The organism is Mucilaginibacter lappiensis, assembly GCF_050433765.1.
Classification (GTDB): Bacteria; Bacteroidota; Bacteroidia; order Sphingobacteriales; family Sphingobacteriaceae; genus Mucilaginibacter; species Mucilaginibacter lappiensis_A.
Genome location: NZ_JBNPWP010000003.1, coordinates 346,027 through 403,697 on the forward strand (window position 1 = coordinate 346,027; position 57,671 = coordinate 403,697).

Annotated in this window: 49 protein-coding genes and 2 pseudogenes (2 of these 51 only partly in view); 15 read left to right on the forward strand and 36 right to left on the reverse strand. The window is 43.1% G+C overall.

From position 1 onward, the window contains the following. A protein-coding gene (mqnC, locus tag M2273_RS11660) for a cyclic dehypoxanthinyl futalosine synthase (RefSeq protein WP_429396919.1) crosses the window boundary here: on the reverse strand, positions 1-586 show its 5' portion. 539 nt of this gene lie to the left of the window's left edge; the window shows 586 of its 1,125 coding nt (coding positions 1-586); its start codon is at positions 584-586; the stop codon falls past the left edge of the window. 165 nt (positions 587-751) lie between these two features. Between mqnC and M2273_RS11665 the strand changes: the two genes are divergently transcribed. Next, on the forward strand, positions 752-1,174 hold the full coding sequence (locus M2273_RS11665; RefSeq protein ID WP_429396921.1) for a MarR family winged helix-turn-helix transcriptional regulator: 423 nt from the start codon (positions 752-754) through the stop codon (positions 1,172-1,174). Between the two features lie 42 nt (positions 1,175-1,216). Then, positions 1,217-2,065, forward strand: a complete 849-nt coding sequence (locus tag M2273_RS11670) for an alpha/beta fold hydrolase (RefSeq protein ID WP_429396923.1) — start codon at positions 1,217-1,219, stop codon at positions 2,063-2,065. 201 nt (positions 2,066-2,266) lie between these two features. Here the strand turns inward: M2273_RS11670 and M2273_RS11675 are convergent, their stop codons facing one another. Further along, a complete protein-coding gene (locus tag M2273_RS11675; protein WP_429396925.1) occupies positions 2,267-2,614 on the reverse strand; it encodes a hypothetical protein in 348 nt (115 codons plus the stop codon). Positions 2,615-2,762: 148 nt separating this feature from the next. Then, the gene (locus tag M2273_RS11680) at positions 2,763-4,754 is read right to left on the reverse strand and encodes a M1 family metallopeptidase (protein WP_429396927.1); all 1,992 of its coding nucleotides are present in this window, start codon (positions 4,752-4,754) and stop codon (positions 2,763-2,765) included. Between the two features lie 111 nt (positions 4,755-4,865). On the opposite strand from M2273_RS11680, the gene M2273_RS11685 reads away from it, so the two are divergent. Genes M2273_RS11685 through M2273_RS11700 form a run of 4 tightly spaced genes read left to right on the forward strand, consistent with a single transcriptional unit; the run spans position 4,866 to position 7,614 of the window. After that, on the forward strand, positions 4,866-5,615 hold the full coding sequence (locus M2273_RS11685; RefSeq protein ID WP_429396928.1) for a prolipoprotein diacylglyceryl transferase: 750 nt from the start codon (positions 4,866-4,868) through the stop codon (positions 5,613-5,615). Then, positions 5,608-7,005 carry a radical SAM protein gene (locus tag M2273_RS11690; protein WP_429396930.1) on the forward strand — a complete coding sequence of 466 codons (1,398 nt, stop codon included), beginning with the start codon at positions 5,608-5,610 and terminating at the stop codon, positions 7,003-7,005. The genes M2273_RS11685 and M2273_RS11690 overlap by 8 nt, the downstream gene beginning before the upstream one ends. Further along, the gene (locus M2273_RS11695) at positions 7,005-7,340 is read left to right on the forward strand and encodes a hypothetical protein (protein WP_429396932.1); all 336 of its coding nucleotides are present in this window, start codon (positions 7,005-7,007) and stop codon (positions 7,338-7,340) included. Before M2273_RS11690 ends, M2273_RS11695 begins: the two co-directional genes overlap by 1 nt. Before the next feature lie 4 nt (positions 7,341-7,344). Further along, the gene (locus M2273_RS11700; protein ID WP_429396933.1) at positions 7,345-7,614 is read left to right on the forward strand and encodes a hypothetical protein; all 270 of its coding nucleotides are present in this window, start codon (positions 7,345-7,347) and stop codon (positions 7,612-7,614) included. Positions 7,615-7,775: 161 nt separating this feature from the next. Here M2273_RS11700 and M2273_RS11705 read toward each other — a convergent pair whose 3' ends face one another. The 10 genes from M2273_RS11705 to M2273_RS11750 form a co-directional block, all read right to left on the reverse strand. After that, positions 7,776-8,705 (reverse strand): exopolyphosphatase, encoded by a 930-nt coding sequence (locus M2273_RS11705; protein WP_429396935.1) that lies wholly within the window; start codon positions 8,703-8,705, stop codon positions 7,776-7,778. A 74-nt stretch (positions 8,706-8,779) separates the two neighbouring features. Further along, a complete protein-coding gene (locus M2273_RS11710) occupies positions 8,780-10,030 on the reverse strand; it encodes an ABC transporter permease (protein WP_429396937.1) in 1,251 nt (416 codons plus the stop codon). A gap of 3 nt (positions 10,031-10,033) precedes the next feature. Beyond that, positions 10,034-10,942 (reverse strand): ABC transporter ATP-binding protein, encoded by a 909-nt coding sequence (locus tag M2273_RS11715; RefSeq protein WP_429396939.1) that lies wholly within the window; start codon positions 10,940-10,942, stop codon positions 10,034-10,036. A 110-nt stretch (positions 10,943-11,052) separates the two neighbouring features. After that, positions 11,053-11,715: a hypothetical protein gene (locus M2273_RS11720; RefSeq protein ID WP_429396941.1), complete on the reverse strand. Its 663-nt coding sequence runs from the start codon at positions 11,713-11,715 to the stop codon at positions 11,053-11,055. 93 nt (positions 11,716-11,808) lie between these two features. Beyond that, a complete protein-coding gene (locus M2273_RS11725) occupies positions 11,809-12,960 on the reverse strand; it encodes an exo-alpha-sialidase (protein ID WP_429396943.1) in 1,152 nt (383 codons plus the stop codon). A 102-nt stretch (positions 12,961-13,062) separates the two neighbouring features. Next, complete coding sequence (gene dnaJ / locus M2273_RS11730; RefSeq protein ID WP_429396945.1) at positions 13,063-14,232, reverse strand: molecular chaperone DnaJ; 1,170 nt, start codon at positions 14,230-14,232, stop codon at positions 13,063-13,065. A 121-nt stretch (positions 14,233-14,353) separates the two neighbouring features. Beyond that, positions 14,354-14,935, reverse strand: coding sequence for a nucleotide exchange factor GrpE (locus tag M2273_RS11735; RefSeq protein ID WP_429396947.1), 582 nt, complete (start codon positions 14,933-14,935; stop codon positions 14,354-14,356). Between the two features lie 328 nt (positions 14,936-15,263). After that, positions 15,264-15,944, reverse strand: a complete 681-nt coding sequence (locus tag M2273_RS11740) for a cell division ATP-binding protein FtsE (RefSeq protein ID WP_429396949.1) — start codon at positions 15,942-15,944, stop codon at positions 15,264-15,266. A 6-nt stretch (positions 15,945-15,950) separates the two neighbouring features. Beyond that, entirely contained in the window at positions 15,951-16,154 is a 204-nt protein-coding gene (locus tag M2273_RS11745; protein WP_429396951.1) for a fructose-6-phosphate aldolase, read from the reverse strand. A 111-nt stretch (positions 16,155-16,265) separates the two neighbouring features. Then, positions 16,266-17,291, reverse strand: coding sequence for an acyl-CoA reductase (locus M2273_RS11750; RefSeq protein WP_429396953.1), 1,026 nt, complete (start codon positions 17,289-17,291; stop codon positions 16,266-16,268). Between the two features lie 101 nt (positions 17,292-17,392). Here M2273_RS11750 and M2273_RS11755 point away from each other — a divergent pair, with 101 nt between their 5' ends. Next, positions 17,393-17,746 (forward strand): 4Fe-4S dicluster domain-containing protein, encoded by a 354-nt coding sequence (locus M2273_RS11755; RefSeq protein ID WP_429396954.1) that lies wholly within the window; start codon positions 17,393-17,395, stop codon positions 17,744-17,746. A gap of 114 nt (positions 17,747-17,860) precedes the next feature. Here the strand turns inward: M2273_RS11755 and M2273_RS11760 are convergent, their stop codons facing one another. Next, positions 17,861-18,817, reverse strand: a complete 957-nt coding sequence (locus M2273_RS11760) for a bifunctional helix-turn-helix transcriptional regulator/GNAT family N-acetyltransferase (protein WP_429396956.1) — start codon at positions 18,815-18,817, stop codon at positions 17,861-17,863. A 66-nt stretch (positions 18,818-18,883) separates the two neighbouring features. On the opposite strand from M2273_RS11760, the gene M2273_RS11765 reads away from it, so the two are divergent. Continuing rightward, positions 18,884-19,651, forward strand: a complete 768-nt coding sequence (locus M2273_RS11765) for an NlpC/P60 family protein (RefSeq protein ID WP_429396957.1) — start codon at positions 18,884-18,886, stop codon at positions 19,649-19,651. 182 nt (positions 19,652-19,833) lie between these two features. Here M2273_RS11765 and M2273_RS11770 read toward each other — a convergent pair whose 3' ends face one another. The 12 genes and pseudogenes from M2273_RS11770 to M2273_RS11825 all read right to left on the reverse strand — a co-directional run bounded on the left by M2273_RS11770 (position 19,834) and on the right by M2273_RS11825 (position 31,310). Then, on the reverse strand, positions 19,834-20,742 hold the full coding sequence (locus M2273_RS11770) for a WD40 repeat domain-containing protein (RefSeq protein ID WP_429396959.1): 909 nt from the start codon (positions 20,740-20,742) through the stop codon (positions 19,834-19,836). Between the two features lie 75 nt (positions 20,743-20,817). Beyond that, positions 20,818-21,420, reverse strand: a pseudogene (gene hisIE / locus M2273_RS11775) (bifunctional phosphoribosyl-AMP cyclohydrolase/phosphoribosyl-ATP diphosphatase HisIE); the annotation flags it as partial. A 189-nt stretch (positions 21,421-21,609) separates the two neighbouring features. Beyond that, positions 21,610-22,395, reverse strand: a complete 786-nt coding sequence (hisF, locus tag M2273_RS11780; protein WP_429397502.1) for an imidazole glycerol phosphate synthase subunit HisF — start codon at positions 22,393-22,395, stop codon at positions 21,610-21,612. A gap of 9 nt (positions 22,396-22,404) precedes the next feature. After that, positions 22,405-22,749, reverse strand: a pseudogene (locus M2273_RS11785) (endonuclease domain-containing protein); the annotation flags it as partial. Between the two features lie 42 nt (positions 22,750-22,791). Then, a complete protein-coding gene (locus M2273_RS11790) occupies positions 22,792-23,541 on the reverse strand; it encodes a HisA/HisF-related TIM barrel protein (RefSeq protein WP_429396961.1) in 750 nt (249 codons plus the stop codon). A 5-nt stretch (positions 23,542-23,546) separates the two neighbouring features. Further along, on the reverse strand, positions 23,547-24,200 hold the full coding sequence (hisH, locus tag M2273_RS11795) for an imidazole glycerol phosphate synthase subunit HisH (RefSeq protein WP_429396963.1): 654 nt from the start codon (positions 24,198-24,200) through the stop codon (positions 23,547-23,549). Positions 24,201-24,242: 42 nt separating this feature from the next. After that, positions 24,243-25,385 carry a bifunctional histidinol-phosphatase/imidazoleglycerol-phosphate dehydratase HisB gene (gene hisB, locus M2273_RS11800; RefSeq protein ID WP_429396964.1) on the reverse strand — a complete coding sequence of 381 codons (1,143 nt, stop codon included), beginning with the start codon at positions 25,383-25,385 and terminating at the stop codon, positions 24,243-24,245. Beyond that, positions 25,382-26,533 (reverse strand): histidinol-phosphate transaminase, encoded by a 1,152-nt coding sequence (gene hisC, locus M2273_RS11805; RefSeq protein WP_429396966.1) that lies wholly within the window; start codon positions 26,531-26,533, stop codon positions 25,382-25,384. The genes hisB and hisC overlap by 4 nt, the downstream gene beginning before the upstream one ends. Positions 26,534-26,566: 33 nt before the next feature. Next, entirely contained in the window at positions 26,567-27,862 is a 1,296-nt protein-coding gene (hisD, locus tag M2273_RS11810) for a histidinol dehydrogenase (protein ID WP_429396968.1), read from the reverse strand. A gap of 116 nt (positions 27,863-27,978) precedes the next feature. Continuing rightward, positions 27,979-28,830, reverse strand: a complete 852-nt coding sequence (hisG, locus tag M2273_RS11815) for an ATP phosphoribosyltransferase (protein WP_429396970.1) — start codon at positions 28,828-28,830, stop codon at positions 27,979-27,981. A gap of 308 nt (positions 28,831-29,138) precedes the next feature. Further along, a complete protein-coding gene (locus tag M2273_RS11820) occupies positions 29,139-30,665 on the reverse strand; it encodes a hypothetical protein (protein WP_429396972.1) in 1,527 nt (508 codons plus the stop codon). A 153-nt stretch (positions 30,666-30,818) separates the two neighbouring features. Then, complete coding sequence (locus M2273_RS11825; RefSeq protein ID WP_429396974.1) at positions 30,819-31,310, reverse strand: D-glycero-alpha-D-manno-heptose-1,7-bisphosphate 7-phosphatase; 492 nt, start codon at positions 31,308-31,310, stop codon at positions 30,819-30,821. A 395-nt stretch (positions 31,311-31,705) separates the two neighbouring features. On the opposite strand from M2273_RS11825, the gene gltB reads away from it, so the two are divergent. After that, a complete protein-coding gene (gene gltB / locus M2273_RS11830; RefSeq protein ID WP_429396976.1) occupies positions 31,706-36,223 on the forward strand; it encodes a glutamate synthase large subunit in 4,518 nt (1,505 codons plus the stop codon). A 5-nt stretch (positions 36,224-36,228) separates the two neighbouring features. Then, the gene (locus M2273_RS11835; protein ID WP_429396978.1) at positions 36,229-37,707 is read left to right on the forward strand and encodes a glutamate synthase subunit beta; all 1,479 of its coding nucleotides are present in this window, start codon (positions 36,229-36,231) and stop codon (positions 37,705-37,707) included. A gap of 188 nt (positions 37,708-37,895) precedes the next feature. Here the strand turns inward: M2273_RS11835 and M2273_RS11840 are convergent, their stop codons facing one another. The 5 genes from M2273_RS11840 to M2273_RS11860 all read right to left on the reverse strand — a co-directional run bounded on the left by M2273_RS11840 (position 37,896) and on the right by M2273_RS11860 (position 40,017). Beyond that, positions 37,896-38,333, reverse strand: coding sequence for a carboxymuconolactone decarboxylase family protein (locus M2273_RS11840; RefSeq protein ID WP_429396979.1), 438 nt, complete (start codon positions 38,331-38,333; stop codon positions 37,896-37,898). 82 nt (positions 38,334-38,415) lie between these two features. Then, positions 38,416-38,988, reverse strand: a complete 573-nt coding sequence (locus M2273_RS11845) for a Crp/Fnr family transcriptional regulator (protein WP_429396981.1) — start codon at positions 38,986-38,988, stop codon at positions 38,416-38,418. A 121-nt stretch (positions 38,989-39,109) separates the two neighbouring features. Continuing rightward, a complete protein-coding gene (locus tag M2273_RS11850) occupies positions 39,110-39,235 on the reverse strand; it encodes a hypothetical protein (RefSeq protein WP_429396983.1) in 126 nt (41 codons plus the stop codon). Positions 39,236-39,247: 12 nt separating this feature from the next. Then, positions 39,248-39,673 (reverse strand): SRPBCC family protein, encoded by a 426-nt coding sequence (locus tag M2273_RS11855; protein ID WP_429396984.1) that lies wholly within the window; start codon positions 39,671-39,673, stop codon positions 39,248-39,250. Next, positions 39,670-40,017, reverse strand: coding sequence for an ArsR/SmtB family transcription factor (locus tag M2273_RS11860; protein WP_429396986.1), 348 nt, complete (start codon positions 40,015-40,017; stop codon positions 39,670-39,672). The genes M2273_RS11855 and M2273_RS11860 overlap by 4 nt, the downstream gene beginning before the upstream one ends. Positions 40,018-40,204: 187 nt before the next feature. Between M2273_RS11860 and M2273_RS11865 the strand changes: the two genes are divergently transcribed. Continuing rightward, the gene (locus M2273_RS11865) at positions 40,205-40,735 is read left to right on the forward strand and encodes a DUF4142 domain-containing protein (RefSeq protein WP_429396988.1); all 531 of its coding nucleotides are present in this window, start codon (positions 40,205-40,207) and stop codon (positions 40,733-40,735) included. Here the strand turns inward: M2273_RS11865 and M2273_RS11870 are convergent. From M2273_RS11870 to M2273_RS11890, 5 genes are all read right to left on the reverse strand, one after another. Continuing rightward, positions 40,727-41,929, reverse strand: coding sequence for a DUF763 domain-containing protein (locus M2273_RS11870; protein WP_429396990.1), 1,203 nt, complete (start codon positions 41,927-41,929; stop codon positions 40,727-40,729). The genes M2273_RS11865 and M2273_RS11870 overlap by 9 nt on opposite strands. Positions 41,930-42,257: 328 nt before the next feature. Continuing rightward, a complete protein-coding gene (locus tag M2273_RS11875; protein WP_429396992.1) occupies positions 42,258-44,171 on the reverse strand; it encodes an AMP-dependent synthetase/ligase in 1,914 nt (637 codons plus the stop codon). Between the two features lie 318 nt (positions 44,172-44,489). Continuing rightward, the gene (locus tag M2273_RS11880; RefSeq protein WP_429396994.1) at positions 44,490-45,086 is read right to left on the reverse strand and encodes a short chain dehydrogenase; all 597 of its coding nucleotides are present in this window, start codon (positions 45,084-45,086) and stop codon (positions 44,490-44,492) included. Between the two features lie 321 nt (positions 45,087-45,407). Beyond that, the gene (locus tag M2273_RS11885; protein WP_429396996.1) at positions 45,408-46,451 is read right to left on the reverse strand and encodes a glycoside hydrolase family 43 protein; all 1,044 of its coding nucleotides are present in this window, start codon (positions 46,449-46,451) and stop codon (positions 45,408-45,410) included. Positions 46,452-46,469: 18 nt separating this feature from the next. Beyond that, entirely contained in the window at positions 46,470-50,465 is a 3,996-nt protein-coding gene (locus M2273_RS11890) for a hybrid sensor histidine kinase/response regulator transcription factor (protein WP_429396998.1), read from the reverse strand. A 192-nt stretch (positions 50,466-50,657) separates the two neighbouring features. Between M2273_RS11890 and M2273_RS11895 the strand changes: the two genes are divergently transcribed. From M2273_RS11895 to M2273_RS11910, 4 genes are all read left to right on the forward strand, one after another. Further along, a complete protein-coding gene (locus M2273_RS11895; RefSeq protein ID WP_429397000.1) occupies positions 50,658-53,882 on the forward strand; it encodes a SusC/RagA family TonB-linked outer membrane protein in 3,225 nt (1,074 codons plus the stop codon). Positions 53,883-53,906: 24 nt separating this feature from the next. Further along, positions 53,907-55,856 (forward strand): RagB/SusD family nutrient uptake outer membrane protein, encoded by a 1,950-nt coding sequence (locus tag M2273_RS11900; RefSeq protein WP_429397002.1) that lies wholly within the window; start codon positions 53,907-53,909, stop codon positions 55,854-55,856. Positions 55,857-55,860: 4 nt separating this feature from the next. After that, positions 55,861-56,559, forward strand: coding sequence for a DUF3823 domain-containing protein (locus M2273_RS11905; RefSeq protein ID WP_429397004.1), 699 nt, complete (start codon positions 55,861-55,863; stop codon positions 56,557-56,559). Positions 56,560-56,647: 88 nt separating this feature from the next. After that, on the forward strand, positions 56,648-57,671 hold the 5' portion of the coding sequence (locus M2273_RS11910) for a glycoside hydrolase family 2 protein (protein ID WP_429397006.1). It continues 818 nt past the right edge of the window; the window shows 1,024 of its 1,842 coding nt (coding positions 1-1,024); the start codon lies at positions 56,648-56,650; the stop codon falls past the right edge of the window.

Here is a 57,671-nt window from a genome sequence, read left to right on the forward strand (position 1 = left end):
ATTCTTTACCACCGCATTTGCCTTTTGATATCAGGCGGCGTACGCGGTCGTTCAGTATCTCGGCGCCTGCGCCTGGTAATGAATCAAGACCGGCTTCCTGCATTGCCCTTAATACATCAATATGAGCCATGCCTTCCAGTTTGGCTACGTGCGCAACCTCCGGTGGACCTAATGAGTGTAGTTTTAACTTTGGATATAACTGTTTCAGCTCCCTGAACAGGTCGGTATAAAATTTAAGACCAAGGTCAGGATGATGACCGCCCTGCAACAGCAACTGATCGCCGCCATATCGGAAAGTTTCCTCGATCTTCTTTTTATAAGTTTCAATATCAGTGATGTAACTATCCTCGTGGCCGGGCCTGCGAAAAAAGTTACAGAACTTACAATTGGCTATACATACATTGGTCGTGTTAACATTACGGTCAATCTGCCAGGTAACCTTGCCATGCGGAACCTGCTTTTTACGCAGTTCGTTGGCGGTGTACATCAAATCGGCAGTAGGGGTATTGTTATACAGGTAAACCCCTTCATCCTGGGTTAAAAAATCAAACCGCAAAGCGCGTTGCAACAGATCGGCTGTGTTCATTTAACAAAGATAAAGCTTTAGGTTATTAATAGTTTAATGTGAAGGGTAAGATTGACAAATTAATGAGGGAGTCAAATTATTGGTGAATCCTTAAAAAGAAATATTTTACCATTTAGTCTTAATTAGTTAATATTACATGGTTAATATTAATTAGTTAAAATTAGAATGAACGACAAACCCGAATATTGGCTGCACCGCCTGGTGATGCAGATGGACCGCGTGGCAGATAAGTTGCTTTTGGAAAACGTAGGCATGTCATACAAACGCTGTCAGGTTTTGGCCGTTCTGCAACATTGCGGAACCATTACACAGCATGAGTTGGCAGTTAAATTAGGGCATAGCGACCCCGCAGTAAGCAAAATGCTGATAGAACTATCTAAAGATGAACTTATTACCGTCAAAATCGATCCGAAGCATGCCCGTAAACGCCTGGTTACGCTTACCGCCAAGGGCGATGAAATCACCACCAAAGGCACCATGATGCTTAACGCGCACTTTAGCGGGGTGATAAAAAAGGCCGAAGTTGACGCGGTTCAGTATGCCGAACTTACCAAAAAGCTATTCGACGCCCAGGTTACCATGAGCTAAAACAGGCAAACCAAGTTTGATGATCCATTAATAACAAATTCCATGATTACCACTCATATCAACACGCCTCATTATCAAAATAGGGTTACCTCGAACGACGGTACAAGCATCAGTTATTACACCATGGGCAGCGGCCCTGGTCTTATCCTGGTACACGGCGCGCTTTCGATGGCCGCAGACTATAATACTATGGCTGAGTGCCTGGGAAAAGATTTTACGGTTTACGCGATAGACCGCCGAGGGCGTGGTTTGAGCGGTCCGCAGGGTAAGGATTACAGCATTATTAAAGAATGTGAGGATGTGGCCGCTTTACAAAAAAAGGTAAATGCCAAATATCTGTTTGGTCATAGTTATGGCGGTTTGGTGGTGCTTGAAACCGCGCGCAATAATCAAGACTTTAAAAGGATAGCCGTTTATGAACCGGGTGTATCTGTTGACGGGGCGATATCCATGAGTTGGATGCCGGCATATCAAAAATTCTTGTCAGTAGAGAAATACCTTGACGCATTTGCTGCTTTTTCCATAAGTGCAGGGCCAGAAAAGGCTCAAAAGCTGCCGCCTTGGTTGATGAAGATCATGCTGCGGATATTTATCAAACGTAAAGAGCGTCAACAATTATATGGTTTACTCCCTGCTAATTTGCTTGAACATATTGAGGTGGGCAATCAAAACAATACTTACCCCAACTACCGTGAGGTGCAGGCTGATGTACTGCTGATGCATGGCGGCAAAAGCGGACTCAGATACGTAAGCAAAGCTATCGAAGCTTTGACCAAAGTATTACCGTCATCGCAGGTTAAAGAATTTCCTAAGCTTGACCACTTTGGCCCGGATAATACCGCACCCGCAGAAGTGGCGCAGGCCGTGCGGGATTACTTTTTAAAGGGTTGACTTTCTGCGGATATTTAAACGTTTGGGGTAATGGTTGGGTCAATTTCTTTACTCATTGTCATTTCGATCGGAGGGAGAAATCTTATACGATTTAACATATCCAGCGTATAAGATCTCTCCTCGTACCTCGTTCGAGATGACACACGTTAATTCAGTAACCTGTCAACTCAAGCTAAGACGCTTGAACCGGCAAAACCATTTCTATGATATTACTTTATGCCATATCATCGCGATAAATATACTTGATAAGAGGGGCACAAATATATATGCTACGCAAATCAGTTTTTCAGTTTTCTTACGATCAATAGATTTATATCGCTCATAAATACGATCATATTTTCTGTCCCTGATGAAAAAAAAGTAATGCATGTAAAAAAAGAGAAAGGCAATCAATACAATTTCGATTTTTGAGACAGAAGGGAAGTTTTCGTTTAATACATAAAAGTAAAAAATCTCAAAAATAACTCCTGCCCAGCCCAAGCTTCCAGCTATCATCAAGCCCAATGCATCAAACCAGGATGTTTTGTTCTTTTTATTTTTACCATCCAAATACTGGGTACTATAAATGCAGTAAAATATATAATTCATTTATTTTGAATATGGCTACATAATTGTCCGAAGTCGGAGACTTCGGACAGCGTGTTAAAAGCAATAATCCTGGCAATCTCAAAATCCAATGAATCCCGGTTCAGACAAATTACTTCACTTTCAACGTATTATTCTTCCTGTTCAAATCGGGCAAAGCATTATCCGGGTCAACGGTTACGCTTTCTGCTTCCTGGGTAGCCGGAAGAGTAAGGGTGATCTGTTTATGCTGCAGCCAGGTTTCAACCGGCAGGTAAGTGCGGTTTTTGCTGCCATCTTTGTATTTTACCTCTACAGTAAAAGGCATGGGTAGCTGTTCTTTATTTACCACAGTAATACTTACGCCTTTAGCGCCTTTATTATCTACCTGTTTAGCGTCTATCAGGGCAAGGTCAAGCGTCCAGTTGTTGTAGAACCAGCCTTTCCAAAACCAGCTCAAATCTTCGCCTGCACCATTCTCCATCGATCTGAAAAAATCATCGGGCTGCGGATGTTTGTATGCCCATTTATTGATATAATTACGGAAAGCGTAGTCGAACTTGTCTTTACCTAAAATTTGCTCGCGCAGCAAAACCATTCCAAATGCAGGTTTAAAATAGGTGAGGGGGTGACGGTATTTTTCGGCAATGGCATCAGGCGCGGTCATAATAGTTGGTGAACCCGGATCGGTTATCGATGGGATGATCTCCTCGGCAGGGTTACCGCCACCGGGAGCGTATTCTCCATCGCGTTTAGGGGCATACTCGCCTTTGTTAAAAGCATCAGAGGCATACACATCAATAAAAGTGTTAAAGCCTTCGTCCATCCAGGCAAAGCGGCGCTCGTCAGATCCAACGATCATCGGGAACCAGTTGTGACCAATTTCATGGGCGGTTACCCAGTAAAGCTCGCTGCCTTTGTCGGTAATACCATCAAACACAATACCGGGATATTCCATACCGCCGGCTATGCCAGCCTCGTTAACAGCAACAGGATAGGGGTAAACAAACCATTTCTCCGAAAAATATTCTATGGATTTTTTCAAATACTCCGTAGCCCTGCCCCAGGCATCATTACCATAACTTTCGGCCGGATAAACAGACATGGCCAGCGATTTTTTACCATCGGGCAGGTTTACCCTCGCGGCATCCCATATATAAGCTTTTGATGCGCCAAAAGCCACATCGCGTGTGTTGAACATTTTAAAGTGCCAGGTAAGGGTGCCTTTTTGCACAGGGCGACTTGCCGGATCATTTACCTCGGCCAGGTCGCGGATCATGATCGTTTTATCGCTGTTGCGGGCGGCGTTAAGACGGGTTATTTGTTTGGCTGTCAATACATCCTGCGGGTTCACTAACTCGCCTGAGCCGGCTACAATCATGTCCCAGGGCACATTTACGCTGTAGTCAATATCGCCATAGTCTAAATAAAACTCGCCGCTGCCCAAAAATGGCAGGGTATCCCAACCGCGACTGTCGTCATACACACACATACGCGGAAACCATTGTGCAATTTCATAGATCTTGCCGTTTTTGGTATCTACATAATCCGTACGACCGCCAAAAGCGCCGGGAATGGTATAATGGTATTTAATTTTTAAACGTACCTGGCCTTTGTTGGGTAACACAGCCTTTGGCAGCCTAACCTGCATACGCGTATCGGTTATCACAAATTTTACGGGCTTAACCACGCCGCCTTCATCCACCGCAACCGACTCGATCTGGTAACCGTTGGTATGCTGATCTGGCTTTGGCGCAAAGCCTGTAACAAAGTTGGAGCGGGCATCTTTTTTATAAGTATTCTGATCCATCTGCAGCCACAGGTATTGCAGCTCATCAGGACTATTGTTGATATAATCAATGGTTTCGGTACCGCTGATGGTTTTGCTAACGGTATCCAGCTTAACATTTAGCTGGTAGTTGGCGCGGTTTTGCCAGTATTTTGGGCCGGGATTGCCATTAGCCGCATGGAAATCATTGCCTTTTTCGGTATAAAACTGGGGCGAAAACGCAGCGGCCGGGTTATAGTTTGAAGTAGTATCATCAGGATTGACCTTTCTTTTTTGCGCTTGAGCGGTGATCGCTAATAATGCAAGTAAGCCAAAGCCAGTAAATTTTAATTTCATAGAGCGTATTTAAGCTCACAATATACAAAGGATGGTGGTAAATTTTATTTTACTTTAAAAAAGATACAGAGGATTGGTACATTGCCTGTATAACTAATACGCTATATAACCTTGCACTTCCCTGTAAATATTCCTATAGGCAAATCATCCATTCCGGTACATTTTGTGTGCGAAACACTGGCTTACTTTTTGGGCTACAGGTATTATGCCTGGCTGCGTAAACAAAGTGCAGATAAAATAACCGACCATAACCGGCTTATTATTTTCATCGGTGCGGCATTTGGGGCGTTTGTTGGCTCGCATGTAGTTGGTGTGCTGGAAAACCCTACTTTGCTGTCGCAGTTCGGTATTATTTATTTTATGGGTAATAAAACCATAGTTGGCGGTATGCTGGGTGGTTTAATTGGGGTAGAGCTTACCAAGAAACAAATAGGCGTAACTGTATCATCTGGCGATCTGATGGTTTACCCGCTGATACTGGCTATGGTGATAGGACGTACCGGATGTTTCCTTGCCGGCCTGGAGGATGGAACCTACGGCATTGCTTCCAACCTTCCCTGGGCCATTGATTTTGGTGATGGTACCCGCAGGCACCCCACCAATTTGTACGAGATATTATTTTGGCTGTTGCTTTGGATAGGGCTGAAAGCTTTTGAAAAACAAAATCCTTTTGTTGATGGCGCAAGGTTTAAACTGTTTATGGTGAGTTACCTGCTGTTTAGGCTTTTTGTGGAATTTATTAAGCCCGATTACTTTTTCGGCTTTGGCCTGTCGGTAATTCAATTGGTTTGTATCGCGGGTATTTTGTATTATTATAAAGTATTTCTATATCCATCAAAACTAACCAAACCCCATGCCTGAACGCCCGTATATATATTATGATTTTACGCTGAGCATTTGCTCCACTTGTTTGCGCAGGGTAGACGCTAAAATAGTTTTTGAGGATGATAAGGTTTACATGCTTAAAAATTGCCGCCAGCATGGTTTTGAAAAGGTGCTGATAGCCACCGATATAGAATACTATAAAAATTGCCGCAACTATGCCAAGCGCAGCGAAATGCCGCTTAAATTTAACGCTAAAACACATTATGGCTGTCCGTATGATTGCGGCCTGTGCCAGGATCATGAACAGCATTCCTGCCTTACCGTGCTTGAGATTACAGATCGGTGTAATTTAAGCTGCCCAACCTGTTATGCCATGTCGTCGCCCACTTATGGCCGCCACCGCACCCTGCAGGAAATTGAGCAGATGCTGGATGTAATTGTGGAAAATGAAGGCCAGCCAGATGTGGTACAGATAAGCGGGGGCGAGCCTACCGTGCACCCGCAGTTTTTTGAGATCCTGGATATTGCCAAAACCAAGCCCATTAAACACCTCATGGTAAACACCAACGGCATCAGGATAGCCAAGGATGAGCAATTTGTGAAACGCCTGGCTACCTACATGCCCGATTTTGAAATATACCTGCAGTTTGATTCTTTTAAGAAAGAAGCGCTTGAGCAACTTAGGGGCGAGGATCTGCGCGAGGTAAGGATCAAGGCTATTGAGCATTTAAATAAATATAATTTGTCGACCACGCTGGTGGTTACCCTGCAAAAGGGTTTAAATACCGATGAAATAGGGAAGATAATTGAATACGCGTTGAAACAACCCAGTGTACGTGGGGTAACTTTTCAGCCAACACAGCAGGCTGGCCGCCTGGAGAATTTTAATGAAAAAACCGACCGTTATACCCTGACAGAGGTACGAACCGCTATACTGGAACAAACTAACATATTTAATAAGAACGACCTGATCCCCGTACCATGTAATCCCGACGCGCTGGTAATGGGTTACGCCCTTAAACTGGGCGGCGAGGTGATCCCCTTAACCCGCATGATAAACCCGGATGACCTGCTGGATAATTCTCGCAACACCATTGTATATGAGCAGGACGAACGGTTGAAAGGGCATTTGCTCAATATGTTCAGCACCGGTAATTCGGTTGATAAGGCAAAGGAGCATCTGCATTCGCTTTTATGCTGCCTGCCGGAGATTGACGCACCAAGTCTGAGTTATGATAACCTGTTCAGGGTGATCATTATGCAGTTTATTGACGCGCAGAACTTTGATGTGCGCGCCATTAAAAAATCATGCGTGCATATTGTAAACAAGGATATGCAGATCATCCCGTTTGAAACCATGAACATTTTTTACCGTGACGATAAACGGGAATACCTGGAACAATTACGAAACGAAATACCTGTATAATGGAAGATAACAAAGACGAAAGCCCTTCGCCCGCCGATGAAAATCCCGGAGGTATAAAGAACATTCCCATAAAGGAACAAAATAAAAGTTATGCCGGGATGAAAATTGTGGGTATAAATATTCTTATACTGGCAATTTATGCCGTACTATGTTCAATTGATTCCGGTGGCGGGGACATTATATTTGATGCTTTTTTAATATTGATCCATGTAGTTGTTTGTATTATTATGGCTATAGTAAAACGAAGCTGGATGTGGCTCCTGAGTGCATTACTTGTTTTGGTTATAGGGTTTTCAACCTGCGTATCGTTCGGGAGCCTGGGGAATATGCATTAATAATATGGGAGAACCACAGAAAAACAATTCCGACTCCAATACTAAAATGATTATTGTGGGTATTAACCTTTTGGTGCTCATTGCCTATACAATTTACTGGCGGGTATTCAATAATGAAGAGTTGATTATATTAGTAGAGGCAATTTTTATTGCATTTCAAGTTGCATTTTGTTTGATAATGGCAATTTTTGTTTATCGTAAAGAATTGTTATTAAGTGCACTTGTTGTTTTACTCATTGGCTTTTCATCATGTTGGGTTGTTTTTACTCATTAATCCAGCATTTCATTGGCCAGTTCAAGCGTCCTCCGCTTGAACTTATACAAGTGTGAGCTCCACGCTCACAGAATAATATTTGAAGTAAGCGTGGACGCTTAACCAAGACTTTATTCAAGCGTGGACGCTTGAATAGGCAGGTATAAAATAAATAGGATATTTTAACCATCCAGCATCCCCGCCAAAACCCCTTCTTTTAATGAGTTGGTACACATCAGTACTTTGTGGATTTCGAGCTTATGCATAATGAACCGGGTAATAAGCGAGGCCACCACGATCATATCAACCCTGACAGGTATAATGGCTTTATTGGCAGCTCGTTGCAGGTGGGTTGATTGGACGAATTTATTGGTCTGGGTTAACAGTTCTTCTTCATCAAAGCTGTAGTTTTTGGTGGTTTTCAGATCAAAGGGGTTGCCCTTTTCTGTTTCGATAACTTCGGCAAAGGTTTCAAACGCGCCTGATGAGCCTATTAAGGTATCAACCTGATGTCCTGTAACAGCGCTGAACAAATCGGGTAAACTATCTTCCAAATACAGGTTTAGCGCTTCAATTGATGCCGGGGGGATAGGATCAGTACGGTGAAAAAGGTCCATTAAGCGGGCCGCGCCAATTTCAAAGCTCTGTTTCCAGATGATGTTATCGACATTGCCTAAAATAAACTCCACGCTACCGCCTCCAATATCCATAATGAGCGAGTTTTGGTCAGATAAACAACCGCTGATCTTTACGCCCTTATAAATAAGGCCAGCCTCCTGCTCGCCGTTGATGATCTCGATGCCTATACCTGTTTTAGCTTTTACCTCATTAATAAAATCGTTGCCGTTTGATGCGCTGCGCAGGGCCGATGTAGCTATAGCCCGTATCTCCTGTACCTGGTTTGCTTTGATCTGGTCCTGAAACTGTTGCATAGTTTTTATTCCGCGCTCAAAAGCCTCGGGTAAAATATACCCTTTGTTAATGCCGCCTTCGCCCAGTTTTACGGCTTCGTGGTAGTGTACAATTTCGTGATAGTTATTCACAGTGCCCTCGGCAATTAATAAATGGAAGGTATTGGTACCAAGGTCCATTATGGCAACGCGTTTAGTCATGCATCTAAAATAAATAATCCCCGAAATTGTTTAAATATTCCGGGGATTTATATATTTATTTTGAAGGTTGCCAGTTACTCTTTATAAAAGAACCATTTGCCGAGTTCTTTAAAACTTGCTTTTTTGCCGTACATTAAAACACCAACCCTGTAAATGCGTGCTGCAACCCAGGTTGTGAATAAAAAGCCGGCTACCATCATAAACATGGATAATGCCAGTTGCCAGCCAGGCACACCAAAAGGTATCCTGACCATCATAGCCACAGGCGATGTAAATGGTATAATGGAAAGCCACACAGCCAAAGCGCTATCGGGCGCCCGGAATAAAACGGACACTGACAGTATGTAAGTGAAAAACAACGGTAACGTAATTGGGAACATAAACTGCTGTGTTTCTGTCTCGCTGTCAACAGCCGAGCCTACCGCTGCAAATAAGGCGCTGTACAGCAGGTAGCCACTAAGAAAATAGAACAGGAAACAACCCAGGATATATCCAAACGGTATGGTTTGCAGTACTGCAAGAGCACCCATCATTGATCCTTGTGGTGAATTAAATGCCTCACCGGCTATTTTGGTTGATATTACAGATAAAATTATCCAGGCGCCAAATTGCGTTAATCCTACCAGACCAACGCCAATTATTTTACCCAGCATGAGTTGAAAGGGCTTAACTGATGATATGATCACTTCAATAATACGGCTTGTTTTTTCTTCAATAACACCTCGCATTACCTGTGCCCCATAAATAAACAGGGATATGTAAATCAATATGGCACAAGCAATGCCTACGGCCATATTGGGACCTACATTGGCATCTTTGGCGCCGGTATCGGTAAGTTCAACCGCATTTACAGCTATATTACTCTTGATAGACTTAACAATGACGGGATCAATATGGTGCTGAAGCATACTATTATTAACAGCAATATCATTCATTTGCCTCCCTATTTCGTCGGTAATGAGTAGGGACGGTTTCTTTTTTGAAAATACTTTAACGACGTTCTTTTTATCATAATCAGCCGGAATAGATAATATCAGCAAGCTTTCGTTGGTTTTGGCGGCCACTTGCAATTGTTCCAGGGATGCTTTGACCGGCTTAAACTTAATGTTTTTTACATCGTGAAATTTATCGGAAAAAATGTTGCTTTCATCAACCACATTAACAACCTGCTCGCTGCTTAATTTATCACTGTCCTTAGCTACCAATGCAATAATAGCGCCCATAGCAAATATCAGCAATGGTACCACAAAGATCATCACTATGAATGATCTCTTCCTGACACGGGTAAGGTATTCGCGCTGTATAATGAGTAATACTTTGTTCATGGCTTAAGGAATCAGGTTTACTTTTTCAATAAATATTTCGTTCATGCTCGGTATCACTTCCTGCAACATGTTGATTCGGGTTTGAGGAATGAGGTATTGCAGCACATCGTTGGAGTTGTGGTTGCCATTGAGCCTGATGCGGATGGTATGCCTGTCATCGTCAGAAATGGTTTCACCAATAATGTCAAAAGGCTGTGAGCCGTTAAAGTTTAACTGCTGCCCGGTATACTCAATCAGGTAGGTATCATTGCGGTAGGAGTTGCGGATGTGCTTCACCTTGCCATCGAGTATTTTCTCTGATTTATGAATAAGGGCAATGGAATCACAAAGCTCCTCTACCGATTCCATGCGGTGGGTTGAGAACAGGATAGTAGCGCCTTTACGGTTAAGCTCCAGGATCTCGTCCTTGATCACCTCGGCATTCACCGGGTCGAAACCGCTGAATGGTTCATCGAGGATAATCAGGTCGGGCTCATGCAGTACGGTGGCCACAAACTGGGCCTTTTGCTGCATCCCTTTTGAAAGTTCCTCTATCTTTTTTTTCCACCAACCTTCAATGCCCAACTTTTCGAACCAGTATTTCAGGCGTTTATTGGCTTCGTCGCGGCTCAGGCCTTTCAGGCGGGCCAGGTATATCATTTGCTCGCCGATCTCCATTTTTTTGTACAAGCCGCGTTCCTCGGGTAAATAGCCAATACGTTCAATATGTGATTGGTTGAGCTTTTGTCCGTCAAAATAGATCTCGCCCGAGTCTGGCGCGGTTATCTGGTTTACGATACGTATAAGTGAGGTTTTACCGGCACCGTTTGGTCCTAAAAGTCCAAATATTTGTCCGCTTTCAACCTCTAAACTTACATCATTTAACGCCCGGTGACCGGCGTATTGTTTAACAATATGGCGTATGCTTAGCATGTATAAAGGTTACAATAGTTAATTGATTTATGCTTTAGATACAGGTCATGGCGAAATGTTACATCAACTATCAAGCATTGAAGATTTATGCTTCACAAATTCTAAAGGGTTTATTTCTCCTCTGAATTTCCTTCATACCCAGCAAAAAAAGGATCTTTCTTAGCTGGTCCTTCTGCATAGTTAAGCCGTTCCTGCATTTGATTTAATATAATAATTACCGCTATTAATGTAAGTATGTCAGCTATGCCTAAAAATGTATACATATGGCGTATAGTATCCACAGGAGGTTTAACAATCATGGATTTTATTACTGCTGAAATATAAACCGGTGCAACCATCATGAGTATACAGGTTACGAGTGATGCTACCCCGAAAAACGCAAATGAAGGCTTAAGGATAGGGTCTTGCATCTTAGTTAACTGAATAGCTAAATATAATAATACGCAAAAGCGTGCTATTTCCATGATCGCGTAGTAGTAATAGGACTTAAGGAACAGACCCAATGTCATGCCTAATACAAAACTAACCAACTCAAATCCAATAAAAATCTTAAATGCAATAAGCACAGAATTGCTTTCTCCCAGGAATTTCAGAATGCCAAACAGGTAAACTACAATAGCAATAAAAGTAATCAGGGATAAGCTTGTGAACAAGTATCGGGCATAATTTCCGGTTATCTTATCATTTAAATCCAAATACAAGAAAACTATTAGAATAGCAATTTTTATAAAAGCAATTAAGGTAATGAAGCGGATTGATTTAAGGTTTATCATCAGGTTACGGTTTAAACGGCAATTTATAAACTAACTATTGGGGAAACAAAAAGTCCGGGATTGTTATAGTGCCGGACTTTTGTATAGTGACTATTAGCGAAGCTGTTTTAAGCTGAATCTTAAAGTTTCAATGGCCTCTTTTTGCCGGGATATGATCACATACATATAGCCATTATAAATGATGGTATGCGAATAGCCATATTGGCCGCCTTTCCAAAGTCCTTCTTTTTTAAGGTGGTACAATTCATCGGCTATAATATAGTTTTTATCGAAAGCTTCGCCGTTTCTGGAAAGTGATAAAACCAGGGGATTGCGGTCATAATGGTGCAGGGTATCGGGGATACCCACGTAATAAAACTGTTTATCAGGTAAGCGGCCAAAATGAAACTTGCTGTCGTTGTCAGAAAAAGCAGCCTCCGTGGGGCGCGACCACTTTTCGCCATTGTCCTTGCTTTCGGTAAGCCAAAGATGACCCTTCCATCCCTTGCCGGTTACACGCAATAGCATGTGCAATACATTGTCATCCGTTTGAAAAAATGAACCTTCGCACAATGGCGGCAGGCCCAATTTGGCAGCCGGGGCATAAAAGGCGGCAGAATTGTCCTGTGTGTATAGTGAATCGGGGTAAAAGCTGCTCAGTTTCCAGCCTGAGATACCGCGAGGGTCATCGGTATAAGGAAACAGGAAATTACCGCTGATGATGAGCCGGCCGCTTTTAATAGCTTCGGGCCCGTGATTGGGGATCAGTGGTACGTGCATATCTATAGCATTGCTCCAGTGCAGGCCATCGGTGCTGGTTTTTGCCCACAGGTGGGTGTTTTGACGATGCTTGGTGTATTCGCCGTAATAGGCTACCAGTGTACCTCTGTATTGATATAAACCAGCCGCCGTAAGTACGGTTAGGGTATCATTAACTTTTACCGGGGATGCCAGTACCTGGGGTTTCGACCAATGCACAAAATCGGTCGAGGTAGCATACACCACCCGCTGGCCCGGCGAATCCTCATCAATTAAACCGTTGCTCCATATCGCTATAAACTTGTCCTTAAAACGAATGATGGACGGATGATGATTATACAGCCATTCCTTATCCGGCGAGTAGATCATATTCCGCTCAATTTTTAGATGAGGCACACCCGCTTCTGTTTGGTAATTGTTGCGGATGGATGGGGTTTGGGCTGAAAGCTGGCTGTAAATGAAAAATAATAGAGCTATGCTGAGTATTGATTTGATGTGGGTATGCATGTTATCAATAATAAGCATTATAGCAAATCAATCAAACAAAAAAGCCCAAAATCATAACGATTTTGAGCTTTTTAAAATGCTTTCTGCATTCTGCTTTAAGCCTTATTCAAAATATTCCTTCATCCTTTCGAAGAAGCTTTTTTCGTTTTTGCCCGGATTAGGTTTAAAGTTAGGGGAGGATTGCAGCTTTTCCAATATCTCGCGTTCTTCGCGGCTTAATGCTTTTGGTGTCCAGATGTTGATGTGCACCAGTTGGTCGCCGCGGTGATAGGAGTTCACTTCGGGTACACCTTTACCTTTTAGGCGCAGTATTTTACCACCTTGTGTTCCCGGATCTATCTTGATCTTGGCTTTACCGTCAATGGTAGGTACTTCAACAGTGGTACCAATGGCTGCATCAACAAAGTTTACATGCAGGTCATATATTACGTTATTGCCGTCGCGTTTTAATGTTTCATGAGGTACCTCTTCAATCAGTATGATGAGGTCGCCCGGTACACCGCCACGTGGGGCTGCATTACCTTTGCCACTCATGCTTAACTGCATACCTTCGCTTACACCGGCAGGTACGTTTATGGTGATCAGTTCTTCGCCGCGTACCACGCCATCGCCATGACATACTGTACATTTTGACAGTATGGTACTGCCTTCGCCGTTACAGGTAGGGCAGGTGCTGGTAGTTTGCATCTGGCCCAATATAGTATTGGTTACCCTACGCACCGCGCCCGAGCCACCACAGGTTTTACAGGTTTGGAACGATGATTTATCTTTAGCGCCAGAACCGTCGCAGGTTCTGCAGACGATCTGTTTATTAACTTTTATTTTCTTTTCGGCACCGTTGGCAATTTCCTCTAAAGTTAAACGCACTTTAATGCGCAGGTTACTGCCACGGGCTACGCGCCTGCCGCCAGCACCGCCGCCCTGACGGCCACCGCCGCCAAAAAAGCCTTCAAACGGACTGCCACCGCCAAAAATATCGCCAAACTGACTGAATATGTCGTCCATATTCATGCCACCACCGCCATAGCCACCACCATTTGGCGATGAAGCATTGGCCGCGTGACCAAACTGGTCATATCGCTGGCGTTTTTCAGGACTGCTTAAAACTTCATAAGCCTCGGCTGCTTCCTTAAATTTTTCTTCAGCTTCTTTGTCACCCTCATTTTTATCGGGATGATATTTAATAGCCATTTTACGATATGCCTTTTTTATCTCATCGGCATCTGCACCTTTAGCAACACCCAGGATATCGTAATAATCTCTTTTAGCCATAATTTTTTATTTCGGATTTCGGAATTTCGATTTCGGATTTTTTTATTTTTTATTTTGATATCAGGAGAAGATGTTCATTTTAGGTAAATCTCAAATCGAACATCCCAAATCCGAAATCAATTTATGCTCCTACTATTACTTTGGCAAAACGTATTACCCTGTCTTTCAGGGAATAACCTTTTTCCATTTCATCAATTACCTTGCCTTTTAAGTCGTCGGTAGGGGCGGGTATGTTAGTGATGGCTTCATGCAGGTCGGCGTCAAATGGCGCGCCTATCGATTCCATTTCTTTTAAGCCTTTTTGCGCGAGTATGTTCTTTAATTTGTTTTGAATTAAGGTAACACCCTCTTTAACCGGGGCAACATCAACCGCATTTTCCATAGAACGCTGCGCTCGCTCAAAATCGTCTAAAACCGGCAATAAGGCAACGATGAGCTCTTTACCTTCAGTTTCGCGGGCTTCAGCACGTTCTTTTATGGTGCGTCTTCTGAAATTGTCAAACTCGGCATATAAGCGCAGATATTTATCATTTGCCTGGGCCAGTTCTTCTTTCAGAAGATCTTCCGGAGATGTTATTGGTTCCTGTTCAGCAGTTTCAGTAGGCTGAACTTGTTCCTGGCCGTCACCGGCTATATTTTCATGATTTGCCACATTAATATTTTCTGGAGTATCCGTATTTTCTTTCTTCTTTTTCTTCAACATATCGTTAAATTTCATAGCTGATAGTGCCAATCAAGTATCCTGCCATTGCCCTAAAGCCGACAAGCTGTCAGTACCGTGTATTTATATCAGACAGGTGTGACACCTTTTACGCAGGAGTGGCAGGTGGACCGCTGATTTTGACCGTTGATTTTTTTGATTACGATGATGGCGTTGATTGCCTTTTTGATTTTATCTGAACCTTGATTAAACAGATTTTAGGATTACAGGATTTTTACATTATAAAGTAATCATGGGTAATCACTTAATCCTATAAATCCTGGTTCAGACAAAAATCAACGCAATCACTGAAATCAAAAATAATCAGCGGTTAAATCTCCGCGTCTTCCAAAACCTTACCGTTTTCGCATTTGATAATGCGTGATGGGAAAGCGCGTATGATATGATAATCATGTGTAGCAACCAATACCGAGGTGCCCGACTGGCTGATCTGTTTAAGCAGCAGCACAATTTCTTCGGATGTTTCAGGATCAAGGTTACCGGTTGGCTCATCGGCCAGTATGATCTCGGGGTCGTTAAGCAGGGCGCGGGCAATTACCACGCGTTGCTGCTCGCCACCCGACAGTTCATGCGGCATTTTCTTTAATTTGGAGCGCAAGCCTACTTTTTCAAGCACATCAAGGGTACGGTCGGCTATCAGTTTTTTATCTTTCCAGCCGGTGGCGCGCATTACAAAAAGCAGGTTTTGTTCAATAGAGCGGTCGGTAAGTAATTGAAAATCCTGAAAAACAATGCCTAACTTACGGCGAAGGTACGGAACATCGCGGCCCGGAAGTTTGCTTAATTCATAGCCGCAGGCGTGGCCGGTACCATTCCTGATACCAAGATCGCCATAGATCACTTTAAGCAGGCTACTTTTGCCTGATCCTGTTTGGCCTATCAACCATACAAAATCCCCTTTATCAACATGCAGGTTAACGTTTGATAATACCAGGTGCGCCTGCTGAAAAATATCAACATTGTTTAGCTTAATAATAGAGTTTCCGATCATCTTTTTTTATAGCTCTAATTTTAAAATCTGCCCAAAAGGCAAATCCTTTATAATATTCATAATGTATTCGGCCTTATCGGCCAATCCTGCCTTGTCCAATGATTTTTCGGGCCTGTCAACCCTGAAATAGGCCAGCAGCGTAAATTTATCATCCCGCAGCTGTACATAATCAGGTATTTTGGCAACGCCTTTAACTTTTATAATATACATTGTTTTGAGTCATTAAGTCATTGCATCATTAGGTCATTGGTGTATTGAACAATTCAATGACTTAATGACCGAGTGACTCAATGACCACTTACCTCCAAAGGTATTGTTATTTTAAAGATTTGCCAAGAAATGCATTGTATCAATACCATCGGCATAATCCCATAAAGCGGGTTGCTGGCTGTGGCCAAAACCCACCACCTGGTTAGGCACATTGATGAGCGCCGTGGTAACAATACACTGTATGTTTTCGCTTTGCTCCGTAAGTAATTGTTGTGCAGCCGGCAAATCAGTGTAATAGCTAAAATATACTACCGACAGGGGCGATGCCATCCTTTCATCTTCCTTCACCATTAAAAATCCATTGTCAAGGTGTTTATCGCTGTTTACCAGATATATGGATTTGTTATAGTCGTAATTGTTGTTGTATTTATGATGATGGATAATGGCCTTATGATCCTCTATCGACTCAAAAAAGAAATTGAAGATATATCCTTCAGGTACCAGTAATTTTGACACATTACGACAGCCCAAACCATAATAATCAAAAATATCATGACCTAAATTAAAGAGTTCTTCGGTCGTTTCGGTGCCGGTAAGCAGGGCTATACTATTACGGTTTTTGCGGATGATGTTAGGCACTTTGCCAAAATAATAATCAAAATAACGCGAGCTGTTATTGCTGCCGGTGGCTATAATGGCATCAAAATCCACTAATCTTTCCACAAAACTGAACTGATCGGCAAAGCTGTCATCAATATCAACTAAGCGTTGCAGTACTTGCTTGATCAGGCGCGCATCCTGCGATGATGCTTTAATAAGCGCGTGGTTGCCCGTAGCCAGTACACACAATACATCATGAAAACCCACCAGCGGGATATTGCCTGCCAAAATAAGTCCCACTTTTTTACCGGGTTTACTATTATCGAGGTTGTATTTTGATAGCCAGGTTTGCAGATCGGCCTCGTTAAGCATTTTACCAATGGCGGTTACAGCTCTTAAAACACTTTCGGGAGTGAACCAGGCATTGTGATATTGTTCATCATTAATAATAGCCATAAGTTGTGAATCTGGCTCCTGTAACTGCTTTCCTAAACCTGAAAATGAATTTATTGCGCTTATTGTATTAATTTTTGACATATATATGGTAAGGATTTAAACCCTTAAAACCTTTTTTTGTTATATTTGTACGCTTGTTAATTGCAGGCAAAGTTAATTGAGAATATTAGATATTTAGAAATATGGCGATTAAAATCACCGATGAATGCATAAACTGCGGAGCTTGCGAACCTGAATGCCCTAATAATGCCATTTATGATGCAGGCGCGGCATGGCGTTTTAGCGATGGTACGGGACTTAAAGGTGTTATTGATTTTGGCGATGGTAATACATTAAATGCCGAAGAAACACAAGCTGCCCTGTCTGACGATATATATTACATTGTGCCTGATAAATGTACAGAGTGTGTTGGGTTTCATGATGAGCCGCAGTGTGCAGCTGTATGCCCTGTAGACTGTTGTGTGGATGACGAAGATATACGCGAAAGCAAAGAAGAACTGTTAGCCAAAAAAGATTGGCTGCACATGAACGAATAATATCCGTTTTTTGATGATATAAAAAAAGGGAATAGCTTGCTATTCCCTTTTTTGTACCTGATAATTTGACTAATGTGATTTTAAATAGATGTCTCCAATCTAATATCTAACATCTCAAATCTTTTCTCCCAGCTCAAGCTCCATGTGTATATCGGCGCGGGCGTAGGGTGTTGCTACTACCTTAAATTCTTTAAATCCATATTTTCTGTATAACGATAATGCAGGGGTGAGCCTTCTGTTTGATCCAAGCCAAAGCCTTGTGCCACCCAGTTCTTTTGTTTTGGCTATGGCCGCATCCATAAGTGAATTGCCAATTTTACGCCCCTGGTATTTGGGGCTAACACCCATTTTGGCCAGTTCATACTCCGTTGGGCCGGTTTTGATCAGAGCACAAGTGCCGGCAATGTCATCATTGATCTGCGCAAAAAGTATTTCGCCACCATCGGCCAGGATATGCTCCTCAGGGTGATTGAGCTGCTCCAGGTCATGCTCTTCTACCGTAAAGTAAGTATTGATCCACTCAATATTCAGATTTTTAAAATAACGAGCGTATTGCGGCTCATAGGTGATTACCTTTACCGCGCTATGACCTTGCGGATTAAACATTTCCTGGAACCGCTGATAATAAGGCTTTTCATTTAATTGCGCTTCGGTTTCGATAATGGCGTTTAGCAGATTGTTTTGCTGGCTGCTGAAAAGCGCTTTATTAAGCGCGACTATTTTAACCCAAACCCGCTCAAATTTTGGTAATGATTCCCGGCCCTTTTTTGATAACCGGAGCATTCGCCTGCGGCTATCCGTTGCCGATTTTACCGATTCAATAAAACCCAGTTCCTCCAGTTCCTTAGCCAGATGGATAACGCCGGGATGTGTAAGGCCCAGTTCTTCGGCAATCTCGGTTACGCCGGCTTCGCCCTGTTTGCTGATCAAATAATAAAGGGTAAAATACTTTGGCTCAAAATTAAGTAGCTCATCTTTATAGATCAAAACAACATCTTTGGCAAAATATTCATACAAGCGTTTTAGCCTTGCTCCAAAGGCTAATTCTTCCAGTTCATCAATTATTGACATAGTATTTACGTAAGTACTTACAAATGTATAATTTATTTTTATTTATTTTGTATACAACTATTATAAATGGAATACGGTATTTGTAACCTTGCGGTAATCCCGCTGCGTGCAGAGCCAAATGACCGGAGCGAACAGGTGTCGCAAGTGTTATTTGGCGAGGCATTTGAAATCATAGAATGGGGTGAGCGATGGATAAAGATCATCACCGAAAATGATAACTATACAGGATGGATAGGCCGGCTGCAATTTGTTATGCTGGGCCATATAGCCTATAAAAGTCTTAAACGTACAAAGTCGCCTTTAACTTACCGGGCGGTAACGCAGGCCTGGAAAATTGCTGACAATAGCGTTGTTTATTTGCCGGCAGGCAGCTCGCTTGCTTTTTTAGAAGGCACAACATGCCACATAGGCACCGAACGTTTTGAGATCATAGGTGAAATAGGCGAGCGTGAGGATATAGCCACAACGGCAAAGTCGTTTTTGAATGCGCCATATTTATGGGGTGGTCGCACGCATTTTGGTATTGACTGCTCCGGGTTTACACAGGTTGTATTTAAGCTGAACAACATTCAGCTAAAGCGCGATGCAAGTCAGCAGGTTCAGGAAGGTGTTTTGGTGGAAAGCTTAAGCCAGGCCCGTTTAGGCGACCTTGCGTTTTTCAATAATGCGGAAGGCCGCGTAACGCATGTGGGTATCCTGCTAAATGATGAACATATTATTCATGCATCGGGTAAAGTAAAAATTGATACGATTGATAAGGATGGGATCTACTCTGAAGAACAAAAACGCCATACGCATACATTGCATAGTATAAGGCGTTTATGTGATAGATGATATAATTCTTCTAAAAATAGAGAAAAGCGGGGATAGTGCGATTCCTTCCTCGGGGAAGGGGAGGAAGGGATTTGGTGAACATTATCAGCTTATATTAGGCGTAGAAACCCCTCCCTGCCATCACACAATTCAACGCACCCCTTCCATGGGGAGGGAATTTAATGAGGAAATTATTTTCCTTATCAATCAAACTTAATATCCCAAATGATAACCTTTTTATCATCGCTTACTGATATCAGTTGATCGCCGTTCCAGGCCAGCTTGTTTACAGACAGGGGGTGACTGGGATGCCCTTTTTCGCGGCTGATGATCTTGTATAATTTAAAGTCATCCGCTCCCCATATCTTGATGCCTTTATCCATGCTTGCCGTAGCAAAGTAGGGCAGGGAAGGGTGAAACAAAATATGGTTAACCGCGAATAAATGCGCGGGAATATTTTTTATGGGCTGATAGGTTACACTATCCCAAATTTTTATTTGTGCGTCGCGCCCACCGGATGCAAGATAAGTACCATCGGGACTGTAGGCCAATGCAAAAACCGACATGGTATGACCATGAAGAGCCTTCAGCAACGCATAATCTTCCAGATCGTAAATTTTGATGGCATTATCGCGGCAGCCAAAAGCCACTTGTTTTTCGTCGGGCGAAATGGCTATGCAACGTACAGTATCGGTTGATACTTTGATGCTATGCACCATCTCCAACGTTTCCAGGTTCCATACCGATACCGTTCCATCTTCAGATGCTATGAGCAATTCTTTTTTTTTGCTGATAGATTTGATATCGAAAATTGGTTTAAGATGATGCCTGAGCGATTTAATGACCTTTTGCTGAATAAAATCAAACACCAAAACCTCGCCGCTGCGCAAACCGGTAAACAATAAAGGGTAACCGGCAGGACCATGAATAGCATAGATAGAAGCATTAACCGGGAACATCACTTTTATAAAAGTAAAATCCTTCAGGCTCCATTCAACCAAGCCCTTATCATTGCCACCGGTAAATAATATACCCGGCTTTTGCGAAAGCTCCAGTGTGAAAATGGGATTGCCGTGCCCGGTTAGTTCAGCTATTTTTTCAACGGTGATCATAATCGGTCGATAGTTTATGCATAGACCATAGCCTTAAATCCAATTGGTATGGACTATCGACTATGGGCTTAAGACTTATTTGTGTCTTCCTTCTAAATTTTTAGCTATGGTTTTCAGGTCGAGGCCTTTTTCCCGTAGTAGTACCAGCAGGTGAAAAACCAAGTCGGACGATTCATTGATCAGGTCGGTTTCTGTTTCAGCCAGGGCTGCTATAACGGTTTCTACACCTTCTTCGCCTACCTTTTGTGCTATTTTATTAAGTCCTTTATTGCGCAGTTTATTTACATAGGAACCTTCTACCGGGTTTTCGTACCTGTCGGCAATAATGTTTTCCAGTTCCAGTATAAAGTTCTGGTTGTATTCGGTTTTAAAACAGCTGCGTGAGCCGGTGTGGCAGGTTGGGCCATCGGCTTTAACCTTGATCAGGATAGTATCATTATCGCAATCAATGCTGATGTTTTTTACATGCAGAAAGTTGCTGCTGGTTTCGCCTTTGGTCCACAAACGGTTTTTTGAGCGGGAAAAAAAAGTAACAATGTTTTCCTGTACGGTTTTATCATAGGCTTCCTGGTTCATATAGCCCAGCATCAGCACCTCTAAAGTTTGCTCATCCTGAATAATTACCGGTACCAGTCCGTCTGTTTTGTTGAAATCTATATTCATATCTGTTGCCTGTTGCCAGGTTTGTGGTTCGTGTGTTTGTTAAAAAATTGGGTCATGCTGAACTTGTTTCAGCACCCCATAAGCAAGGTATTACATCTGATGTTGTAGACTTTGCATGTGGGATCCCGAAATAAATTCGGGATGACATTTGCGAGGTTTTGGAGCAATCGTCTCAGGAAACCCATAACACGCACCCGAACCTCATTAAATCCTTACCTCAATATTATTACTTTTTAATACAGCTTTCAAATCGGGTATCAATATTTCACCATAATGAAATACCGATGCTGCCAGCGCTGCATCAACATTTGTTTTTTCAAATACATCAACAAAATGCTGCACGGCGCCTGCACCGCCCGAGGCAATTACAGGGATATGTACGGCATCGTTAACTATTTTTAGCAAGCCATTGTCAAATCCATTTTTAGTGCCGTCATGATCCATAGAGGTCAGCAGGATCTCGCCTGCGCCACGGCTTTCAGCTTCCAGTATCCACTCCAATGTTTCGCGCTCAGTTGGCAAACGACCGCCATTTAAATGAACGATATTTTTATCGCCAATGCTGCGGGTATCAACCGCTATTACTACAAACTGAACCCCAAATGCTTTGGCCAGTTCATCTATCAGGGCAGGGTTACGTACAGCTGCAGAGTTGATGGAAATTTTATCGGCACCGGCATTTAACAGCGCATCGGCATCGGCAATTTCGTTAATGCCACCACCTATAGTAAATGGTATATTGATCTGCCGCGCTACTGATTTCACCAGTTCAACCATGGTTTTACGGCGTTCAACCGTAGCGGTAATATCCAGGAAAACCAGTTCATCGGCTCCCTGGCGCGAGTAGTTCCAGGCCAGTTCAACCGGGTCGCCGGCATCGCGAAGATCAACAAAGTTCACACCTTTTACCGTGCGGCCGTCTTTAACGTCAAGACAAGGGATAATGCGCTTGGCAAGCCCCCCCCGCCCCCTAAAGGGGGTGCCTTTGATTTGCGTGTTTATATCTTCCAATACTTTATTTAAGTTGTTGAATACTTGTTCGTTTGTAAATCTTAATAATTTGAGGCCATCAAGCTCTAAGTTGACTTGACGTTCAATATCATTTTGAATTATATTTGGTAAGTTATGAATGCTGCCATCTAATTCAATTATCAATGTATGTTGATGACAATAGAAATCAGCTATGTAAATTCCTATGGGATGCTGCCTTCTGAACTTAGCACCAAGTTGGTTCCCCTTTAAATATCCCCAAAGCACAGTTTCTGCTTGAGTCATATTATATCTTAACGCATGTGCATTTTTAAATATAAGATGACTGGCACCACCGAACATCTGTTTTTTCATAATGCTAATCAAAAACTCCCCCTTTAGGGGGCGGGGGGCTGCTTATATTGAAATAAGGGATTCCAGATTCCAGTTTTTTACGTCTTCAATAGTTATGTGGCCCTCGTAAATGGCTTTGCCAACTACGCACGATTCTACTTTTAAGCGGCTTAGCTGCTCAATATCTTTCATAGAACTTACACCACCTGATGCAATGAGTTTGATGAAAGGCGAATGATCGAGTAGTTTTTCGTACAGTTCTATACCGGCACCGCCCAGTTTACCATCCTTATTAATATCGGTGCATAAAAAACGGAAAAAGCCTAACGCAAGGCATTTATCAATGTAGTCCTTAAGCTTAATAGGCGAGCTTTCCATCCAGCCGGAGTATTTGATCACCTCGTCGAGCACATCAATGGCGATAACCACCTGGTCTGAGCATTTATCGCGACCGCAAATAGCCGAACTCAGCTCAGATAAAAAGTTAGGGTTAGTAAGCGCCTGTGTACCTACAATAACGCGGTGAATGCCGGCATCAATAAGTTCTTTAACTTTATCAATACTGCGGATGCCACCGCCGTACTGCACTTTCATGTCGGTTTTGCGGATCACATCAAACAGGTATTGCTGGTTGCTGAAATCGTTTTTAGCGCCGTTCAGATCTATGATATGTATAAAGTTGGTACCATTGCTTTGGTATCGTTCAATCATTTCTTCAAGTGTAACATCGTATTCTGTTACCTGACCGTAATCGCCTTCACGTAAACGCACTACCTTTTTGTTCAATATGTCAATAGCGGGGATAATATACATGTCTTTTATAATTTTGAAAAGTTTGTTAACAGTGTTTCGCCATACACGCCTGATTTTTCAGGGTGAAATTGTACGCCGTAGAAGTTATCATGCCAAATTGATGCCGAAAATTCATTATTGTATGTGGCCGAGGATAAAGTGTATGCTTTATCGTACTCAATAAAGTATGAATGTACAAAGTAAAAGTGTGATCCGGCCGGAATATTTTGAAATAATGGGTTTTCTTTTTCAGGAAATACCTGGTTCCATCCGGTATGTGGTACTTTATATAAATTACTATCCTTAAACCTTAAAGTTTTAATTGGAAAGATATTTAGTAAGTTGGTATCGCCCTCTTCAGAATAGGACGTAAGTAACTGCATCCCTACACAAATTCCCAGTGTAGGTTTGTTAAGCGCCTTAATGGTAGGTACCAATCCGGTTTGTTCCAATTTACGCATGGCAGCGCCTGCATGGCCCACACCCGGAATAATATAACGGTCGAATTTTTCAAAATCCTCCTCGCTATTGATCATACCATAAGGGATGCCCAGCCGCTCCAAAGCCGCTGTGAGCGAAAAAATATTACCTGCCCCGTATCTTATTATGCCAACAGCCCCCCCGCCCCCTGAAGGGGGAGCTGTTGAAGTGCTATCTGTATTTTCCTGATTTCTGTCCATTATGCTCATCAAAAGCACCCCCTTCAGGGGGCTGGGGGGCTCCTACAATACCCCTTTAGTACTTGGTAAAACCATCTTATCTACATCACGTTTTACGGCCATTTTTATTGCCTTGGCAAATACTTTAAATATTGCCTCAATTTTATGATGTTCGTTTTGTCCTTCGGCTTTTATATTCAAATTACATTTAGCCGCGTCAGAGAATGATTTAAAGAAATGATAAAACATTTCGGTAGGCATTTCGCCAATCTTTTCCCTGTTAAATTCAGCATCCCATACAATCCAGTTCCTGCCGCCAAAATCAATAGCTGCCTGTGCCAAACAGTCATCCATTGGCAGGCAAAAACCGTAGCGTTCAATTCCTTTTTTATTACCTAATGCTTCTGCAAAAACCTCGCCTAAAGCAATGCCGGTATCTTCAATAGTATGGTGTTCGTCAATATGCAGGTCGCCGTTGGCTATAATTTCCAGATCGATGCTGCCGTGGCGGGCAATTTGGTCAAGCATGTGGTCAAAAAAATGCAGACCGGTTGAAACCTTTGCCTCGCCTGTACCATCAAGGTTTATTTTGATATAAATATCGGTTTCCTTAGTGCTGCGGCGGTGTTCAATCACACGCTGACCCAGTTTCAGGAACTCGTAGATCTTTTGCCAGTCGGTTGTTTCTAAAGCGATGGTATCACCAATATGATCAGCTTCTGTAAATTCAGCACCACCTAATCCCGAATTGTTATTGAGCCAGATGGCCTTTGCACCTAAATTTCGTCCTAATAATACGTCATTCTTGCGGTCGCCAATGGTAAATGAGCCTTTAAGATCATACTTTTCGGTATCCAAATATTGGGTCAACAGGGCAGTACCCGGTTTGCGGGTAGGCGCGTTTTCGGCAGGGAAGGTACGGTCAATTACAATATTGCTAAACTTTACACCCTCAGCTTCAAACGTTTTCAGGATAAAGTTATGCACCGGCCAAAAGGTATCTTCCGGGTACGATGTTGTTCCCAGACCGTCCTGATTAGTAACCATCACCAGCTCAAAATCAAGCTCTTTGGCAATTTTAGGCAGATAGGTTAATGCGCCCGGATAAAACTCTAATTTTTCAAAAGAGTCTATCTGCTCATCAGCAGGTTCTTTGATCATGGTGCCGTCGCGGTCAACAAACAATATTTTCTGTAGGTTGCTCATTTAAAATTCTGTAAAGTTTGGAGTAATAGGGTGTTTTCATCGGGCGTGCCTACGGTTATACGGAGGCAACCTTCGCATAGTTCAATTTTTGAACGGTTGCGTATAATGATGCCTTTATCGACCAGAAAGTTGTAGATACCGTTGGCATCGGTGGTTTTCACGAGGATAAAGTTAGCATCTGACGGGTAAATGTCCAGCACAAAATCAAACAATTTCAATTCAAGTACCAGCCTGTCACGCTGTACTAAAGTTTCTTTGATCCAGTTGTTCACCTGGTCGATATTGGAGAGTGCTTCCAACGCCAACTGCTGTGATGCTTCGTTTACGTTATAAGGGGGTTTAACTTTATTCATCACCTCTATGATCTCCTCGCTGGCAAAGGCCATACCTACGCGTAAGCCTGCAAGTCCCCAGGCTTTGGATAGCGTTTGCAGCACCACCAGATTGGCATACTCGGTAAGCTCCTGTATAAAAGTTTTTTGGCGACTGAAATTGATATAAGCCTCATCAACAATAACCAATCCGTTAAAGTTAGCCAGCAGGGTTTCTACATCCTCGCGGTTAATGGAGTTGCCTGTTGGGTTATTGGGCGAACAGATAAAAATAAGCTTGGTATGTTCGTCAATAGCTTCGGCAATGCCTTCCAGGTTAAGCTGGTAATCTTCGGTCAGTAAAACCTTGCGGGCCTCTACATCATTGATATTGGCCGATACCTGGTACATGCCATAAGTTGGTGGCACAATGATCACATTATCAACACCCGGGTTACAAAAGCTGCGGAAAAGGATATCGATAGCTTCGTCGCTGCCATTGCCTATAAATATATTGCGCGGCGGTACACCTTTAATAGCAGTTAAACGTTTTTTAACCTCATACTGCAATGGATCAGGGTAACGGTTAAACTGCTGTGCCAGCGGCGAACCAAAGGCATTTTCATTAGCATCCAAAAAAACACTGGCCTCACCCTGGTACTCATCACGCGCGGACGAGTAGGGTACAAGTCGTTTTATATTTTCACGTAATAGCCCCCCTAACCCCCTAAAGGGGGAGTTACCGTCAGGGCCGCTATAGTAGCCCCCCTGCCCCCTAAAGGGGGAGTTATCATCAGGTTGACTTTGATCTTGTTTTGTATTTATAATTTCACTCATTGTAATAATCTTTTAGGATAATTAACTCCCCCTTTAGGGGGTTGGGGGGCTTATTCTTATTGATACCGCATTCCTGTGCGCGTGCAAACCTTCCATTTCAGCCAGTATTTCAACACTCGGGCCAATATTTTGGATGCCCTCGCGGGTGATATGCTGGAAGGTGATCTTTTTAACAAACGAATCGACCGATACACCCGAATAAGCCCTGGCATAACTGCTGGTTGGCAGGGTATGGTTGGTACCCGATGCATAATCACCTGCGGCTTCGGGGGTTAAATTACCCAGGAAAACCGAACCTGCATTGATAATGCTCCCAGTGATCTGCTGCCAGTTTTCGGTAGCCAGGATCAAATGTTCTGGCGCGTAGTGATTGCTAAAATCCATTGCCTCATGAAGCCCCGATGTAATCACTACATAAGAGTTGTCCATAGCCAGTCTGGCTATTTCGGCACGGGGCAGGGTTGGTAACTGTCTTTCAACTTCGGCTATTGCCTCATTGGCTATTTTTGCTGATGTGCAAACCAATATTGACTGACTATCAATGCCATGCTCGGCTTGTGCCAGCAGATCGGCAGCGATAAAGGCCGGAGTAGCGGTTTCATCGGCAATCACCAAAACTTCTGACGGACCGGCGGGCATATCAATAGCCGTTGTAGTGGTTGATTGTATAATGGTTTTAGCCTTGGTCACAAACTGGTTGCCGGGGCCAAAGATCTTATCAACCTTCGTAATGCTCTCGGTACCGTAAGCCATTGCCGCTATGGCTTGTGAGCCACCCACGAGGTATATTTTATCGATACCCAGTAATAATGCTACATAAGCTATAAAGGCGTTAACCTTACCGTTTTTTTGCGGGGGCGAACAAACCACAATTTCATGACAACCTGCTATGCGGGCCGGTATACCCAGCATTAAAAAAGTACTTGGTAAAACGGCTGTGCCGCCGGGAATATATAAACCAACCTTTTCAATTGGTCGCAACTCGCGCCAGCAGGTAACGCCAGGCATGGTCTCTATCTTGTCCTCGGCTTTTAACTGGGCTCTGTGAAATTTATAGATATTGTTGTACGCCGTTTCAAGCGCCGCCTTTTGTTCGGCCGATACGGTTTCAGCAAGTTCTTCCAGATCGGTCTTGTCCAGATACAGGTTGCTTAACTGAACCTTATCAAACTTGTTGGCATAATCATACAAAGCGCGGTCGCCATGTTGCTGAACGTGGTTTATCACATCCTCAACAATAGTACGGATCTCATTGGCCGGGTCAACATTCCGCTGAACCAGCTGTTGAATATCGGCTGTACTTAAATCTGAATAGTTGTATAGTCGCATATAAGCCCCCTCTAAATCTCCCCCAGTAGGGGAGACTTTTTGATTTTATGTTTAGTTAAGCCCCTTAATCAATTAAAGCCCTCCCTTCCGGGGAGGGTTGGGTGGGGCTGGCTGCCCTATAATATTATCTTTTCAATTGGCATTACTACAATGCCTTGTGCGCCGGCTTGTTTTAGCTGGCTTATCCTGTCCCAGAAATCACGTTCGGGGATAACGGTGTGTACAGCAACCCAGTCGGCCTCGGCTAATCCTACTACCGACGGGCTTTTTACTCCGGGCAATAAAGCGATTACTGTGTCGAGGTTATCTTTATGAACGTTAAGTACCACATACTTAGTCTCTTTGGCGCGTAAAACAGATTGGATGCGTTGTATCAGTTCTTGTACCAGGTGGTTGTTTTCAGAATTCTTGCTGCCAATCAGTACCGCTTCTGACGACATCACATCGGCAAATGGTTTTAAACCGTTGCTTTTTAATGTACCACCGGTTGAAACCAAATCGCAAATGGCATCACTTAAACCCAGGCCCGGCGAAATTTCGACAGAACCCGAAATGGTACGGATATCGGCCACTATGTTTTGTTGCTTCAAAAACTTACCCAATATAACCGGGTAGGTAGTCGCAATGGCTTTTCCGTTAAGATCCGTAAGGTTTTGAATAACGTTATTGTTGGGTACCGCTATTTTTAAAGAGCATTTACCAAAGCCTAAACGTTGCAGGTAGCTTACCTCCACCTCGGTTTCCTGTATCACGTTTTCGCCAACAATACCCAGATCGGCAATGCCGTCCTGAACGTATTCGGGGATATCATCATCGCGAAGAAAAAGGATCTCTAAAGGGAAGTTTGATACAGGAGAGATGAGCGAGCTCTTGTAATTTTCGAAGTTTAAGCCGCAATTTTTTAATAATTCAACGGATTTTTCGTTGAGTCGACCCGATTTCTGGATCGCTATTTTAAGTGTTTTCAAAAGATTGAATTTAAGGAACTACAATAAAAAAGAGTATAAACGGAGTTTGTTATTTCGCGTAGAAACATACATTATCTAATCACCACATGGTGGTGATGGTGCAGATGAAGATGATGTAGTGCGGTACCGTTCATTTTTTTTGTATAGTAAAACTATAGATAAGCAGGCGCAAATATATACAGATGTTTTTTAAATCAAAGTTTCTGAATCAGAATTTTTAGAATTTTAGGATTTTCAGAATTATGTCCGGCAATTTGTGCTTTAAATTGAATTATTAGAAATTCATATTCTGTAAATTCTAAAATTCTTTAATTCTGATTCAGACTGTCATATTCATAAATGGCGCCTTCATCACCAAAATCTTTGATCATTTTTAGTTTTTTCACTTTTTCAATGTCCTTAATATTAATCAGCTCAGGGTTTTCGAGGTTTTTGAACCAGATGAGGTAAAACTGTTTTTTCTGATAAAACTTAGCTATGTCTTTTTTGAAAAATTTATGTGGCACCAGGTATGAAGACATGCCCGAGAAAAAGTAAACAGCCTCATGTGCATCGGTATAAATAGTAACCTTTGGCTTAAACATGCTTTTATCTATATGTTTAAGGTATGCCGCAAATGGCGATTCGAGCCAGCTATCGTCTGTATAACCGGGATTGCCATAATCGTCTTCTATCTGGTCGATATAGCGGTTCCTGTCAATCAGGAACTCTTTGGTTACAAAGCCCAGCATCATCGCAATAAACACGGTGGCAACAATTCTGCGTGTAGTTATATTGGTTATCTTTTTTAATAAAAGTAATCCCCAGCTGGTATAACCCCAAAGGGCCGGTATATATATAGGTGCTAATAAACGGTGATTAATGCGCTCGTAACGCGAAAATGTAGAAGATAAAATAATGAATAAACCATACACCAATGCAAAGGTGATAGCCAGGTTCTCATAACTGGTTAACCTGCGGCGATAGTAGTTATAGGCCAGTGCTGCGATAAAGCCAACCAATATGATAACAGCAAGCGGCGTGGCCAGGAAATACTGGTTAGGAGTTAAGCCCATCCAATCGCACATTACGGTGCCAAAATAGTACAGGTTTTTGCCAAATGAAGTAATGGACGGCTCCCGTGGCCCCGTTGTTGTACCCGACATGAAAGCATTAAACACCAAATTGCTTACCAGCAGCGAAATACAAACAAAGCCGTATATAATAATATGTACGATTTTCTTTTTAAGCGGTAAAACCCTGTCGAGCAGTAACAGCAAGCCCCCGGTACCAACAATAGTAACCGCGGCATACCTGGTTACACAGGCAATAGCCGCTATGGCCGCAGCTATGATGAGCGTTTTAACCGTATGTTTTAAAAGATACTCCCTGAAAGCGACCAGGAAAAATAAGGTTTCGAGGATAAACAAAGTTTCGGACCATAAATAGGAGTATGCCTGCAACAAAGCCGGACTCAATATAATGGCCACCAGTATCAGCCATTTATATACGCGCGATGCCGGTACAAACCGGTGCATGATCCATCCGCTGGTGTATATTAAGGCGGCAAACATGAAACTGTTTAATATAGCACCATAAATTACAGGATCAGTACGGGTAATAAACATAATTGTCCCCAGGAAAATAGGATAGAACACCGGGAAATCAACAATGGGGATATGGTTAAATGTGTGGAGTGTGCCGGTTGTGTTTAAACTGCGGGCAGCGCTGGTGTACATAATAGAATCGGGCGAGATCCCTATGCCACTGTAGCTACAAAATATCTGTACAGCAACAAACCCAATTAACGCAGCGATGAAAGTATCGTAGTTTTTTAAGTAGCGGCTTAGTTGCATGTGGTTTTACTTTGTAATAGTGGTAAAAGTTGTACGGGCGTAAAATGTTTTAAAAAATTTTAAGCCCCCTCTAAATCTCCCCCTAAAGGGTGAGACTTTTACTTAATAATGCTTATAAAGCCCTCTCCTGAAGGAGAGGGTTGGGTGAGGCTCTTATTTTATCAAATCAAGCACGGTACTTATAGGCTGGTCGCTATCTATTAATATGCCTTTAACGCCTGCCGCGGTACCAGCTTCAACATCGCGTTCACGATCGCCAATAAAGTAGGACTTTGACGGATCGATGTTGTATTTGGCTATACCCTGTAATAAAAGGCCCGGTTTAGGTTTGCGGCAGTCACAATCGCCGGTAAACAGCGGGTGATGCGGGCAATAAAAAAAGTCAACTATATCTACGCCATGCTCTTTATAAACCTGTTTCAGGTGGCTGTGCATTTTTGCAAGCTCATCTTCGGTGTACCAGCCTTTGGCCAGGCCACCCTGGTTGGTGGCAACCAACAGCATATAGCCTTTATCCTGCAGGGTTTTCAGGGCTTCAAAATTGTCCAGTACATGAAAATCCTCAATACGGCGCACATAATCGCCCATTTCCTGGTTAAGTACTCCATCACGATCTAAAAAAACGGCTTTGTTTTTTGCAGGCATCTGTTTAAAATTTTTGGCGAAGTTAACAATTCTTAAACTTACCTTAAATGTTGCTTTATTTTTGAATTAACCAAACCGTGCTTAAGAATGTTATATTCTACTGTATATATAGGGTAAACAGTACAAAATTAAATTCTGTTATAGCAACAATTACCGATTGTATAAATGATTATTGCATTGTTTGTGCAACTTTATATCGATTCTAAATAAGTAAATGCCGCTTTTCATTTAGTTAATCATAATAATTGTTTATTTCTGTTGTTAAATTGTTAAATAAATATGATTAAAATAATTGATTTTTTAGAAATCTTCAAAAATAACCGATGATTTTATAATTTATGTAGTATTTAGTAACTTCGTAGTTACACCCTTTTTATAAAACGGTTTAATTTACGATGAATCAAACTGAGAGCCACCAGGGCCTTTATAGGCCAGAATTTGAACACGACTCCTGCGGAACTGGTTTTATAACCAATATTAATGGTCATAAAAGTAACCAGATTATTGATGACGCGCTTACCATGCTTGAAAATATGGAACATCGCGGTGCCTGCGGATGCGACCCTGAAACCGGCGATGGCGCTGGTATATTGATACAACTACCTCATGAGTTTTTGATGGAAGAATGCTCAAACCTGGAGATCAGCCTGCCTGAGCCTGGTGAGTATGGTGTTGGGATGATATTTTTTCCAAAAGATTCGGCACAGAAAAAAGCTTGCCGTATTGTTATTACCAATGCTATTGAAAAGTTGGGTTTGCATAAGTTAGGTTACCGCAAATTAACCGTAGATTCAATGGTTGTTGGCGAAACCGCCCGCCAGGCCGAACCTGATGTTGAACAAATATTTATAGCAAGGCCCCAAAACATTACCAATGCTGATGATTTTGAGCGCAAGCTGTTTGTATTAAGAAGGTATATTAATAAAACCATCACCGAAACCATACCGGCAGCGGCTGAGCACTTTTATTTTACCTCGCTATCATGTAAAACCATTATTTATAAAGGACAGGTAACCACCTATCAACTGCGTAAATACTATTCAGATCTTTCTGATCCGCGTATTGCATCGGGCTTTGCCATGATCCACTCGCGTTTCTCAACCAATACTTTCCCATCATGGAAACTGGCCCAGCCTTTCCGTTTGATCGCTCATAATGGCGAGATCAATACGCTTACAGGTAACCTTAACTGGTTCTATTCGGGCTTAAAATCTTATGTTTCTTCGTATTTTACTGCCGAAGAAATGGAGATGCTGTTGCCGGTGATTGATAACAACCAATCTGATTCAGCCTGTTTGGATAATATCATCGAAATGCTGCTGCACACCGGCCGTTCGTTACCACACGTAATGATGATGCTGATACCTGAAGCGTGGGATGGCAACGAACAGATGGACCCGGTTAAAAAAGCATTTTACGAGTATCATGCCACTTTAATGGAGCCATGGGACGGCCCGGCTGCTATTACCTTTACCGATGGTAAACTGGTAGGCGCCCTGCTTGACCGTAACGGACTACGCCCGTTGCGTTATGTGATCACCAACGATGGCCGTGTAATTGCCGCGTCAGAAGCCGGTACATTGACCATTGACGAGAGCACCGTGCTACGTAAGGGCCGTTTACAACCCGGTAAAATGCTGCTGATTGATACCGAGCAAGCCAGGATCATTACCGATGATGAGATAAAACAACAGATCACCTCACAACAGCCTTATGGCCGTTGGTTAGAGAATTATAAAATAAACCTGAGCGAACTGTCTGAACCGCGTTTGGCTTTTGCCAGCCTTTCAGAAGCATCTGTATTCCGTTACCAACAGGTATTTGGCTACAGCCGCGAGGATATTGATACCATTATTAAGCCAATGGCGGTTGATGGTAAAGAGCCTGTGGGCTCAATGGGTACTGATGTGCCGCTGGCTATATTATCTGATAAGCCGCAGCATTTGTCCAGCTACTTTAAACAGTTTTTCGCACAGGTTACCAATCCGCCTATTGATCCTATCCGTGAGCGTTTGGTAATGAGTTTGGCTACGTTTATAGGTAACAATGGCAATTTGCTTGATGAAGATAAAATGCATTGCCATTGCGTGGTATTAAAACACCCGATATTAAAAAACCATCAGTTGGAAAAACTGAGAAGCATTGATACCGGCCTTTTCCATGCCAAAACACTGCAAACCTATTTTAATGCCGACGGACAGCCGGGTTCATTAGAAAAAGGCATTGCAAGGCTTTGCCGCTATGCCGAGGACGCTGTTGACGATGGTTTTGAGGTATTGATCCTTTCAGATCGTGCTGTTGATTCTGAACACGCGCCTATTCCAACATTACTTGCTGTATCAGCAGTACATCACCACCTGATAAAAAAAGGTCGCCGTGGCGCTGTAGGTCTGGTTGTTGAAACCGGCGATGCATGGGAAGTTCACCACTTTGCCTGTTTACTGGCATTTGGCGCTACCGCTATTAATCCATACCTGGCCCTGTCAACCATTGAAACGGTTAAAAACAATGGCAGCCTGGAAACCAGTCTGGATATCAAGACGCTTCATAAAAACTATGTAAAATCTGTAAACGATGGTTTGCTGAAGATATTCTCAAAAATGGGTATCTCTACATTACAGTCATACCACGGATCGCAGGTATTTGAAATACTAGGTTTAAACAAATCAGTAGTCGACCGTTATTTCTCCGGAGCTGTTACCCGCATAGGCGGTTTAGGTTTGGATGAAATTGCCCGCGAAGCCCTTTGCAAACACCGCATAGGTTTTGGCGCTAAAGCCGCGGATAATTTACTGCCCGAAGGTGGTATTTACCAGTGGAAACGCAGGGGCGAGGTGCACTTGTTTAACCCTACTACCGTACACTTATTACAACATGCAACCCGTACCAATGATTACGAGGTATATAAAAACTATGCTAAAGTAATTAACGAGCAAACCGAAAAGCATTTCACCATACGTGGTTTGCTTGACTTTGCACATCACCGCGAGGCTATTGCCCTTGATGAGGTTGAACCGGCCGAAAATATCATGAAACGCTTTGCAACGGGCGCCATGTCATTCGGATCTATCTCACACGAGGCGCATAGCACCATGGCAATTGCCATGAACCGCATAGGTGGCAAAAGCAATACCGGCGAGGGTGGTGAAGATGAAATGCGTTATGAAAAGCTGCCAAATGGCGATTCTATGCGTTCAGCCATTAAACAAATAGCTTCGGCACGTTTTGGGGTAACTTCAAACTACCTTACCAATGCCGATGAGCTGCAGATAAAAATGGCGCAGGGCGCAAAACCGGGCGAGGGTGGACAGCTTCCGGGTCATAAAGTTGATGACTGGATCGCACGTACACGTCACTCTACACCAGGAGTTGGTTTAATATCTCCGCCGCCACACCACGATATTTATTCAATCGAGGATCTGGCGCAATTAATATTTGATCTTAAAAATGCTAACCGTGCCGCACGTATCAACGTAAAACTGGTTTCAAAAGCCGGTGTTGGTACCATAGCCGCAGGTGTTGCCAAGGCACACGCCGATGTGATCCTGATCGCGGGTTACGATGGTGGTACTGGTGCATCGCCAATAAGTTCAGTAAAACACGCGGGTTTACCATGGGAGCTTGGTTTAACCGAGGCTCACCAAACACTGGTACGCAACAAACTGCGTAGCCGTGTGGTATTACAAACAGACGGTCAGTTAAAAACCGGCAGGGACTTGGCCATTGCCGCCCTGATGGGTGCCGAGGAATGGGGTGTTGCTACCGCGGCCCTTGTTGCCGGTGGTTGTATCATGATGCGTAAGTGTCACTTAAATACCTGCCCTGTAGGTGTTGCCACGCAGGATCCTGAATTGAGGAAACTATTTTCGGGCAAACCTGAGCATGTGGTTAACCTGTTCCGCTTTATGGCCGAAGAACTTCGTGAGATCATGGCCGAGCTTGGTTTCCGTACCATTAACGAAATGGTTGGCCGTGTTCAGTTCCTGAAAGTGAAGGATCACCTGGATAGCTGGAAAGCTAAAAAGATCGATCTTTCGGGCATATTACACCCGGTTACCAATACCAAAGGCATGACCCTGTACAACAGCGAAAAACAGGATCATGGTATGGACGAGATACTGGATTGGCAGTTGTTAGAAACCGCTAAAACCGCTATTGAAGATAAAACACCGGTGTTTGCAACTTTTGATGTGATCAACGTTAACCGTACCATAGGTACGCTGTTATCAAACGAGATCTCCAAAAAATATGGATCAGCAGGATTACCTGACAATACCATCAACTATAAATTCAAAGGCTCGGCCGGACAAAGCTTTGGCGCGTTTGCTACCAAAGGTTTATCGTTTGAGCTGGAAGGCGAAGCCAATGACTATGTAGGTAAAGGCTTATCAGGCGCGCAGCTGGCAATCTATCCGGCAGCCAATGCAACCTTTGTTCCTGAAGATAATATCATTATTGGTAACGTTGCTTTGTACGGAGCTACAGCGGGTGAAGTATTTATTGGCGGTATGGCCGGTGAGCGTTTTGCGGTGCGTAACTCAGGCGCTACTACTGTTGTTGAAGGTATAGGCGATCATGGTTGTGAGTATATGACCGGCGGCCGTGCATTAATCCTGGGTAAAACAGGCAGAAACTTTGCAGCCGGCATGAGCGGCGGTTTAGCCTGGGTATATAACCCCGACGGCACCTTTGCCGAAAACTGCAACACCGAAATGGTTGACCTTGATCCGTTATCAGCAACAGACAACGAGCAGATCCTGGCATTACTGCGTAAGCACATCAGCCTTACAGGCAGTAAGCTTGCACAGCAACTGCTTAACAATTGGAATGAAGTATCAACCCAGTTTGTTAAGGTGTATCCAAAAGAGTATAAAAAAGTATTAGAGAAATTACAATATCAAACAATAGGCTAAATTTCATGGGAAAACCAACAGGATTTCAGGAGTTTAACAGGGAACTTCCTACTAAAGTACCCGCTGCTGAACGCGTAAAGAACTATAAAGAGTTTGTTAATTTATATACCGACGAGAAGCTTAACCAGCAATCGGCCAGGTGTATGAATTGCGGTATCCCTTTTTGCCATTCGGGATGCCCGCTGGGAAATATCATTCCGGAATTTAACGATGCGGTGTATCGTAAAAATTGGGAAGAGGCTTACCATATTTTATCGTCAACCAATAATTTCCCTGAGTTTACAGGTCGTATATGCCCTGCACCTTGCGAATCGGCATGTGTGTTAGGTATTAACAAACCGGCTGTTGCTATTGAGGAAATTGAGAAACATATTATTGAAATAGCTTTCCAGAAAAATCTGGTTAAACCTACAGCGCCATTGGTTAAAACCGGCAAAAAGGTAGCTGTAGTAGGTTCGGGTCCGGCTGGGCTGGCTGCTGCCGCTCAATTGATCAAAGCAGGTCACGCGGTTACCGTTTACGAGCGCGATGATAAACCCGGTGGTTTACTGCGCTATGGTATCCCTGATTTTAAGCTGGAAAAATGGGTTGTTGAACGCCGTATTGAAGTAATGGAAAAAGATGGCGTTGTATTTAAACTGAACAGCGAAGTTGGCAAAAACGTAGCGGCAGATGAGCTTGTACGTAATAATGACGCCGTTGTACTGGCGGGTGGTTCAACCATACCACGTAACCTGAATATTCCGGGCCGCGAGTTAAAAGGTATCCATTTTGCGATGGACTTTTTAAAACAGCAAAACAAACGGGTAAGCGATATTACTGTTGATGGTGATGATATACTGGCAACCGGTAAAGATGTAGTGGTAATTGGTGGTGGCGATACCGGATCAGACTGTGTGGGTACATCAAACCGCCAGGGCGCAAAATCAATTAAACAGTTTGAGGTGATGTATCAACCGCCTGAACAGCGTACAAAGCATATGCCATGGCCTACTTACCCCATGATACTGAAAACAACCAGCTCGCATGAAGAAGGTGTTGACCGTTTTTGGGGTATTGATACCAAAGAATTTTTGGGCGATGAGAACGGCAATCTGCGTGCTTTAAAAGTTGTTGATGTAACCTGGGAGCAGGATGTAATGGGCCGCCCGATTAAACTAAATATAGTGGAAGGCTCTGAGCGTGAAATACCTTGCCAGCGTGTATTCCTGGCCATGGGTTTTGTGCATCCTCAGCATGTTGGCATGATACATCAATTAGGCGTTGAACTTGATGAACGTAAAAATGTTAAGGCCAAAGAAGGCGTATACCGTACCAACGTAAGCAAAGTATTCACCGCCGGTGATATGCGCCGCGGACAATCGCTGGTGGTATGGGCTATATCTGAAGGCCGCGAAACAGCCCGTAAGGTTGATGAGTTTTTAATGGGTCATACCGTGCTGGAAAGCAAGGATTCTGTTGACCAGTTTGAGCAAGTGTTCTAAATTTAAATTATAAATCCAAATCCAAAAGCCGGGTTCTTGAAAAAGACCCGGCTTTTTTTGTTATGCTCAGATTATAGATATTAAGTCATGCCGAATTTATTTCGGCATCCCACTGGCTAAGTTAAAGCTTATCAGGTTGTCTGTCCTGAGGGATCCTGAAACAAGTTCAGGATGACAAATAGATAGGCTTACAAGCTTGGCTGCAAGCCTGTAGCAATGCCTATCCTGTTCCAGGCATTAATAGCTATGGCGGCCATAATTACCTGTGCCAGGTAGTGTTCGTCAAAAAGCCTTGCAGCTTCTTCATAGGTTTGGTCAGATACATGGTTTTGTATCAGGGTGACTTCTTCAGTTAAGGCCAGTATTGCTCTTTCTTCTTCAGTGAAGAAAGGGGTTTCGCGCCATGCATTCAACGCATAAATACGTTGCTCGGTTTCGCCGGCTTTGCGGGCATCTTTGGTGTGCAGGTCAATACAGTAAGCACATCCATTTATTTGCGACGCGCGTATTTTTATTAGCTCTTTATGTGTTTTTGTTAAGCTGGAATTATTAAGGTAATGGTCCAAACCTAACATTGCTTTGTATCCTTCTGGTTCTACTTTGGGGATGATGATTCTTGCTTTCATTTTCTTATTGTTTTATGATACCCAAAGGTGGGGGCAAAACAGGCCTCGAAAAATGAATCAAGATTAAGAAATTTATACAAGACTAAATTTTTTTTGCCCTGATCTTACTCATAAACTGCGGAGTAAAACCAAGGTACGATGCCAGCATGTATTGTGGTATGCGCTGTATAAAATCAGGGAAGCGATCCCTAAAGTTTCTGTAGCGTTCTTCGTCGCTAAAGCTGTAAATGTATTCAATGCGTTTTTGCGCGGCGGTAAAAGCCCTTTGTTGTACTATCCTGAAATAGCGCTCAAGCCGGGGCGTTTTTTCAAAAAGTTCTTCAAGTTTGTTTTTATTGATGCTGATGATCTCTGAGTTTTCAACAGCCTGTATATAACAGTTTGAGGGCTTGTCGCTTTCCAGGCTGTAATAGTCACTCATCCACCAGTTTTCAATAGCAAACTGGGTTATTTGTTCATTTAACTTTTTGTTGATGAAATAAGAGCGCAAACAGCCTTTGCTCACAAAATACACGTCTTTGCAAATATGGTCAGGCTCCAGCAGGTAAGTCTTTTTTTTAACCTGTTTCACTACCACAGCCGCATTAATGATCGCTATATCGGCCTCATTAAGCTCCACGAATTTTTTGATATGATCTGTAAGGTTGTTTAGCATAATTACAACCCGAATATAATGATAAGGACTTGGATATATGGATTGATGTTGTTAAAATACTACAAATCAAGTTATTGCAAATAGACTATGGCGGCTAAAGCCCAATTCCTGACTTATATAGTTATCCGTCCCTTAAAAGGGACGGCAATGAACTGTTTAATTCATTGCCGTTGGCTTCAGCCAACGGATAAAGAGCCAGCAGAAATATGGCTTTAGCCAAATTCTGCTGGTTGTAATCAATAAACATTAGATATACTTTTTATGCCTTTTCTACATACTCTTTTAACATACGGCCAACAATCTCTGTCCAGCCCTTTGTAAAGCTTTCTCTTGCAAAGTCTTTTAGAGGTGGGAAGGTTTCCAGGCCAGTATGTGTAAGTATAACTTTGGTTTGGTCGCCCTCTGGAAAAAGCTCCCACGTTACCTCCGAATTACCCTCGTATCCATCGTATCTCCAGGTATGGGATAATTTGCGCCCTTCTACAACTTCGGTTACCCGGCACAGGTGGGTGTATGTTTGTTCCTTGCTTCCGCCGGTAAAGGTAAATTCAAATCCAACTACCGGTTTAAAATCCGGAATGTCAAAATACCATTCCTTCATTTTGGCATGATCGGTAATGGCTTGCCAAACTGCATCAGCAGGGGCGTTGTAAACTCGTTCAATTACAAAAGGTTGTGCGCTCATAACTTCTTATTTTTATGTTTAACATTATTGGTTGATTCTTGCTCTTTATTAAGGAAATCGCCCAGGGCATCCAGCTTTTGGGTCCAGAATCTGCGGTACTGTTCGGCCCAATCGGTTACTTCTTTTAGCTGGTGCAAGTCGGCATGGCAAAATCTTTCACGGCCTTGTTGTTTTATAACCAGCAGACCGCACTCGGTTAGTATTTTTATATGTTTTGATACCGCCGGTCGGCTCATGTCAAAATTATCGGCCACGGTATTTAAATTCATGCTTTGATGGGCAATCAGGTTAATTATCTCGCGTCGGGTAGGGTCGGCTATGGCCCTAAAAACATCTCTGTACATGATTTTGATGATTATATGAAACCATTTGGTTACAAATATATGTGAAACCTTTTGGTTACGCAATAAAAAAGTGAAAAAAAATGTAGCTAACTTAAATTGGTACGATCAGCTGATATTTTATGATGCTTTAGTAAACCAGAACGGTTAATTTTTGTTACATGAGAAGAGGATCATAAACAAACTGAAAATGAAGCGGATAGCGGGTGTGTTGTTGGGTTTGGTCGCCCTGGTTTTGGTACTGTCATGCCAGGATAACAAGCGTGCAAACAATTACAATAAGCCCCTGATTGACGATGAAGGACTGTTGTTTTTTACCCATGCAGCTGAGGCAAGCCTCACCAGCGTTAAGGCTTCGGGCCTGGTTATATCCAATTCAAAGAATCTGCAGGTTATCCAATTCGCGAAATTGATGATAGATGAGCATACCCGGCTTGCCGTTGATCTGAAAAAATTGCAGACCGATAATTTTATAACACCCAAAGATTCCATTAACGCTATACATCAGCAAATAATAGTCGATCTGGAAAAAAAACGTGCAGGTATATTTGATAAAACGTACATACAGGAAGTAATTAATGAGTATGAACAACAGATCATTTTGTTTAATGCGGCCAGCCTGAATAAAAACATTAATGTTGCAGACTTTGCTAAAAAAACACTTCCGGTTTTAAAAGCACACCTGGATTCGGCTAAAGTTATCAGCTTAATTTTAAAATAGTTTCAATTGCTGCTGCACTGGTGGTTTAACTTTGCCTAAAACAGTGCGGCCACCATATTTCCACGAATTTTCGCGTTCCCGGGCTATTACCTGGTCAAAATTAGCATTTGGGGTAAAATCTTTTTCGGCATTCTCTGCAATTTTCGATAAGCGTTTAATGGCTTCATTTTTTTCGGATTGTCCTATTTTTGATTTGTAAACCGCGTTTTGCAGGATGCTGATGGTTTCGTCATAAACTTTTATGGGTACCGGGAAGGGATGCCCATCCTTACCACCATGAGCAAATGAAAACCGGGCCGGATCCTTAAACCTTGATGGCGTACCATGAATCACCTCACTTACCAGCGCCAGCGATTGTAATGTACGCGGACCTAATCCCTGCAGCAACAACAGTTCTTCAAAATCGGCAGGTTGTTTTTCGTGGGCCAGCCACAGTACCGCGCCAAGCCGTTTCAGGTCCACATCTTTAGCGGTTACATGATGATGATCGGGCATCACCAGTTTATTGATCTCCCGCAGCATGAGCTCAGGGTTTTCAGCGGCTATCTGCATTACGCCATTTCTTGAACTATCCGCCTGCTTATCGGCCATGTTCAGGATCAGGCCGTGATTTTGCCCGTAGATAAACGTATGCGGATCATCGACAAAGGAGGTGAGTTGTTCTGAATGCCAATGGTAACGCCGTGCGGTTTTGCTGGCATCGCTCATACCTTGCTGTACTACGGCCCATTTACCGGTATCGCTCAGGATAAAGTTATGAGTGTATAGCTGGAAACCATCTTGAATAGCGGTGTTATCAACCTTGGCGCTTAGCTTGCTGCATTTTACCAGGTAATTGCCATCCAGACCGGTGGTTTCACTGATCCTAAACAGCTCGGCTGGGGTTTGTTTGGAGTACTTGCCCTTGCCGCCGCAAATGTAAATGCCGAGTTCGCGGCTGTGCGGATTGATGGCCCGTTTAAGGGCGCCCATCACCGAGGTAGTAATGCCCGACGAATGCCAGTCCATGCCCATTACCGCACCCAGGCTTTGAAACCAGAAAGGATCGCTCAGGCGACGAAGAACCTCATCCTTGCCATAATCTATTACGATGCTTTCCACTACGGCAAGTCCCAGCTTTGCCATACGTTCGGCAAGCCATTGCGGCACATAACCATAATGTAAAGGCAGATCGGCACTTCCGGATCGTTTCATGCTAACAAAGTTAGCAAAAAGATTATTGATCCAATTGATTTTTTCTGAACCTTGATTAGAGGATTTTAGGATAGTCTTGATTTGAAGAGTTGTCGCTCGGCTCCTGTCGACAGGTGTTGGGAAGAATAAAAAGAAAGCTGGGGGCGGTACGTTCCTTCCTGAGGAAGGGGGAGGTAGGGGTTTATGCGTTATAAAAGTATTTCAATCGCGTGTAGAAACCCCTCCCTGCCACCGCGCTTCCAACTGCACCCCTCCCAAGGGAGGGAATTAAAAATCGAAATTCTCGTAAATCAACGTAATCAATGCAATCAAAAAAAATCAACGGTCATTAATCCGCTTCTGTTTCCTGCAGGTACATATCGTCAATATCGGCGGCGTATTTCTTTTCAATTACCTTGCGCTTGGCTTTCATGGTAGGGGTAATTTCGCCATCGTCCATGCTAAAGGGGTTGCGTTTTACTTTGAATGCTTTAATACGCTCAAACTTGGCCAGCTCGTTGCTGAGTTTGCGCAGGTCCTGGCCAATCCAGTCAACCAGTTCCTTGTCTTCAACAAACACATTGGGCTGCTCAAAAAAATCATCCTTGAGGCCAAAGGCTTCCTGCATGGTTTCGCGCGAGGGCACAATAATAGCCGTGATGTATTCGCGTTTATCGCCCACTAAAAATACCTGCTCTATCTTAGGGCTTTTTAGGTAGGTGTTTTCTACCGGGGTGGGATATATGTTTTTGCCATAGGCATTTACCAGCATGTTTTTAAGGCGGTCGGTTATTTGCAGGTTTCCTCTGTAAAAGCGGCCGATATCGCCGGTATGAAACCAGCCCTGAGGGTCAATAACCGTAGCGGTTTCCTCGGGTTTGTTCCAGTAGCCCTTCATTACGCAATGCCCGCGCACAATGATCTCGCCTTCTTCCGATTGCAGATCCTCTTTAAAGCTATCATGGGTTTGTACGGTATAAATATGCTGCGTATCTACATTTTGAATAGCCACCTCAATACCCGGAATAATGCGACCAACTGTGCCGTATATTACGCGGTGATGCTCGGTAACGGCCATAACGGGCGATGTTTCGGTAAGGCCAAAACCTTCCAGGATCACGATGCCCAGATCGCCAAAAAATTCCCCAATATTTTTGGGCAAGGCGCCACCACCCGATACCATGAACTTTAAGCGACCACCCGTTTTTTCCTTAATTTTACTAAATACCAGTTTTTCGGCAATTTTTTGCTGACCGCTTAAAATTACCCCCGGCGTTTTACCAGCTTCTTTAACCAGGCGATATTTTTTGCCTATCTCCAGCGCCCACAAAAATATCTTTGATTTTACACCTCCGGCTGACGTTCCATTTTTAATAGCCTTGTCATGTATGCGCTCCAGCAGGCGGGGTACACAACATAGCACAGTTGGTTTAACCTCGGCCATGTTTTTGGCCAATAGCTCCAGGCTTTGGGCAAAGGCAATTTTACAGCCTTTGTACAGACAAATATGATAAGTAGCTGTGCGTTCAAACACGTGCGATAACGGCAGGAATGATAGGAACAGATCGGTTTTTTCGATAAAGGGGATCTGGATGAGGCTGTTAATTACGTTTTGGGTAAGGTTATGGTGTGTAAGCATTACCCCTTTAGGTATACCCGTTGTTCCCGATGTATAAATAAGGCATGAAATATCTGATGATAAAATGGCCTCGCGGGCAGCACTTATGGCATGTTTGTATTGCTCAATAAGGTCTAAACCTTCCTGTATCACCTGGTCAAAACCAATAACACCGGCATTTAGGGTCAGTTTATCACTGTATTTTTCAAAATCATCAAATGCCGGGATAATACGGATCAGCGACTCACAGTTATTGGCCACCTTAAGCACCTTGCGGAACAGGAAAGGGTTACCTGCAATGATGATTTTAGCGCCCGAATCGTTCAGAATGTATTCTATTTCGGTTTCGGTAAGGGTAGGGTATATGGAGGTATTTACAGCGCCGATCTGCTGCAGGGCCTGATCATAATAAACATAATCCGGACCGTTCTCAATAAGTAGCGAAAGTCGGTCGCCTTTCCTGATGCCCATATGCAGGAACCACGCAGATATGGCATCTATTTTATCCAAAGCCTGCCTGAAAGTTATCTCAACCCAGGTATCTTTTACTTTATGTAATAAAAAAGTTTGGCTATCGGGGTGGATATTGGCTACAACGTTGCGGATAAATGCCGGAACGGTTGACGGTTCTATTACCTGGTTCATTAAATTTAAAAGGATTTACAAGCATCAAACTTATGTTTTTTAAAGTTAAAACTAAAATGAAATGGCACATATCCCCACATTCGGTGAGATGATGTTAACAGCACCTGGGAGGCAGAGCGTGACGAGTAAGGATTTGTGTGATTTCCCTCTCGAGAGGGGTGGAGGGGTGTGTTCTTTACTCGCGGTTAACACACCCCTGCAACAACGCAGCCCTGCGCTCCCCCTCTCAAGAGGGGAATTGAAAAAACTAAGTCTTTTATGGGAAAGAACAGAGATCCTGTTAAATCCTTTAATCGCATTAATCCCGGTTCAGACAAATTACCAAACCTTGATAGTTTGCCCGGTTAAAGCGCCAAACACGCTTTTATAATAGGCATTTGCCACTTTACTCATTTCAATGGGTATATGACCGGGAAAATAAGGGAAATAGCCGGGCGAATCTTCAACAACACCGGCGCTCACGGTGTTAATACGTATGCCGTTTTCCAGTTCAATGGCGGCAGCCATGGCAAAGGCGTTAAGGGCCGCATTTACCGCGCTCAGGTTGGCGCCAAGTACAATCGGGTCATCGGCCAAAATACCTGATGTGAGGGTAAAAGATCCTTTGGGATTAATATAATGCTGACCGATCAGCACCAGGTTAACCTGCCCTAAAAGTTTGTTTTGCAGGCCGCTGTCAAAATCTTTGGCTGTCATGGTGTTCAATGGTCCGAAATGCGCACTGCCGGTAACGCTAACCAGCGAGTCGAAACTGCCAATTTGTTTATAAAATGCTTCGATAGATTCGCTTGAAGTAATATCAACCTGCACATCGCCGCTTTTGGAACCAGCGGTAATAATTTCATTTTCTCCGCGCAATGCTTCGGTTACTTTTTTACCTATGGTGCCACTGGCGCCAACAATAACTATTTTCATGTACCTGATGTTTAATGGATAATTAATGCAGTTTAGGTATTAATTTATTGTAAATAATTGTTTCAGTGTCATAAAATTCGGGGTATATATTGTTATGAAACACAACCGCAATAGGCCTGTCAGTCTGAGCCTGCCGAAGACTGGTGGGCGAAGGCCTCTGCACGCTACCCTTCGACAGGCTCAGGGTGACAGGCCGTTTGAGTTTTATAAGACAGGTCATGCTGAACTTGTTTCAGCATCTCACAGGTAAGTTCACCTTTATGATGACCAACCTGTCCTGTGGGATGCCGAAATAAATTCGGCATGACTTGCTGTGGTCTGCTATTCGCCTGGAACAGGCAGCGCAGTACCCGCCTTTACAGGGATGCCAAAGTTTGGTGAACCATCTTTATTCCAGCTGAACTTTTGTGCCCGTGGCGAACGGTCCTTACCGCAGCCCTGGCCCGGTTTTGAGTTGGCATGGTAAAGTATCCAATCCTCCCTGCCGTTTGGCGATTTAAAAAATGAATTATGCCCAGGCGCATAAACTTCATTTTCGGGCGATTGTTTAAACACCGGCTCCGACGATTTTTTCCATGAAGCGGGATCAAGCAAATTGCTGTTAGTGGTTGTAGCAAGCATCCCAAGGGCATAATAATCCGTCCAGCAGCCGCTTGCCGAGTAAATGAGGAATAGCTTGTTGTTATGCACCAGTATTTCGGGGCCCTCGTTTACATTTACATGGGCCGGGTTGTTATCGTCATGCAGGTCGCCATATTTTTCCCATTGATATTCAGGGCTCGATATTTTAACACGTTCGCTGCTTATGGTAACAGGGTCTTTCATTTTGGCGATATAAATATTCTGCTGCCCGTTCACGTCGCCTTCCCAGCCGGCCCATATCATGTATAGCTGTCCTTTGTTTTCAAAAACCGATCCATCAATAGCCCATTTGTTGGTACTGTCGCCTACTTGTCCTTTAAATATCCATTCACCCAGCATCGGGTCCGCAGACGCGTTTTCAATTACGTATAAACGGTGATGGTTGTTATCCCCATCATCGGCAGCAAAGTACATATACCATTTGCCTTTCAAAAAATGCAGTTCAGGAGCCCATAACTCTTTGGAGTAGGCTGTACCAGTGGGCGGTGTCCATATTATTTTTTTCCCGGCCTTATCCAGGTCGGCTATATGTTTGGTTTTCCAGATCACGAGGTTGCGGCCAGTGGTGTTAGTATAGTAGTAATAACCGTTTTTGTATATAACCCAGGGATCGGCACCAGATGGTAGCAGCGGATTGGTGAATGTTGCAGCCTCTTTTTGCTGGGCGAAACAGGTAATGGTGGTAATTAATAAAAGGCAAAAAGCGCTTGTTATCTTTTTCATAGCTGATCAGGTAACCGGTTAAAGTGATCGTGTTTTAAGGTTTCGTTTGTTTTGCTGATACTCGGTAGGGGTAGTGCCAAACTGTTTTAAAAAGTTGCGGCCCAGGTGCGATTGAGAACTATAACCAACCATGCTGGCCACTTCGTATATTTTATAATCGCCGTCTTCCAGCAATTTTGCTGCTGCTTTTAAGCGGGTTATGTTAATGAGTTCATTAATAGTAAGGTTTGATATGGCTTTTACCTTGCGATACAGCGTAGGCTTGCTCATATTCATTAAACCTGCAATATGCTCCACATCAAGATCAGGGTTCTGGATGTTTTTGTTGATGGCCGCGTTCAGTCTGTCTAAAAAGCTTTCATCGGGTTTGGAGTAGGCCATGGTGTTGATATTGGCCAGCGGCGAACTTGCAAAATGCTCCCTTATTTTATTGCGATTGATGAGCAGGTTGGCTATTTGTACCTGCAAATGCTCGGGCGAGAATGGTTTTTCGATATAAGCATCGGCACCTACCTCCAGCCCTTCAATTTTACTTTGCAGGGTGTTTTTGGCGGTAAGCAGTATAATAGGGATATGGCTGTAATCAAAATTGGTCTTTATTTTTTTGCACAGCTCAAAGCCATCCATCACGGGCATCATTACATCACTAATAATGAGCTGAATGTTCTCTATCTCGATCATATCAAGCGCTTCCTGACCGTTAAGGGCTTTAATAACTGCATATTTTTCGCTCAGGTCGTCCGAAATAAAATCAAGTATCTCGGGGTTGTCGTCCACTAAAAGTATAATTGGTTTCATAAAGTCAAAATCCTCCTCTTTATTTTTATCAGTCAGTTCATAATCATCAGGTGTATTATACAGGTCAAACTCCTTTTCCTGGTGCACAGGCAGGGTAAGCATAAAAATATTCAGATCATTTACAGACTTGTTTAATACCAGCACCCCTTTATGCAGCTCGGCCAGTGAGCGGGATAAAGACAAACCTATACCGGTACCTATCTGCTTCTCTGATTCTTTGAGCCTGAAGAAAGGTTCAAAGATCTTTTCGCGCATTTCATAAGGCACTATATAGCCATTATTCCTAATCTCGATAGAAAAAGTGAAATCCTCTTCCTGGTGTTCCAGCAATTCTACCTCGACAACAGATTTGCCGTATTTAATGGCATTATTGATGAGGTTGCTTACAATTTTTGTAAAAGCCTCAATATCCACATAGGCGTATAAATTTTTATGCTGATGGATAAACTCATAACGCATATTCTTTTGCTCGGTCATGGGTTTAAACCTTAAAAAGGTATCGGCAAGCAGTTCGGTTATGTCTGTTTTAACAAAACTGAGGCTAAAGCCATTGGTTTCGGTCTTCCTGAAATCAAGCAGCTGGTTGGTGAGGTCCAAAAGCCGGTTGGTATTCTTTTCCATTATTTGGAGGTTGTTTTGAATATCAGGAACGCTCCCGGCTCTTTTAATCACCTTTTCCATGGGCCCTTTGATAAGGGTAAGTGGTGTACGGATCTCGTGCGCTACATTGGTGAAAAACTCTATTTTGGCATTATAAATCTGTTTCTCTTTATCATTTTCCAGGATCTCAATTAACCGTTTATTTTTTTCGCGGGTTTTAATGTGATACTGTCTCAGTAAATAATATACGGTAAGCAGTACGAGTAAGATATAAATAATATAAGCCCATACGCTTTCCCAAAACGGAGGGGTTATGGTAATTTCAAGCCGGGTTTCCTGCGGTGTCCATATACCGTTATAGTTTGCTGCTTTAACAATAAACGTATAATGTCCCGGTAAAAGCTGGGTGAAATAAACCTTTCTGTTTGTTTTTAATGCTGTCCACCCACGGTCAAGCCCCTTCATGATATATTTGTACTGGGTCATCTCGGGCGATGGATAGCTCAGCGCCGCGAAATCAATACTAAATGAGGATTGGTTATGATTCAGGTTAATTTGTTTGGTGCAAATAATTGACCGGTGCAACAATGAGTCGTTGCCATTAACAGAAATTTCCTGATTGTGAACCTGAAAACCGGTAATATACACCGGCGCGATAAAATCATTCTTTTTAAATTGCGAGGGGTTAAAACTTACCATTCCCTTTACACAGCCAAAATACATGGTGCCATCCGTATCTTTAAAAGCGGAGTTATAATTAAACTGGTCGCTCAGGAGGCCACTGGCCCTGGTATAAATTTTTATATTCCTGTTGGTTATATTTAAACATACCAGTCCGCGGGTTGTGCTTACCCAAATATTCTTATGGTCATCCTCCAAAATCCTGAAAACGTAGTTGCTGGGGAAACCACTGTTCAGGTCATAAAACTTATAGCTTTTCTTTACCGGGTCATAGTTCCACAAGCCCAAACCTTCTGTTGCAAACCATAACTGGTGATCGCTGTCTTCAAATATTCCGTTAACCGTACTGCTGTTAAACGCATTGGTTGAGGTATGGCTATCATTTAATTTGTAACCCGAATTATTGTCGGGATCATAAAAGTAAATGCCGTCATGTACAGTACCTACCCATATTTTTCCATTATGATCTTCTGTTATGCAGTAAATAAAATCATAAAAAGGAACGCTGTTTATAAGCGTAAAATCTTTGGTTGTGGTATTATACCTGTAAAGGCCGCGGGTAGTACCAACCAAAATAATGCCCGACCGGGTTTTGCAAAAGGTAATTATAAAATTACTTTTCAGCATGTTTTTTGCCTTGCCAGCCAGATAATACCTAACTACCTTGCCGCTGGGTATGTCCAGAATATCCAAACCACGTTCAAACGTGCCAATAAACAGTTCGTTACCGTTGGCCAGTAACCCATGTATGTTGGTGTTTGATATCCCGTTTTTAACACCGGGGTAATAATGTGTCCAGGTGCGTTTATCAGGACTTAACTTGTTCAGGCCATTATCTTCGGTGCCCATCCATAGGTTGCCGTACATGTCTTTGCAAATTTCGCGTACCACGTTACCATGCAGGCCGGTTTTATCAGAACCAGGATAGAATTTATTGAAGGTGGAGTATTGTTTTGGATAATAGTTTACCCCACCAAAGTAAGTCCCGGCCCAAACGCCGCCTTCGGCGTCTTTGTAAAGGGTGTAAATGGCATTGTCTGATATGGAATAAGGATCATTAAAATGCTTTTTAAGATTGATGAAAGTACCCTTTTGCACATCATAAATAAACACGCCCGATTCTGTAGCTATCCAAAACTCATTATCGGAGTATTTTACAAAGTCACGCACATATACCTCGGTTTTATCGGGGTTATAGGTTAAAAGATCCCGGTAGCTGCCTGTAACGCAATCAAACTCCTTAAAGCCCTGGTTGGTAGTACCTACAAATATTTTGTTATTGCCGGCGCTATATATTTTTTCGATAAAGTTTGAAGCTACCCATTTAGAGTTTTTAAACATACTATAGCTTATAAATGAGCGGCCTATGGTATCCAGTCTTTCTAATGAGCCTGTTGTTGATGATACCCAAATTGAGCCATCATTATTGATCGCTATTGATGTTGCTTCAAAATGCTGAAATGGTTTATAATCAGTTATTTTGCCTGATCTTATGTTGTACTTTGTAACTACTGGTCCGGCAACAAACCAGCAGTTATTGTTCTGGTCGTTCACAATGCACCGTACAGCATCGGTGTTTGACGCGTTTACATGTGTAAAATTTTCAGTTTTAAAATTGTATTTATCAAGTCCCTGGTCATTGCCTACCCACAAATTGCCATCCTTATCCAGACTTAGGGCGTGTATCATGTTGCTCGAAACACTCTTCTTATCCTTTGGATCATGCCTGAAAATTTTAAATGTATAACCATCAAAACGGTTAAGCCCATCCTTGGTTCCAAACCATAAAAATCCATGCTTATCCTGCAGGGTGCAGTAAACCGTGTTGTTTGACAGGCCCTGTTCTACCTGGTAATGCTTGAAGTAATACGACTGTGCATGGCAGACATGAAAGGGCAGGAGAAATAATAAGTAAATTAAATATGTAGGTCTCAAAATCGTTCGTTGAAACAAATATAGCCATTCTCTCCAAGGGTTTTCGTCCTGGTAAAAAATGATACTTTTTGACTAATAATTGATATGATTTGGTTAATAAACAGCAAACAAAATCCTTTTTCTTTACAGTATAATTTAAATCTGTCAATCGTACATTTTTAAATTAAAACTTAACCAATTAATAAATTATTTATGAGAAAATTTTTACTACTCAGGCAAGTAGGGTATTTCCGCTTGCAATGGCCGCCCAGTAAATGGGGCCAAAAAGTAACATTAATTATTTTTTCCTGCATGATTTACCTGCTTGTTTCGTTTCCGGCATCAGCCCAAAACAAATTTCAGGTGAGTGGTACCGTTGCCGACACTACGGGCGAGGTATTAACCGGTGTAGCGATCAGGGTGAAAGGAACCCAGGCCGGTACAACAACTGATGTTAAAGGAAAATTTAATCTTACTGCTCCCGATGCCAACGGGACTTTGGTAGTTAGCTATATAGGCTTTACTACCCAGGAAGTGCCTATAAATGGCCGCTCAATTATCAATATCCGCCTTAAATCTGCAAACTCTTCCCTGCAGGAAATTGTGGTAACAGGGTATGGTACACAGCGGCGGGAATCAATAACAGGCGCCATATCCAGCGTAACCAGTAAAGATCTGGAGCGGGTACATGCCGGTTCAACGGTAAGTACCGGACTGGCGGGTAAAATTCCGGGCGTAACGTTCAGGCAATCTGAAGGCCGGCCAGGAGCAAGCGCCAGCATCCAGATCCGTAACATGGGTTCGCCATTGTATGTAATTGATGGCATACAGCAGGATGAAGGCCAGTTTAACAACCTTTCACCAAATGATGTGGAAAGTATTACCGTGTTAAAGGATGGTTCGGCTGCTATATATGGTGTGCGCGCGGCCAATGGCGTGGTGGTGGTAACTACCAAAAAGGGATCGGGCGAAAGCCGCATTAATATTGATGCTTATACCGGTTATCAAAACTGGACAAGGTTCCCCAATGTGCTTACCAGCTCTTATGATTATATGCGTTACAAGGCCGAAGCTGATGTGAACACCAATGGTTCAACCAGCATAACCCCGGCCGAGCTTGATAAATACAAAGCAGGTACCGATCCGGCTTACCGCAGCTTTAACTGGCGCGATTACGTTTTGAAAAGCAATAACAACGCTCCTCAAAATTCGGTTAACGCCAACTTTACCGGCGGTACAGACAAGGTTAACTATTATGTATCGGCAACTAACCTGTTTCAAAACTCGCAGCTGGGTAAGGAGTATAAATTTAACCGCTCCAATATCCAGTCGAACGTTTCTGTTAAGGTTGCTAATGGTTTAAAAGTGAGCCTGGATATTAACGGCCGTATTGAAACCCGCGAAAATCCGGGTGTACCGGGCGGCGATGATTACTTTTTAGCCAAGTTTGCCGTATTAAGGAACACCCCGTTAGAGCGGCCGTATGCCAATGATAACCCCGCGTATCTGAATGATATTGGGCATACTGAATCAAATTACGCGTTTTTAAATAAAGACCTGTCGGGTTTATATCATAGCGACTGGCGTGTTCTGCAAACCAACTTTAATGCCGAATATCAGATACCCGGTGTTAAGGGCTTAACGCTTAAAGGATTATACTCCTATTATATTGCCGATTACTTGCTTAATAACCAGGAGTATACCTACAACGCTTACACCTATAGGCCCGCAACCGGCGCTTATGATGTAACCGGTGGTAGTACCAACCCGTGGCGCGAGCGCGAACAAAGAAAAGAGTTTGCAAAAACTATGCAAGCCCAGTTAAACTACAATAATACGTTTGGCAAAAGCACTATAGGTGCCACCTTTGTTGCAGAGCGTATTGAGCTTAACCATTTGAGGAACTGGATCCATGCTTCGCCAATTTCAAATAATTTGCCGCTCATTTATTTTCCTACTACTGATCAGTATCAGGATAGTGATAATAAAGAGGCCCGCATTGGCTACATAGGCCGTGTAAACTATAACTACGATAATAAATACTATTTAGAGGCTTCGGCCAGGAGGGATGCATCTTATTTGTTTGCTCCCGATAGGCGGGTAGGTTATTTCCCTGGCGTATCTGCCGGTTGGAGAATAACCCAGGAAGGTTTTATGAAAAGCCTTTTGGGCGAAAACAGCATACTTAACGACTTAAAGATCCGTGGATCATATGGTGTATTGGGTGATGACAGGGATCCTAATAATACAGCTAACCCTATCGTTCCGGCTTATGCCTATTTGCCCGGATATAACTACAACCAGGGTACCGCGATATTGGATGGTAACGCCATAACCGTATCAAGGGATAAAGGTATCCCGGTTAACCGTATCTCGTGGTTAAAAAGCAAGATCACCGATGTGGGTATGGATTTTAGCTTGCTGAACAATAAGTTAACAGGATCGGTTGATTATTTTTACAGAAAACGTACCGGCCTGCTGGGTACTAAAAATGATGTTATAGTACCAATTGAAATAGGTTACTCACTACCGCAGGAAAACGCTAACAGCGATGCCCAGTATGGCGAGGAGATTTCCCTGAACTATAACAATAAAATTGGGCAGGTAAGCTTTAATGTGGGTGGTAATTTTTCATTTACCCGCTCTAAAGATCTTACGCAATACAATCCGCTATTCTATAACTCGTGGGATCAATACCGCAACTCTACCCAAAACAGGTACTCACACATCGACTGGGGGTATGAGGTAATTGGTCAGTTCACATCACAGGAGCAGATCAATAATTACACCATCAATAATGATGGCAAGGGCAACCGTTCTCTGCTGCCCGGCGACCTGATGTATCGAGATCAGAATGGCGATGGTAAGATTGACCAGTATGACGAACGCCCTGTTGGCTTTGGTGGTGGTAAACAGCCTAATATTAACTTCGGTTTTACACTTGGTGCCGCGTATAAAGGTTTTGATTTTCATGCCGATTTCTCGGGAGCTGCCGGTTATACCTGGTTCCAGAACTATGAATCAAGATGGGCTTTTCAGAATAACGGAAACTTAAACAGCATTTTCGAAGACAGATGGCACCATTCAGATCCATTTAATGTGAACAGCACATGGGTACCGGGTAAATATCCTGCAAACAGGGTTAATCCGGGTTTTGGCCACAGTGATTATGAACTAAATGGACAGCGGAATTCAACCTTCTGGCTGCACAGTGTAAAATACTTAAGGGCCAGAACTATAGAGCTGGGTTATTCATTGCCATCACAATGGTTAACCAGGGTTAAGATCAAACGAGCAAGATTTTATGTAAATGCGTACAACCTGTTTTCGTTCGATAACCTGAAGCAATACTCCGTTGACCCCGAAGTTAACGACGATAACGGGCTTCAATTCCCTCAAAGCAAGGTGCTCAACTTTGGTGTTAATTTAACCTTTTAATTGATCCCCTAAGTTTAAATTCAAATGAAAAAAATATTATCAATAACCATGTTTGCAATTCTGTTAGGTACAGGATCATGCAAAAAAGATAGTGCATTTTTAGATGTGCCGCCAAAGCAGGTACTGCCTACTGAGCTGGCCTTTTCAGACCCGGCCCTGGTGTTATCCATATTGGGCGACTTATATAACAGGCAAAGAGATTTTTCAAGTCTGGATGGATATCCGTCCAGAGAATATCCTTTATCCCCTTCAGGTGATACCGAACCCGGGTGGCGCACTTTTGCCGATTTTAGCGAAGCCTTTCCATCAGAGAATGGCAGTAGTTTTATTGTACAAAGAACTGGCTGGGACTATGGGGAATGGAAAATTTGGGATTATGGTTACATCCGCGATCTTAACCTGTTTATCCAAAGAGCTACGGCAGCGACCAAACTTACTGATGGCGATAAAACCCGTTTTATAGCCGAAGCCCGGTTCCTGCGTGCCAATTACTATTTTGAAATGGTTAAGAGGATGGGTGGGGTACCGCTTATTACCGATCCGCTTGCTTATGATTATACAGGAAATGTTACACCGCTGCAAAAGCCACGCGCTAAGGAATCAGAAATATATGATTTTGTGATAAGCGAGGCCGAGGCCATTAAGGATCTGTTACCGGCCGATGTTAATGAAAAGTCAAGGGCAACTAAAGCCGCCGCGTTAGCGATGGAGGCAAGGGCTGCTTTATATGCAGGTTCTATAGCCAAATACGGCGCTACTACGCCACAGGTTTCCTTGTCTGGCGGCGAAGTTGGTATACCTGCCGGCATGGCCAGCGGATATTATACTAAAGCTTTAGCTGCGGCGCAGGCCATTATTAATGGCACCGCGGGTACCTATCAGCTTTATAAAGTGCTGCCTGATCTGGCTGATAATTTTGCTGCCGTTTTTCTGGATAAAAGCAGTGTTAACCAGGAATCAATATTTGTAGAGGATTTTAAAGTAAACAGCGGCAGGGTGCATGGCTTTACTACCAACGATCAGCCATTTTCTATATCTGACGAAGGTTTGGATGCAGGGCGTTTAAACCCATCATTGAACCTGGTTGAAGCCTTTGAAAAACTGGATAACACTTATGCGCCAATGGCAACCAAAGATGGCTCTGGCAACCCAATATACTACGCGAACCAGCTGGATATTTTTGCCGGCCGCGATGCAAGACTTGCCGGTACCATACTTTTACCTGGTGGTTCATTTAAAGGTAAAAAGACCGATGTTTGGGCAGGCTATCAGTTAGCAGATGGCAGTGTACTTACCAGTGATGATGCGGGGCATTTAAAACCACTGCCAGGCACATCAACAGCAGTACAGGTAGTAGGTAAAGATGGCGTGGTAAACGGCCAGGAGTTTAGGTCACAAACCGGTTTTTATATTCGTAAATATCTTGATCCAACGGTAGGTTCAGGGCGTAGGGGCCGTGGCAGCGATGTTGCCTTTATCCGCTACCGTTATGCCGAAGTTTTGTTAAATGCTGCTGAAGCGGCTTTTGAATTGGGCCAAACATCAGTAGCTGCCGGTTATATGAACCAGGTAAGAGCCCGCGTTGGTTTAACAACCCCGCTAACAACTGCTGATATTACGTTTGACAGGATTGTTCATGAACGCCGTGTGGAACTGGTATTTGAAGGACACACCCTGTTTGATATGAAACGCTGGCGACTGGCAACCTCCGTTTGGGACGGTACCCCTATGACCGTTACAGACCTGGTTACCAACATCGGCAACGCCAAAAAACGTAACACGCAGCCTTATGGTTTATGGCCATATAAATATTACAATCCGGGTAATGCTAACAACGGTAAGTGGCTATTTAAAGAAGTGTTACCGGCCCCTGTAACCGGACGTAACAGGTTTCAGTTAGGTAATTATTACTCACAAATTGGTAATGATGTAATATCGGCCAATCCTAAAATTGTTAAACAACCAAATCAATAAGATCATGAAAATGAAATTTCATTATATCATACTGGCGCTCTTGCTGGCAACCGTGGGTTGTAAGAAAGATAATTATGACGCGCCTTCATTAAAGCTTACCGGCAGGTTGGTGTACAAGGGCGAAGCCATAGGAGTTGAATACAACCAGGTGCCTTATGAGCTTTATCAACCGGGTTTTGGTAAAGTAGGCCCTATCGGTCAAACCTTTGGGCAGGATGGTACATACTCGTCCCTGGTGTTTAAGGGTAACTATAAATTTACCATTCCGCCTAATCAGGGCCCATTCCTGTGGAAGGAACTATCCTCGGGTAAAAGGGATTCTGTGGCTGTTTCGCTTACAGGAAGTCAAACTTTAGATGTAGAGGTAACACCGTTCTACATGATCAGGGATGCCAAACTAACTGCCGCCAGCGGAAAAGTAACGGCTAATTTCAACATTGAAAAAGTGGTTACCGATGCCAACGCGAAGGATATCGACAGGGTGAGCTTATACATCAACAAAACCCAGTTTGTATCCGGTGGCGATAATATCGCGGTCACTGATCTTGCCGGATCAGCCATCGGCAGCTTAAATAACATCACCATGAACGTGAATATTCCTGGTATTTCGCCCTCACAAAACTATGTTTTTGCCCGTGTAGGCATCAAGATAGCCGGGGTGGAGGATATGATATTTTCGCCATTGGTGAAGTTGTCGTACTAAATACAGTAAATTAGGGTCATGCTTAGGTATGACCCTAATTTTAAAATGTAACTCTTTAATATTCTATTACTGACCCTGTTAACACCTGATGGAAAAACGTAATCTTTGTTTATCGCTCTTAATCTCAGCTACATTATCAGCCAATGCTCAAGAAAGTAACTGGCATCTCCTAAAAGATAAGATCACCACGCCCTGGGCCGAAAAGGTTGATCCGAAGGCGCCACTGCCCGAATATCCCCGGCCGCAACTGGTTAGGGCCAACTGGCAAAACTTAAATGGGTTGTGGAGTTATGCTATAGTCCCCAAAGCGGTAACCGGACCGGCTAAATACACAGGTGAAATACTGGTTCCTTTCGCGGTAGAATCCGCACTTTCAGGTGTTGGTAAAACAGTGGGTAAAGACAGTATGCTCTGGTACAAAACCACCATCAGCCTCAACAAAACCATAAAAGGTAAGGATGTGCTGCTGCATTTTGGCGCGGTTGACTGGCGTACCGAGGTTTTTGTGAACGGCAAAAGCGCAGGTATACACGAGGGCGGTTTTGATCCCTTTACATTTAATATAACCCCATATTTAAAAGGCGGCTCCAAGCAAGAAATAAAAGTAAGCGTGTGGGACCCAACAGATGATGGTCCGCAGCCGCGTGGTAAACAAGTTAAAAAGCCTGAAGGTATCTGGTACACACCAGTTACCGGTATATGGCAAACCGTTTGGCTGGAAGGTGTGGCTAAAACCCATATTGAAGCCACCAAACAAACCCCCAATATTGACGATCATACACTTACGGTTTCGGCCGAAGTTACCAATAGCCAACCCGGCGATAAGTTAAAAATCACCGCCTGGGATGGCAAAACACAGGTTGACGAAAAAATAATAGACGCGGGCGGCACAGCTGTTCTGAATATTAAAGATCAGAAGCTGTGGTCAACAACCAGTCCTTTCCTGTATGATTTGCAGGTAGCTGTCATCAGGAATAATAAACCGGTTGATGAAGTAAAAAGTTATTTCGCCATGCGTAAAATATCATTAGGCCCTGATGCTAATGGCGTACAGCGCATGTTGCTGAACAATAAGTTCGTATTTGAATACGGTCCGCTTGATCAGGGTTGGT

Coding starts and splice junctions, on each gene's coding strand:
- M2273_RS11665 (WP_429396921.1), top strand. CDS start 752: ATGAACGACAAACCCGAATATTGGCTGCACCGCCTGGTGATGCAGATG.
- M2273_RS11670 (WP_429396923.1), top strand. CDS start 1,217: ATGATTACCACTCATATCAACACGCCTCATTATCAAAATAGGGTTACC.
- M2273_RS11680 (WP_429396927.1), bottom strand. CDS start 4,754: ATGAAATTAAAATTTACTGGCTTTGGCTTACTTGCATTATTAGCGATC.
- M2273_RS11690 (WP_429396930.1), top strand. CDS start 5,608: ATGCCTGAACGCCCGTATATATATTATGATTTTACGCTGAGCATTTGC.
- M2273_RS11695 (WP_429396932.1), top strand. CDS start 7,005: ATGGAAGATAACAAAGACGAAAGCCCTTCGCCCGCCGATGAAAATCCC.
- M2273_RS11700 (WP_429396933.1), top strand. CDS start 7,345: ATGGGAGAACCACAGAAAAACAATTCCGACTCCAATACTAAAATGATT.
- M2273_RS11705 (WP_429396935.1), bottom strand. CDS start 8,705: ATGACTAAACGCGTTGCCATAATGGACCTTGGTACCAATACCTTCCAT.
- M2273_RS11710 (WP_429396937.1), bottom strand. CDS start 10,030: ATGAACAAAGTATTACTCATTATACAGCGCGAATACCTTACCCGTGTC.
- M2273_RS11715 (WP_429396939.1), bottom strand. CDS start 10,942: ATGCTAAGCATACGCCATATTGTTAAACAATACGCCGGTCACCGGGCG.
- M2273_RS11720 (WP_429396941.1), bottom strand. CDS start 11,715: ATGATAAACCTTAAATCAATCCGCTTCATTACCTTAATTGCTTTTATA.
- M2273_RS11725 (WP_429396943.1), bottom strand. CDS start 12,960: ATGCATACCCACATCAAATCAATACTCAGCATAGCTCTATTATTTTTC.
- dnaJ (WP_429396945.1), bottom strand. CDS start 14,232: ATGGCTAAAAGAGATTATTACGATATCCTGGGTGTTGCTAAAGGTGCA.
- M2273_RS11735 (WP_429396947.1), bottom strand. CDS start 14,935: ATGTTGAAGAAAAAGAAGAAAGAAAATACGGATACTCCAGAAAATATT.
- M2273_RS11740 (WP_429396949.1), bottom strand. CDS start 15,944: ATGATCGGAAACTCTATTATTAAGCTAAACAATGTTGATATTTTTCAG.
- M2273_RS11745 (WP_429396951.1), bottom strand. CDS start 16,154: ATGTATATTATAAAAGTTAAAGGCGTTGCCAAAATACCTGATTATGTA.
- M2273_RS11750 (WP_429396953.1), bottom strand. CDS start 17,291: ATGTCAAAAATTAATACAATAAGCGCAATAAATTCATTTTCAGGTTTA.
- M2273_RS11755 (WP_429396954.1), top strand. CDS start 17,393: ATGGCGATTAAAATCACCGATGAATGCATAAACTGCGGAGCTTGCGAA.
- M2273_RS11760 (WP_429396956.1), bottom strand. CDS start 18,817: ATGTCAATAATTGATGAACTGGAAGAATTAGCCTTTGGAGCAAGGCTA.
- M2273_RS11765 (WP_429396957.1), top strand. CDS start 18,884: ATGGAATACGGTATTTGTAACCTTGCGGTAATCCCGCTGCGTGCAGAG.
- M2273_RS11770 (WP_429396959.1), bottom strand. CDS start 20,742: ATGATCACCGTTGAAAAAATAGCTGAACTAACCGGGCACGGCAATCCC.
- M2273_RS11790 (WP_429396961.1), bottom strand. CDS start 23,541: ATGTATATTATCCCCGCTATTGACATATTGAACAAAAAGGTAGTGCGT.
- hisH (WP_429396963.1), bottom strand. CDS start 24,200: ATGGACAGAAATCAGGAAAATACAGATAGCACTTCAACAGCTCCCCCT.
- hisB (WP_429396964.1), bottom strand. CDS start 25,385: ATGAGCAACCTACAGAAAATATTGTTTGTTGACCGCGACGGCACCATG.
- hisC (WP_429396966.1), bottom strand. CDS start 26,533: ATGAGTGAAATTATAAATACAAAACAAGATCAAAGTCAACCTGATGAT.
- hisD (WP_429396968.1), bottom strand. CDS start 27,862: ATGCGACTATACAACTATTCAGATTTAAGTACAGCCGATATTCAACAG.
- M2273_RS11820 (WP_429396972.1), bottom strand. CDS start 30,665: ATGCAACTAAGCCGCTACTTAAAAAACTACGATACTTTCATCGCTGCG.
- M2273_RS11825 (WP_429396974.1), bottom strand. CDS start 31,310: ATGCCTGCAAAAAACAAAGCCGTTTTTTTAGATCGTGATGGAGTACTT.
- gltB (WP_429396976.1), top strand. CDS start 31,706: ATGAATCAAACTGAGAGCCACCAGGGCCTTTATAGGCCAGAATTTGAA.
- M2273_RS11835 (WP_429396978.1), top strand. CDS start 36,229: ATGGGAAAACCAACAGGATTTCAGGAGTTTAACAGGGAACTTCCTACT.
- M2273_RS11840 (WP_429396979.1), bottom strand. CDS start 38,333: ATGAAAGCAAGAATCATCATCCCCAAAGTAGAACCAGAAGGATACAAA.
- M2273_RS11845 (WP_429396981.1), bottom strand. CDS start 38,988: ATGCTAAACAACCTTACAGATCATATCAAAAAATTCGTGGAGCTTAAT.
- M2273_RS11850 (WP_429396983.1), bottom strand. CDS start 39,235: ATGTTTATTGATTACAACCAGCAGAATTTGGCTAAAGCCATATTTCTG.
- M2273_RS11855 (WP_429396984.1), bottom strand. CDS start 39,673: ATGAGCGCACAACCTTTTGTAATTGAACGAGTTTACAACGCCCCTGCT.
- M2273_RS11860 (WP_429396986.1), bottom strand. CDS start 40,017: ATGTACAGAGATGTTTTTAGGGCCATAGCCGACCCTACCCGACGCGAG.
- M2273_RS11865 (WP_429396988.1), top strand. CDS start 40,205: ATGAAGCGGATAGCGGGTGTGTTGTTGGGTTTGGTCGCCCTGGTTTTG.
- M2273_RS11870 (WP_429396990.1), bottom strand. CDS start 41,929: ATGAAACGATCCGGAAGTGCCGATCTGCCTTTACATTATGGTTATGTG.
- M2273_RS11875 (WP_429396992.1), bottom strand. CDS start 44,171: ATGAACCAGGTAATAGAACCGTCAACCGTTCCGGCATTTATCCGCAAC.
- M2273_RS11880 (WP_429396994.1), bottom strand. CDS start 45,086: ATGAAAATAGTTATTGTTGGCGCCAGTGGCACCATAGGTAAAAAAGTA.
- M2273_RS11885 (WP_429396996.1), bottom strand. CDS start 46,451: ATGAAAAAGATAACAAGCGCTTTTTGCCTTTTATTAATTACCACCATT.
- M2273_RS11895 (WP_429397000.1), top strand. CDS start 50,658: ATGAGAAAATTTTTACTACTCAGGCAAGTAGGGTATTTCCGCTTGCAA.
- M2273_RS11900 (WP_429397002.1), top strand. CDS start 53,907: ATGAAAAAAATATTATCAATAACCATGTTTGCAATTCTGTTAGGTACA.
- M2273_RS11905 (WP_429397004.1), top strand. CDS start 55,861: ATGAAAATGAAATTTCATTATATCATACTGGCGCTCTTGCTGGCAACC.